The following is a 56,426-nucleotide window of genomic DNA, read 5'->3' as shown; positions in this document are numbered from 1 at the left end:
GTGTCGGATCCCGGCCACCGGCGGAACAGCGTCCACGCGGCGTCCGAGAGGTCGTCCGGGGCGTGCTCGCCGACCAGACCCCACCAGTAGTCGGCGCCCCGTCGCGCCTGGTGGCCACGGTCGAACTCCATGGCCTTGCGCGCCCACTCGATCGCCAGGTCGTACCGCTCGATCTCGGCGAGCGCCCTCGCCGTATCGGTGAACCACGCCGCGACCTTCGCCTCGCGGAGGTGCGTGCGGATGATCGCGTCGACGTCGCCGTCGAGCACCGCCAGACGCTGATCGAACCACCGGAGCAGGAACGCCTCGTGGCTGTACCCGTGGTCGCCTGCTTGGGCGGCCACCTGGTGACGAAGATCCTCGACGTGCTCGCGCAACCGGGTCAGGCCCGCCTCCCCGAGGGCCGGGGCGTAGGCGACGGGGTCGAGCTCGAAGTAGTCGACGTCCTCGTCGAAGTGGAACTTCCACATCCACTCCGCGAGCTTGAGCGGCGGTATGTGCGCTGCGGCGGCAGCGACGGGGTGGATGGCGATGAGGCCACGGATCGCGTCACCGATGACGCCCGAGGAGTCGTCGGCGCGGGCGATGATGCGGATCCCGCTGGCCAGCGCCTTGTGGACGACCCGGTAGGTCTCCTCCGGTGTCGGGGCGAGAATCTCCAAGCTGGCAGGCAAAGTCGCCGGGTCGTTCACGGCGAGCTCGAGGATCGCGACGCCGTCGCGCATCTGTGCCCCGTGGCGCATGGCGTTCGAGTATCGCCACAGCTCACGGCTGGTGGTCCGGATGAGCGGCAGGACGGCGTCGGCGAGGGTGATCAGTGGCATCGCGAAGAGCCTACGGGTGCACCGACGGCTTCACGGTGGAGGAGCCGGCCAGCGTGAGCCGCCGGCTCGAGCACGTGACCCGCACGCTCTCGTAGCCGTACCGGGACGGCGTCAGGGCGCCGTCTCGCGGACGACGCGGGCGTGGCCGACGTCCATCGACTCGCCGACCGCCATGCGGTCCAGGCACCAGCGCAAGTGCCAGCGCGGCTCCCGTTCAGCGTTCGCGAAGCCGGCGCCGAGCAGGAATTCTGCGGCCGGTCCGGCACCGGCGAACCCGACGTCGCCATCGGGCGTCTCGACGACGAACTCGCTCGTGTCCACGGAGCCATTCTCCCCGCACCACCGGGCGCGCGGTCGCACGGGGCCTCCCGAGGCGCCGACGACTGGGTATCCGTGCTTCCCTGGACCCGTGCGCGTGGAGCGAGTGGTGCCGATCCTGACGGTCCCGGACGTGCGGCAGGCGGTGCGCGAGCACCAGGAGGTGCTGGGGCTCGAGGTCGTCATGGACCACGGGTGGATCGTCACCCTGGCCGACGGCGGCGGCCACCAGCTGAGCCTGATGTCACGCGACGCCTCGGCGACGGTGAACCCCGACGTCTCGGTCGTCGTCGACGACGTGGACGCGGCGCTCGAGCGCGCCCGTGCGACGGGCGTCGAGATCGTGCATCCCCTGACCCGCGAACCGTGGGGCGTGACGCGGTTCTTCTACCGCGGGCGCGACGGCCGGGTCATCAACGTCGGGACCCACACGGAGACGGCCTGACCGGTTCGGCGGTGCGTCAGCTGCACCGCTGGCGCGGCCCACGGTCACATCGTCCAGTCGACGTGCGCCTCCATCGGGCCGCCGCACTCGGCCGTCCCGCCCACGCGCTCCCACCCGACGTCGACCTCCGTCCGCTCAAGCACGTCCCCGTCGTCGTCCAGCGCACGGAGCATCACCGAGCGCGGCGAGGAGAACAGCGTGAAGGTCCACGTGTCTCCGTCGTGCGTCGTCGGGATCGCAGGCACCTCCGCGTCCGGCGGGTATGGCGGCTGCCACTGGTCGTCGTCGCGCACCTGGAGGACGGCCACCTCGGACGTGTCTCCCTCGAGCGTCACCGTGAGGAGGCTTGAGTAGCCGATCGCCGGGCACGCCTGCTGCAGTCCGGGCGCCTCCGGCCGCACGACGGCGGCGACGACGGCGGCGACGATGGCGGCGACGATGGTGAGCGCGACGATGGCCAGCGCCGTAACCGTCGCCCAGAGCGGCATGCGCGCGAGACGCCGACGTTCCGGTGTCGGCGGCCCGTCACTGGCGGATGGCACGATCGCTCCTCCCGACATGGTCCGTCGTCGACATCATGTCGTGAGGCGGGCGGTTCTTGCGCGTGCCCGCGGGCGTCGTCGTCCAGAATGACCACCATGACGATGCCCGAGGCCGACCTGCTGCGCATCGGACGATGGTGCCGGGCGCAGGTTCCCGAACATCTGTGGGACCAGGTGCGCGTCGAGGCCGAGATCGCCGACCGGCATGTGACGATCATCGAGACCCGCCCACCGTGGGACGGCCAGGGCGACTGGACACGCTTCCCCGTCGCCCGGCTGCGCTACACCACCACGACTGGCCAGTGGAGCATCTACTGGCGCGACCGGAACCTGAAGTTCCACGAGTACAAGCGCAAGCGACCGACGAAGAACGTGCAGGGCCTGCTCGACCACATCGGCAGCCACGAGGACCCGATCTTCTGGGGATGAGGCTCCGAGGCCGACCTGCGGGAATCTCAGGTTCGGCTCGAGAGGCAACGGCTGAAGACCGACGCGTGGATACAACCCCCGCGCGCTCGACCGGACACTGCCAGGTTTCTATCCACGTGGGTCGTTGCTGAGCGTGCCGCCCATGGACGGTTCGCGCGCCCATACGCGCGCGGACGACTGCCATGTGAGACCACCGGCCGAGCCGTCCAAGACAGGTGCGGCGAACGTCATGACCTCGTCGAGCAAGTCGTGAAAGCGCTCCGGCGTGCTGCTTGCCAGACGCTGCTTCCGTCGCCAGGCGCTCCACCGGGGCTGTGCGACCTCGCCCATGCCGGCGAGCGACTCGTCGAGGCCCCGGATTCCCACGTTCCGGTGATTCGCCACGACACGGATCGAGGCGGCAAGCTCAGCTCCGTCGATGGTCTGGGTGCGAGTGATCGAGGTAATGTCGACGAAGTCCCGCCATCGCGTGTTGGCCGCCCCTCGATCGATCGCGGTGACGATCTTCTCCGCGAGGACCATGTGCGCCGGGTAGCCGTTCAGCTCGACCTCACCACCGAGGAGCAGAGGCAATGTCGTCGCCTGCGGTGCCGGCCAGATCGGATCACCGAAGTTGACGTCGACGTGGATCGGGACGCGCGCCTTCGACACCACTGCGAGCAGGTGGACGCGGACGCCGGTGTAGTCCGCCTCGTCGCGGATGGTCTCGCTGCGTACCGCGCCGAGGTCGAACTCCAGACCGTCGACGACGTCGACCGCCAGGATCGTCCGGACCCGGCGCTCGACGTCGTCGACGTCGTTCGGGAATCCCGACGCGGCCAGATCGATGTCCCGGGTAGGGCGACGCGCGGCGAAGGCCGCGAGCAGCACGCCACCCTTGAGCACAAAGTCATCGCGGAGGTCGGAAGCGGCAAGGCGTGTCAGAAAGCCCTCGAGCGCATACAGCGCCAGATACTCCGCCGGATCGCGGCCCTGAGCCTTGGCGAGGTTGCGCAGGTCGTTGTACGCCCGGCCCACCGGGGTGTCGCGTGTCGGGTTCGGACTCACAGCAGCACCTGGAGCGCATCGCGGATCACGGTGACGGTTCGCGGGAAGTGCCCTGCGGTGCGGAGCAGCTCAGCAGGTGAGCTCCCCGAGCGTCGTACCCAGCGACGCAGCGCCTCGTTGGCCTGGTCGATTCCTTCGAGATGCGCGATCCGGTACGCGTCCACGATGGTCCGCTCGGCCGAGTACACCCGCAGTTCCGGGTGCTCGGACATGACGGTTCGGCCCACGTCGAACGTCGCCTGCCCGAAGGCATGCCACACCACGTGCTCGAAGCCCGCAGGAAACCTGGTGCCGCGCGGCAGCGCGATGTCGGTCGCGAGCGGGATCTCGTCGCTCAGCCCGTGGTAGACCAGCGCGCTCGTCAGACACATCGTCGCGGCCTGCTTGACCGCCGTCGCACCCGCCAAGGACGCCACGGCGGGATCGAGCTCACCGGGCCGGATGTAGACCCCGCGCCCGATCCGCTCCAGCTCCCCGGACCGGGCCATGCGGTAGACCTCGTCCTTGCGCAGCCCCGCCGCGCGTGCCGACTTGAGCGTCAGGACCGACACCCGGACCACCTCCTTACTGTCTACAGCAAGGGTAGACCTGTATACGGTGAGGAACGAGCGGTCTGATCAGGCCACTGCGATCAGGGCCCGTCGAGAACAGCGTCAGGCCCCGTTCGGAGAGCCCCTCAGGCTTTTCCCCCGTACGCACCCTGACCTGCGATGACACCAGCACGGAGGGTGCGTACGGGGTGCGTACGGGGTACCCACCCCGTACGTTTCCGGTAACGCACCCGGGCCACCATCGACGGCATGGACTCCTCCCGCAGCCGCGAGCTCTACGCGTGGGTGTCGGTGCGGACGTCGGACCGCCCGACGTCGGACGGCATGCACCTCTCATCGGGAGGGTGGTCGTGCCACCGGTCGCGCGGAGCCGCTTGCGGCGGTCCCTCCGGTGGTGATGAGTCATCACGACCGGAGTGCCGGCGCGTCGCGGGGAAGCCCACGGTGGTGAGGACTCCTCACCACCGGACCGTCGACGGCACGGGATCTTCGTGGGGAAGTCAACGGTGGTGGTGACTCCCCACCACCGTGGAGGTGGCCGGCTCCGGCGCTCCGCGGCGGAGCCCACGGCCTGCGGACTCCGCAGCACCGTGGGCTTCGTCTGCCACCGGCTCGGGTCAAGCCCCGAACCTTCTGGGCACGGTCGGGATGGCGACGGCCAACCGCTCGCGCAGCTCGTCGAGGTCGACGCGGATGAGCCGGCCCACGCGATACCCGGTGACCGTGCCGTCGGCGATGCGCCGGCGGACGGTCTTCACCGAGACGCTGAGCTCGTCGGCGGCCGCCGCGAGATCGACGAGCCGCCCGCGCCCTCCTGGTCGTTCCTGGACCGTGACGGTTCCCATGACCCTGCTCCTTCCCGGCGGCACCCTCGTGCCGCCCTCACGACACAGGTGTTCACGCGTCCCCACGGCCGGACTCGAGCTCCGACAGCACGGTGGCGCTCATCCGCGCGGCGAGGTCGATGTCCCGCGCCATGGTGGCCTTCTGGTAGCGGAGCACGACGTTGACGTCCGAGTGTCCGCCGCGCCGCATGAGCTCGGCGAGCGTCGCGCCCTCCTGCGCGAACCGCGTCAGCCCGGTGTGCCGCAGGTCGTGGAACCTGTACCCCGCGGGCAGCTCCTCCACCCCGGTCCGCGCCTCGGCCCAGGCGTTGTTCCACGTCGTCGACGACAGGTGCCGGCCACCCCCGTCCGTGAGCGGGACGACGGGCGCGGTCGGCTTCTCCCCGACGTACGCGTCCAGGTGCTCGCGCAACCGCTCCACCATCAGCGGCGGCACCGCCATCGACCGGACGCCCTTCTCGGACTTGGGGTCGGCCAGCGCACCGGTCGTGCCGCTCTTCTGCCGTCGCACGTACAGCGTGGCGGCAGTCCGCCCGGGGTTCCAGACGACGTCGCGCCGCTGCAGTCCGAGCACCTCGCCGCGGCGCAGCTGACACCACGCGGCGAGCAGGACGGCGATGCGCCAGCGCGGCTGCACGGCCGCGTAGAGCGCGTCGACCTGCTGGGGCGTGGCGACGTCGTCCTCGGGCGCGTGCGCGTCGTCGTGCCGCACGGAGCGGCGCGACGGCGTGGGCACGTCGGGCATCGTCTCGAGGAGTCCGTCGCGCATGGCGGCGCGCAGGATCATCTTGAGCATGTCGACGACGTCGCCGGCGACACCGTTGTGCGTCGCGCCCGGCTTGAGCACCGATGGCCGTGCGACGATCTGCGCCGTCAGCTCCCGGACGACGGCGGTGTCGATGTCGCGCACCCGCACGTCGCCGAGCGGTTCCAGCAGGTAGTTGTGCACCCGCCCGCGGTAGGTGATCAGGGTGCCGGGCCGCCGGGGCCGCCCGCCCTTGCCCGGCTCGTGCTGGACCCGCTCCAGCCAGGCCAGCGCATACTCACAGAACGTGACGTCTCGAAGCGCGGCGGCCGCGGCCTCGGCCTCCCGCCGTCGGACCCCGTCCTCGGGCGACTCCCACTCGCCGCGCGCGATCGCCGCGTGCGTCTGGTTGAGGAACCCCCGCGCGTCGGTCTTCGTGAGGAAGGTCAGCGGCTGCCCGGCCTCCGTGCGCGCGGAGTACACGTTCCCGTCGGGGCCCCTGTACCGCGCCTGCCACCGCTTCGACGGCAGCTGACGGAGCATGCCCCATGCCTCGCGACGCTGTCGCGCCGCACCCTTCGTGGCCATCTCGATCCTCCTGGTTCGCGCCACCCCCGTGCCACATCTCGTGGCACGAAAGGGGTCCCTCTGTCTCTAGGTGTCCAGGCCTCACCACGACAGAAAAGAGGCCCGGACCTGCGGAAACTCGCAGATCCGGGCCTCTGACCAGGCGATCGATCGGTGACCGATTCGTCCCGATTTCTAGAAGTTGATCATGTGCCCCGCGAGGCCGTGGATCGACTCCTGGACAGCCTCGGACAGCGTCGGGTGGGTGTGCACGTTGCGCGCGACCTCGTTGACCGTGAGGTCCCACTTCTGCGCGAGCGTGAGCTCGGGCAGCATCTCGGAGACGTCGGGGCCGATGAGGTGACCGCCGAGGAGCTCGCCGTAGGTCTCGTCGGAGATGAGCTTGACGAAGCCGACCGGGTCGCCGAGGCCGTGCGCCTTGCCGTTCGCCATGAACGGGAAGGTCGCGACCTTGACCTGGTAGCCCTCGTCGCGGGCCTGCTGCTCGGTGAGGCCGAAGCTCGCGACCTGCGGCTGGCAGAACGTCGCGCGCGGCATCATGCGGTAGTCGCCGAGCGTGAGGGTCTCGGCGCCGCCGATGGTCTCGGCCGCGACGACGCCCTGGGCCTCCGCGACGTGCGCGAGCATGAGCTTCGCGGTGACGTCGCCGATGGCGTAGACGTGCTCGACGTTGGTGCGCATGACGTCGTCGATCGCGATGGCGCCGCGCTCGGTGAGCTGGACGCCGGTGTTCTCGAGGCCGAAGCCCTCGACGTTGGGCGCGAAGCCGACGGCCATGAAGACCTTGTCGACGACGAGCTCGCCCGGCTTGTCGTCCTTGACGCCCTTGTAGCTGACGGTGACGCCGTCGGCGCCGTTGTCCTTGACGGTCTGGACGGCGGTCGACGTGAGCAGGTTGACGCCGAGCTTCTTGTACTGCTTGGCGATCTCCTTCGACACGTCGGCGTCCTCGTTGGGCAGCGCGCGGTCGAGGAACTCGATGATCGTGACGTCCACGCCGTAGTTCTTGAGGACGTAGGCGAACTCCATGCCGATCGCGCCGGCGCCGACGATGGCGATGGAGCGGGGCAGGTCGCGCGTGAGGATCTGCTTCTCGTACGTGACGACGTTCTCGGACAGCTCGACGCCCGGGAGCAGCCGCACCTTCGAGCCGGTCGCGATGATGACGTTGTCGAACGTCACCTGGTCGGTGGAGCCGTCGGCGAGCTTTACGTCGAGCGTGTGCGCGTCGCGGAAGGTACCGCGGCCGTCGTACTCGGTGATCTTGTTCTTCTTCATGAGGAAGTGCACGCCCTTGACGCGCCCCTCCGCGACGGTGCGCGAGCGGTCGAACGCCGCGCCGAAGTCGAAGCTGACCTGACCGGAGATGCCGAAGGTCTTCGCGTCGTGCTGGAAGATGTGCGCGAGCTCGGCGTTGCGCAGGAGCGCCTTGGACGGGATGCAGCCCACGTTGAGGCACACCCCACCCCAGTACTTCTCCTCCACGACCGCGACCGACAGGCCCAGCTGGGCTGCACGGATCGCGGCCACGTAACCACCGGGACCTGCACCGAGGACGACGACGTCGTAGTGGGATGCCATGGCGTCCAGCCTACTGGCGCGGGATCGGGCCCGGGGTACGTGCGCGGGCGACGTCCGCCACACCTGCGGGCCCGGGAGGGTTGACCGGGCGCCGTCGGGCGGGTCACGATGTCCGGGATGCGACACCTGCGGCTCCTTCTTCGCCGGCCGCGCTGAGCCCGCCGGGCGGGCACGCTCAGCGCGGCGATGCCCGCGCGTCCCCACGGACCGGGCGAGTGCCCGACGACGAAGCCCACCTTCTCGAGGAGCCTCCCCGTGGACGCCGCACACCCACCCCACCCCGCCGTACCCCCGTCTCCCCCGTCGACGCGCGAGATCGAGGACCGCTGGCAGCGGTACTGGGCCGAGCACCATACGTTCCGCGCGCGCGACGACGGCGCGCGCCCGCGCCGCTACCTGCTGACGATGTTCCCGTACCCCTCCGGCGACCTGCACATGGGTCACGCCGAGGTGTTCGCGCTGGAGGACGTCGTCGCGCGGTACTGGCGCCTGCGCGGGTTCGACGTGCTCAACCCGATCGGCTGGGACTCGTTCGGGCTCCCCGCCGAGAACGCGGCGATCCGCCGGGGCGAGAACCCCGCCGTCTTCACCGAGACGAACATCGCGACGCAGGCCGCGACGGCGCACCGGTACGGGGTGTCGTTCGACTGGTCGCGCCGCCTGGAGACCCACCGCCCCGAGTACTTCCGCTGGACGCAGTGGCTGTTCCTGCGGCTGCTGGAGCGCGACCTCGCCTACCGCGCGACCGCCCCGGTGAACTGGTGCCCGGCCGACCAGACCGTGCTCGCGAACGAGCAAGTCGTGGGCGGGCGGTGCGAGCGGTGCGGGGCGACGGTCGTGCAGCGCGAGCTCACGCAGTGGTTCGTGCGCGTCACCGCGTACGCCGACCGCCTGCTCGACGACATGGACGCGCTCGAGGGAGCGTGGCCCCCGCGGGTCCTGACGATGCAGCGGAACTGGGTCGGGCGCAGCACGGGCGCACGCGTGCGCTTCGCGGTCGTGCCCGACGGCGGTCCGCGCCCGGCCGCGAGCGCGTCGCCCGGCGCGGGCGCGACCCCGGAGCACGTCGAGGTGTTCACGACGCGCCCCGACACCCTGCCCGGCGCGACGTTCGTCGCCGTCGCGCCGGACGGGCCGCTCGCGGCGTCGCTGTGCACGCCGGAGCACGCGGACGCGCTCGCCCGGCACCGGGAGGCCGCGCTGGCGTCCGGGGAGATCGAGCGCACGAACGCGCAGCGCCCGAGCGCCGGGACGTTCCTGGGCGCGTGGGTGCGCCACCCGGTGACGGGCGAGCGGCTGCCCGTCTGGGCGGCGGACCACGTGCTGCCCGGCTACGGGACGGGCGCGGTCATGGGCGTGCCCGCGCACGACGACCGCGACGCGCGCTTCGCCGCCGCCCACGGCCTGCCCGCCGGGTCCGGCGAGGTCTGGCCCGACGTCGACGACGCGGTCGCCCGGCTGGAGGCCGGCGGCGCGGGCGAGCGGACGACGTCGTACCGGCTGCGGGACTGGCTGGTCTCGCGCCAGCGCTACTGGGGCGCACCGGTGCCGGTCGTGCACTGCCCGGCGTGCGGCGTCGTGCCCGTCCCGGACGACGAGCTGCCCGTGCGGCTGCCGGACCTGGCCGGCGACGACCTGCTCCCCCGCGGGCGCTCACCGCTCGCGTCGCCCGCCGCCGACGCGTGGCGGCGCGTGCCGTGCCCGCGCTGCGGCGCGGACGCGGAGCGCGACCCGGACACGCTCGACACGTTCGTGGACTCGTCCTGGTACTTCCTGCGGTACTGCTCGCTGGGCGCCGAGGGCCCGCCCGACGACGTCCCGTTCCGACCCGAGGACGCGCGGCGGTGGATGCCTGCCGCGCAGTACGTGGGCGGCGTCGAGCACGCGATCCTGCACCTGCTGTACAGCAGGTTCGTCACGAAGTTCCTGCACGACGAGGGCTGGGTGGACGTCGTCGAGCCGTTCGCGACGCTGCTCAACCAGGGGCAGGTCCTCAACGGTGGTCGCGCGATGAGCAAGTCGCTCGGCAACGGCGTCGACCTGGGCGAGCAGCTCGACCGGCACGGCGCCGACGCGGTCCGCCTCGCGATGGTGTTCGCCGGGCCGCCGGAGGACGACGTGGACTGGGCGGACGTCGACCCCGGCGCCATGCGGCGGTTCTGCGCGCGCGTGCTGCGGCTGGCCGACGCGGTCGGACCGGTCGCGGGGCCGGCCCGAGGTTCCGTCGTCGGGCCGGGTGCACGGTCGTGCGCGGCGGCGCACGACGCCGCGCTCGTCGAGGTCGCGCCCGGGTCGCGCGCGCACGACCTGCGCCGCGCGACCCACGCGACCGTGCGCGAGGCGGAGGACCTGCTCGACCGGAGCCGGTTCAACGTGGTGGTCGCGCGCGTCATGGAGCTCGTCACCGCGGCGCGGCGGGCGTCCGACGCGGGCCCGGCGCCGGGCGAGCCCGACGCGCCGCACGGGGCCGCGGTGCGCGAGGCCGTCGAGGCGGTGGCGGTGCTGCTCGGCCTGTTCGCCCCGCACACCGCCGAGGAGGCCTGGCACCGGCTGGGCCGCGACCCCTCGGTCGCCGACGCGACCTGGCCCGTCGTCGACCCGGCGCTGCTCGTCGCGGACGAGGTCGAGGCGGTCGTCCAGGTCGACGGGAAGGTCCGCGACCGGGTGCGGGTGCCCGCGGACGTCGGCGAGCGCGCGCTGCACGACCTCGCGCTCGCGACGACCGGCGTTGCGCGGGCGACCGCCGGGCGCGAGGTCGTGCGCGTCGTCGTGCGCGCGCCGCACGTCGTGAACGTCGTGACGCGCGCCGCGCCGCGCTGAGCACGGGTGGTGTGGGCGAGCACGACGTCACGGGGCCGACACTCGCTACGATGCTGCCGCCGCGTCCACTCGACCAGCGGGCCCGTGCGCGGCGACGCGGGCCGGCGCACGGAGCACCTCCCCATGGCCTTCGGACTCGCTGCCCTCCTGGACGACATCGCGGCGTTCGCCAAGCTCGCCGCCGCGTCGATCGACGACGTCGGCGCCGCCGCCGGGCGCGCCAGCGCCAAGGCGACCGGCGTCGTCATCGACGACACCGCCGTCACGCCGCGCTACGTCGAGGGGCTGGCCGCCAAGCGCGAGCTGCCCGTCGTCAAGCGCATCGCGGTCGGGTCGCTGCGCAACAAGCTGCTCTTCATCCTCCCGGCGATCCTGCTGCTGAGCCAGTTCCTGCCCCAGCTGCTCACGCCGCTGCTCATGCTCGGCGGGACCTACCTCGCGTTCGAGGGTGCTGAGAAGGTCTGGGAGCTCGTCTCGGGCAGGCACCACGCCGAGGTCGAGACGAAGGCTGAGAAGAAGGCCGTCGACGAGGACTCGGTGGTCTCGAGCGCGGTGCGCACCGACTTCATCCTCAGCGCGGAGATCATGGTCATCGCGCTCAACGAGGTCGCCTCGGAGGCCTTCTGGTCCCGCCTGGTCATCCTCGTGATCGTCGCGCTGCTCATCACGGTGCTCGTGTACGGGGTCGTGGCGCTCATCGTGAAGATGGACGACATCGGCCTGCACCTCGCGCAGCGCGACACGCCGTGGGTCCAGTCGTTCGGTCGCGGGCTCGTCGGCGCGATGCCCAAGGTCATGTCCGTCATCTCGTTCGTCGGCATCATCGCGATGCTCTGGGTCGGCGGCCACATCCTGCTGCAGGGCGCGTACGACCTCGGCTGGCACGGCCCGTACGACGTCGTGCACCACCTCGAGCACGCCGTCACCGGCGTCGCGGGCGTGGGCGGGTTCCTGGGCTGGCTCGTCAACACGGCCTGCTCGGCCGTCGTCGGCATCCTCGTGGGTGGCGTCGTGGTCCTCGTCGCGCACGTCGTCCCCCGCCGCAAGCACGGCGAGCCGGCCGCCGGCGAGGCGACGACCGACGCGACCCACGGCACGACGGCCGGGACGGCGGCCGGGGCCGCCGCATCGGCGGCCGAGCCGCAGGGCTCCGCCCCGGCCGACGCAGACCCGACCGACGCAGACCCGGCCGATCCCGAGCCGACCGACCCCGAGCCGACGGACGGTCGGAACCCCGCCGACCGCTGATCCCGCCGGCAGGCCGGGCGGCCTGCTTGGATGGAGCATGGACTCCGGCACCTGGGCCAACATCGGACTCGTCCTGCTCTTCATCCTCGTCGGCGGTGTGTTCGCCGGCACCGAGATCGCGCTCGTCTCCCTGCGCGAGAGCCAGGTCGCGCGGCTCGAGAAGCAGTCCGCGCGCGGCGCGCGGGTCGCGGCCGTCGCGCGCGACCCCAACCGGTTCCTCGCCGCCGTGCAGATCGGCGTCACCGTCGCGGGGTTCTTCTCCGCGGCGTACGGCGCGTCGACGCTCGCTCCCGACCTCGCGCCGTCGCTCGAGGGCCTCGGGCTGTCGAGCGGGCTCGCGGACACGGTCGCGCTCGTCGGGCTGACGCTCGTCATCGCGTACCTCTCGCTCGTGCTCGGGGAGCTCGTGCCCAAGCGCATCGCGCTCCAGCGCTCGGCCGGGGTGGCGCTCGTCGTCGCACCGCCGCTCGACCGGTTCGCGACGCTCATGCGCCCCGTCATCTGGCTGCTCTCGCGCTCGACGGACGGCGTCGTGCGCCTGCTCGGGGGCGACCCGTCCGCACGCAGCGAGGAGATGAGCGAGGAGGAGCTGCGCGAGATCGTGCTCGCGCACGAGTCGCTGCCCGAGGACGAGCGCCGCATCCTCGACGACGTGTTCCAGGCGGGCGACCGGTCGCTCGCCGAGGCCATGACGCCGCGCGGCGAGGTCGCGTTCCTGCGCGCCGACACGACGCTCGCCGACGCCGCGGAGACCGTCGCGGCGGGCCCGTACTCGCGCTACCCCGTGACCGGCGACGACTTCGACGACGTCGTCGGGTTCCTCCACGTGCGTGACCTCCTCGGGCGCGACTGCCCCGACCACCCGGCGACCGACCCCGCGACGGGGCGCGCCCTGGCGGTGCGCGACGTCGTCCGCCCGATCCTCGCCCTGCCCGCGACGAACACCGTCCTCCCCGCGATGTCGCAGATGCGCCGCGAGGGTGTGCACATCGCCGTCGTCGTGGACGAGTACGGCGGGACCGACGGGATCGTCACGCTCGAGGACCTCGTCGAGGAGCTCGTGGGCGACATCCGCGACGAGTACGACCCCGACGAGCCCTCCCCGGCGCGCGAGCACGGCGCCGCGACGAGCGTCGACGCCGGGCAGACGATCGAGGAGTTCGCGCGGCGCACCGGCGTCGAGCTGCCCGACGGCCCGTACGAGACGGTCGCCGGGTACGTCGTCGCGCAGCTCGGCCGGCTGGCGACGGTGGGCGACCACGTCGACGTCGACGACCGCCGTCTCACCGTGACCGACGTCGCCCGCCGCCGCATCGTCCGCCTCGACGTCACCCCGCTCCCCTGAGCGCTGGGGACTCGTCGTCGCTGGCGCCCGGCGGCGACACCTGCCCAGCACTCGACGGGCTCGGGTGTGGGTGGCGGGGCGTAGCGTCCTCGGGATGAGCGCAGCGACGACGGAGACAGGGTCGGGGATCAAGGTCGGGGTGGTCGGGAGCTTCGGCTCCGCGGCCCAGGTGCTGGACATGGCGGTCGGCGCCGAGGAGTCCGGCTGGGACGGGTTCTTCTCGTGGGACGGGCTGAGCCTGCTGTCGATGCCGGTCGACACGTTCGACCCGTGGTCGGTCCTCGCCGCGGCGGCGGTCCGCACCGAGCGCATCGCGCTCGGGGCGATGGTCTTCGCGCTCCCGCGCCGCAGGCCGTGGGAGGTCGTGCGGCAGGCGCTCACCGTGGACCACCTGTCGGGCGGGCGCCTGGTCCTGCCCGTCGGCGTGGGCGTGCTCGACGACGGCGGCTTCTCCGCCGTCCCGGGCCAGCCCCAGTCCCTGCGCGAGCGCGCGGAGCTGCTCGACGACGCGCTCGCCTACCTCGACCGCGCCTGGTCCGGGGAGAAGTTCGCCTTCGACGGCACGCACGTGCACGCGGGCGAGATGCTCTTCCTCCCGCGTCCCGTGGAACGCCCGGTGGTCGGGCACCACGTGCCGGTCTGGCCGGTCGGGGTGTGGGACGCCGAGCGCCCGCCGGTGCGCTCGCTCGACCGCACCTTGCGCGCCGACGGGATCGTGCTCCAGCTCCGCGGCGAGCGCGGCTTCGACGTGCCCACGCCCGACGACGTCTCCGCCCTGGCCGCCTGGCTCACCACGCGCCGTGCGGAGCTCGGCCTCGACGCGGGCCGCCCGTTCGACGTCGTCGTCCAGGGCGAGCTCCCGGCGGACCGCTCCGCGGCGGCCGACCAGCTCGCCGGCCTCGCCGACGCGGGCGCCACCTGGTGGGTCGAGTCCCGCTGGAACCCCGAGACCGCGACCCCGGAGTCCCTCCTCGACGCCATCCACCAGGGCCCACCCCGCCCCTGAGGAGGCGAGGCGCCGACGGTGCGAGTCGCCGTCGTCCCCGATCGGTCCGCGCGAGTGACGTGTCGGCGACACGACCACGGGCGGGGTCTGGGGAGGTGACGACGGGTCGTGGTGGGCCTGGATCGAGGGAGACTCCGGAGTGAGCTTGCGAACGCAGGAGGATCTCGACCGAAGACCGGGAGCGGGGCGAGGAACGAGCCCCGCGGATGGTAGACCCGTCGTCACCTCCCCAGAGCCCGCCCCCGAGCCAGGAAGGTCAGACCGGCCGAGCAGCCTCGATCTCGACCTTGGGCAGCGTCTTCGCGGGCAGCGTCTTGGGCCGCCACGACGCCCGCGTCGCCTCGAACGCGGAGATCTCGTCCTCGTGCTGGAGGGTCAGGCCGATGTCGTCGAGGCCCTCCATGAGGCGCCAGCGCGTGTAGTCGTCGATCTGGAACGGCACGGTGACGTCCTGCGCGGACGCGGTGCGGTTGACCAGGTCCACGGTCACCTCGGTGCCCGGGTTGGTCTCGAGGATCTTCCAGAGGAGCTCGATGTCCTCCTGCGCGACGATGCCGGCGACGAGGCCCTGCTTGCCGGAGTTGCCGCGGAAGATGTCGGCGAAGCGCGACGCGAGGACGACGCGGAAGCCGTAGTCCTTGAGCGCCCACACGGCGTGCTCGCGCGACGAGCCGGTGCCGAAGTCGGGGCCGGCGACGAGGACGGAGCCCGCCCGGTAGGCGTCCTGGTTGAGGACGAACGTGGGGTCACCGCGCCAGGCGGCGAACAGCGCGTCCTCGAACCCCGTGCGCGTCACGCGCTTGAGGTAGACGGCGGGGATGATCTGGTCGGTGTCGACGTTGCTGCGGCGCAGCGGGACGCCGACGCCGGTGTGGGTCGTGAACTTCTCCATGGCAGGAACCTCTTCGAGTCTTCGGGCGACGAGTGGGCGGCGCGGTGCGGGTGGCTCAGACCTGCACGAGCACGCGCGGGTCGAGCGGCGCGAGCGGCGTGCCGTCGAAGGACGTGATGTCGGTGCCCTCGGGCAGGTCGAGGTCGCTCAGCGAGGAGAGCGTCCCGCGGAGCGCGGTGGCGGCGGCGACGAGCGGCGACACGAGGTGCGTGCGTCCGCCCTTGCCCTGGCGGCCCTCGAAGTTGCGGTTCGACGTCGACGCGGCGCGCTCGCCCGGCTGGAGCTGGTCCGGGTTCATGCCGAGGCACATCGAGCAGCCCGCGTTGCGCCACTCGGCGCCGAAGTCGAGGAAGATCTTGTCGAGGCCCTCGGCCTCGGCCTGGAGGCGCACGCGCGCGGAGGCCGGGACGACGAGGACGCGCACGCCGTCGGCCTTCTGCTTGCCCTGGACGACCTTGGCGACGGAGCGCAGGTCCTCGATGCGGCCGTTGGTGCACGACCCGATGAACACGGTGTCCACGGACACCTCGCGCAGCGGCTGCCCGGGCGTGAGGCCCATGTACTCGATCGCTCGCTCGGCGGCGACGCGCTCGTTCTCGTCCGCGATCTCCTCGGGGACGGGGACGGTCGCGGAGATCGGCAGGCCCTGGCCCGGGTTGGTGCCCCACGTGACGAAGGGCTCGAGGTCGGACGCGCGGAGCGTGACCTCGGTGTCGAAGACGGCGTCGTCGTCGGAGCGCAGCGTGCGCCAGTACTCCACGGCCGCGTCCCAGTCGGCGCCCTCGGGCGCGTGCGGGCGGCCCTTGAGGTACTCGAACGTCGTGTCGTCCGGGGCGATCATGCCGGCGCGCGCGCCCGCCTCGATCGACATGTTGCAGATCGTCATCCGCGCCTCCATGGAGAGGTTGCGGATGGCCTCGCCGCGGTACTCCAGGACGTAGCCCTGGCCACCGCCGGTGCCGATCTTCGCGATGATCGCGAGGATGATGTCCTTGCTCGTCGCGCCCGGGGGCAGCGCGCCGTCGACGTTGATCGCCATCGTCTTGAAGGGCGCGAGCGGGAGCGTCTGGGTCGCCATGACGTGCTCGACCTCGGAGGTGCCGATGCCGAACGCGAGCGCGCCGAACGCGCCGTGCGTCGAGGTGTGCGAGTCGCCGCAGACGACCGTCAGGCCCGGCATGGTGAGGCCGAGCTGCGGCCCGACCTGGTGCACGATGCCCTGGTCGGCGTCGCCGAGCGAGTGGATGCGGACGCCGAACTCGCGCGCGTTGTTGCGCAGCGTGTCGATCTGCGTGCGGCTGGTGAGGTCCGCGATCGGCAGGTCGATGTCGAGCGTGGGGGTGTTGTGGTCCTCGGTCGCGATCGTGAGGTCGGGACGGCGGACCTGGCGGCCCGCGAGGCGCAGCCCCTCGAACGCCTGGGGGCTGGTGACCTCGTGCACGAGGTGGAGGTCGATGTAGAGGAGGTCGGGCGACCCGTCGGTGCCTCGTCGCACCAGGTGCGCGTCCCAGACCTTCTCCGCCAGCGTGCCGGCCATGTAGCTCATCTCCTCGTCGTCTGTCACGGTGCTCCTGGGGGGTATGGAGAACCGCCTGGGTCGATCGTCCGCCGTCCGGCAGCCTGCCGGGGAGAACGTCCAGCGGGTGGAACATCCGCGCCGGACTTGCATCTCAGTGCGTGAGACGTCAATATCGACCTATGGACAATACTAGCGGAGTCGGAGTGCTGGACAAGGCGGCCTCCGTCCTGGGAGCCCTGGAGTCCGGACCGGCCACCCTCGCCCAGCTCGTCACGGCCACCGGCCTGGCCCGCCCGACGGCGCACCGCCTCGCGGTCGCGCTCGAGCACCACCGCATGGTCGCGCGTGACATGCAGGGCCGTTTCGTCCTCGGCCCGCGGCTCAACGAGCTCGCGACGGCGGCCGGCGAGGACCGTCTGCTCGCCGCCGCGAACCCCGTGCTCACCGCGCTGCGCGACCACACGGGCGAGAGCGCCCAGCTCTACCGCCGCCAGGGCGACCACCGCATCTGCGTCGCGGCCGCCGAACGTCCGGTGGGCCTGCGCGACTCGATCCCGGTCGGCGCGACGCTCACGATGAACGCGGGCTCCGCGGCGCAGATCCTGCTCGCGTGGGAGGAGCCCGACCGCCTGCACCGCGGCCTGCGCGAGGCCGTCTTCACCGCCACGATCCTCTCGGGCGTCCGACGCCGCGGCTGGGCCCAGTCCGTCTCCGAGCGCGAGCTCGGCGTCGCCTCGGTGTCCGCGCCCGTGCGCGGGCCGTCGGGTCGGGTCGTCGCGGCGGTCTCCATCTCCGGCCCGGTCGAGCGCCTGAGCCGCCAGCCCGGCCGCCTGCACTCCGGCTCCGTCGTCGCCGCCGCGAACCGCCTCACCGAGGTGCTGCGCCGCGCAGGCGAGTAGCCGCTGCGCCGAAGGGCTCGCACCGGGCGCGGTGTCGGGCGTCGTCGGCGCGCCGCGGGCCGCAAACGGGACGTGCCCTGTCAAAATGTCACCGGCTGCTGCCATGCTGTGCGTGCCCCGGCGCCGGACGGCGCGGCGGCGGCAGGGGGCGCACCTGACCGTCCGAACCCGAGACACGAGGAGTCCCGATGCATCCGAAGGTGAAGATGACCCTGATCTGGGTCCTCGTGATCTTCGCCGTCTACGCGGTCATCAGGAGCCCCGACCGCGCCGCCGACATCGTCGAGGGCATCTGGGACGTCATCCTCGGTGCCTTCAGCTCCATCGGCCAGTTCTTCAACTCGCTCCTGGACTGACCGTGGCCCGCGGCCGTCCCCGGAGCAGGATCCTCGACCGCTACGTGCTGAGCGGCGAGCGGGTCGTGGTGGCCACGCGCCACCACTGGGGGATGCTGCTCGAGCCGGTCGTGACCACCGTCGCGGGCGCGTTCCTCGTCGCGTGGCTCGTCGTGCAGGCGGGACCAGCCGTCGGCGACGGCGTGCTGTTCCTGTGGTGGCTGTGGCTGATCCTCGCCGGGCGCCTGGTGTGGAAGGTCTTCGAGTGGCGCAACGAGTGGTTCGTCGCCACCGACAAGCGCCTGCTCCTGCTGTACGGCCTCATCACGCACAAGGTCGCGATGATGCCGCTCACCAAGGTCACCGACATGAACTACGGGCGCTCGCCCGTCGGGCGCGTCTTCGGCTACGGGCAGTTCCTCCTGGAGTCCGCCGGGCAGGACCAGGCGCTGCGCCAGATCGACTGGGTCTCCCACCCTGACGCGACGTACCGCCTCCTGTGCGACACGCTCTTCACGCCCGGGAGCCGCCCCGGCACGGGACCGAACGGCCCCGGCGCGACACAGGGCGGCACCCAGGGAGCCGCCCCCGCGTCGATCCCGCCGCCGGGCCCGCGCCCTCCCCAGCCGGCCGAGCCGGCGCCCGTCGAGCCCGCCCCCGCGTGGGACGGCCGCAGCCCGGCCCAGACCCTGCCGCCCGTCCCCGCGCCCCCACCCGCCGACCAGCACGTGGTCGTGGTCCCCGGGCGCGCGGCCGGCGAGTCGAGCGGGCCGACGCAGCCCATCCCGGTCGCGGGGCCGTCGGAGGCGGCGCAGGGCGCCACGGGACGCAGGGACGGGTGGCTCGGCGGCGAGCACCCCACGGAGCCTCACGACGACGAGCCCGGCTGGGCGGTCTCCGGGGAGCACCGGGCGACCTACGTGCCGGTCATCCACCCGCGCCCCACGCCGACGCCGATCCCGAAGCCCTACGAGCCCGGCCCGGGTCGCGACGGCGCACCCTGACGACACCTCGACGAGCTCACGAGCGCGGGCTGACGGTTCCTTCGTGCCCAGCACGGCGATCACCCGTCCCCACCGAGGGCCGCGACCTTCGTCACACGGCGCGTGCTAGCACCACGACACGTCGCGTCGAGCGCTGCTCACGCTTCTCCGAGCATGACAAAGGCCCGGTCACCGTGATGGTGACCGGGCCTTTCTCTGTACCCCCAACGGGATTTGAACCCGTGTTACCGCCGTGAGAGGGCGACGTCCTAGGCCGCTAGACGATGGGGGCCTGTGGATCTTCGGGCCGTTTCCGGTCCGTTTCTCCGTCGAGAACTCTACCTCATGTTTCGCGCGGTCTTGACCGCTCGATCTGAGCCGGAGCTCTTCGCTGGGGTACCAGGACTCGAACCTAGACTAAGTGAACCAGAATCACTCGTGCTGCCAATTACACCATACCCCAAGGGGGTAACCAGCCACCGTCGAGGAGCCGTCGCGACGAGTCGAGACTCGTCCCCTGGCTCCCTCTTGTGGAGGTCCCACCGGCCGAGAACATTACCGGACATGACGACGCGGACCAAATGCGGCCCGAACCACGGGGGGCCGGCACGCACGGGCGTCCCGGGTCGACGTGCGGCGTCGCCGTCTGGCACCGTCGGTGCATGAGCACAGGAGACTCCCCCGACCCCGGCTCGCGCGCAGACCGCGCCGCGTCGTTCGAGCAGGGGGCCGCCCAGTACGCGTCCACGCGGCCCTCCTACCCGGACGAGGCCGTCGACTGGCTCCTGCCCGACGGGGCGCGGCGCGTCCTCGACCTCGCCGCGGGCACGGGGAAGCTCACCGAGCGGCTGGTCGCTCGCGGGCTGGACGTCGTCGCCGTCGAGCCCTCGGACGCGATGCGCGCCCGCCTGGCGGAGTCCGTCCCGGACGCGCGGGCCCTGCCCGGCTCGGCCGAGGCGATCCCTCTCCCCGACGCGAGCGTCGACGCCGTGCTCGTCGCGCAGGCGTGGCACTGGTTCTCCCCCGCCGCTCAGCCCGAGATCGCGCGCGTGCTGCGACCCGGCGGCCGTCTCGGGATCGTCTGGAACGTGCGGGACAACGCGGTCGACTGGGTCGGCCGGTTCACGGAGGTGATCCACCGCGGCGACACCCTCGAGCACAGCTACCGCGAGCCCGTGCTCGCCGGGCAGCTCTTCACCCCGCCCGAGCACCGCACGGTGCCGTGGGCCGACCGCGTCCCGACGTCGTCCCTCCGCCCGCTCGCCGCGTCGCGCAGCTACCTGCTGACGCTCCCCGACGCGCGTCGCGAGGAGCTGCTCGGCGAGATCGACGACCTCGTCACGACCCACCCGGACCTCGCAGGGCGCGCCCAGGTGGACCTCCCGTACCTCGCCGAGTGCTGGCGGGCCGACATGCTCGCCGCCCCGGGCAGCGCGTGAGCACGCGCCCGGGCCACGCCGACGACCGCGTCCCCGACGCCGTCACCGGCGACGACGTCCGGACGGCGGCGCGCTGGCTCGCGGACCACCTCGTCCGGCACCCCGCCTCGGCGTTCGACGCGCAGGCCGGCCCGGTGCGGTGGTCGTGCTGGACGACGGCGGAGCACGTCGTGGACGACCTGCTCGCCTACGCCCTCCAGCTCGCCGCGCTCCCGCGCCTCGCGTACGTGCCGCTCGTCGGGCCGCGCGGGGAGGACGAGATCGCGCACGTCGACCGAGCGGCCGGGACGGCGGGACTGGCCGAGGCGCTGCTCGGCGGCGGCGAGCTCCTCGCGACGCTCGCCGAGACCCGAGCGGCGGCAGCGCGCGCCTATCACCCCTACGGCACCTCCGACGCCGCGGGGTTCGCGGCGATGGGGGTCGTCGAGGTCCTCGTGCACGGCCACGACGTCGTGCTCGGGCTCGCGGGCGAGCACGTGCCGTTCCCCGCGGGCCTCGCGCCGCGGGTCCTCGCGCGCCTCTTCCCGGACGTCGACCCGGGACCGGACGAGGACCCGGACCTCCTGCTCCTGTGGGCGACCGGGCGCGGCGAGCTGCCCGGCCGGCAGCAGCGCACGCGCTGGCGCTGGGACGCGTCGGTGCGCTGACGCACCACGTCGCACCCCGCGCGGGACCAGGTCAGCCCGACGAGACGGCGGCCGCAGCGGCGATGCGGCGCGCGGCCGACGAGAGCGCGGTGCCGTCCTTCCACACCATGCGCAGGCGACGCTCGAGCTCGAGCCCCGGGACGGCGACCCGGACCAGCGCGCCGCGCGCGACGTCGTCGGCGACGGCGAGGCTCGACAGGACCGCGACGGCACCGCCGTGCTGCACGGCGGTCTTGAGCGCCGCCGTCGAGCCGAGGTAGGGCAGGTGGTCGGGCAGGCGCTCGCCGACCGCCGCGAGCCCGCGCTCGAGCGTCTCGCGCGTCCCGGAGCCGCGCTCGCGCACGACCAGGCCGCCCGTGAGCAGCTCGTCGACCCGCAGCGCGCTCCGCCGCGCCCACCGGTGCGCCGGCCCGACGACCACGACGAGCCGGTCGTGCGCGACGGTGCGGCTGCGCAGCCCCCGACGCAGGGTCGCGCTCTCGACGAAGCCCAGCTCCACGGCGCCGTCGAGGACGAGGTCGGTCACCTCGCGCGAGTTGCGCACGACGAGCTCGACGTCCGGCGCGCCCCCGCCGGGGCCGGACCCCTCGAGCGCCAGGCGCGCGAGCCAGCGGGGCGCCAGGTACTCGGCGACCGTGAGGCTCGCCGCGACGCGCACCCGGGCGGCCGGGGCGTCGCGCAGCGCGGCGACCGACGTCTCGAAGCGGTCCGACGCCTCGATCACCTCGCGCGCCCACGCGGCGGTCGCGCGGCCCGTCTCCGTGAGCCGGGAGCCGCGCGTCGTGCGCTCGAGGAGCTCGAGCCCGAGGCGGCGCTCCAGCGCGCGCAGGCCCGCCGACGCCGTCGGCTGGGCGACCCCGAGCGCCCGCGCCGCGGCGCTGATCGAGCCGTGCGAGTCGGTCGCGACGAGCAGCTCGAGCGCGGAGAGCGAGGTCCGGTCGCGGGAGGTCTGGGCCATAGGACCACTCTATGGGTTGCGAGGCAGGTCGCTCTTCCGCGGCGTCGCCGCACGCAGCAGGCTCGTGAGCATGGCCCCTCCCGCACCCCGCACGACCCGCACCGCACCACCCGTCGCGACGGCGAGCACGTCCCGCCGCACCGCGGGCTCTCGTGCGCTGCCCGGGCTCGTGCTGGTCGCCGGGGCGACGGTCCTCGTGCTGCTCGGGTCGCGGCTCGTCCCGACGGTGTCGCCGCTCGTCGTCGCGCTCGTGCTCGGCGCGCTCGTCGCGCCGGTCCTGGGCCGGGCGGGCAGGACCCGGCGCGGGGCGGTCGCGGTCGCGGCGACCCGGCCCGGGGTCGCGTGGACGTCCCGCGTCGTCCTGCGCACGGGCGTCGTGCTGCTCGGGTTCCAGCTCTCGGTGCCCGAGGTCCTCGCATTGGGCTGGCGCGGGCTCGTCGTCGTCACGACGACCCTCCTCGTCACCTTCACGGGCACGCTCGCGCTCGGTCGCGTACTCCGCGTGCCGCGCGTCACCACGCTGCTCGTCGCGACCGGATTCTCGGTGTGCGGGGCCGCGGCGATCTCGGCGATGCAGGGCGTCGTCGCCGGCCCCGGGCGCACCCCCGGTCAGGTCCGCGAGGACGACGACGGCGTCGCGGCCTCGCTCGCGCTCGTCACCGTCTACGGCACGCTCGCGATCGTCGCGCTGCCCTGGCTGGCGTCGCTGGTCGGCCTCGCCGACGGCCAGGCCGGGCTCTGGATCGGCGCGAGCGTGCAGGAGGTCGCCCAGGTCGTCACGGCTGCCGGGACGATCTCGGACCCCGCCCTCGCGACCGCCACGGTCGCCAAGCTCGCGCGCGTCGCCCTCCTCGCCCCGCTCGTCACGGTCGCGGGCGTCGTCGTGGCCCGCGGGGCCCGGCGCGCGGCCCTCGCCCGGGTCGGCTCCGCCGGCGCGGGCGACCCCGGGGCCGCGGGCACGACGACGGACGCGGCCCCGCCGCGGGTCGCGCCGGTGCCGTGGTTCGTCGTCGGGTTCGTGGCCGCGGTGGCGCTGCGCAGCCTGGGCGTCGTGCCGGAGCCCCTGCTCGCCATGCTCGCGACCGCGACGACGCTCGCGTTCGTCGCTGCGATGTTCGCGCTCGGGCTGGGCGTGGACGTCCCGTACCTGCTGCGCACCGGGCGGCGCGCGCTCGTCCTGGGCGGGCTGTCGGCGCTCCTCGCCACGACGACGGCCCTCGTCGGCGTGCTGCTCCTCACCTGACAGGTCCCCGCCGGCGGAGAACCCTGGTCACGCGAGAAAGAACCGTGGTGGCGCGAGGTAGAGCCCTGGTAACGCGAGGTAGAGCCCTGGTCATTGACCAGGGCTCTACCTCGGCAGACCAGGGCTCTACCTCGGCGTGGGGGCCTCGGCGCGGGCGTGGACGGCGATTCCGAGGGTCGCGGGCAGGTCGGCCAGGGCGTGGACCACGTGCACGCCCGACGCGCGGGCCGACGTCGGGTCCTCCGGGTGCGGGCCGCCGCGGCGCGTGCCGGGCCGGTCGAGCCAGACGCCGACGAGGCCGGCCGCGAGCGCGGCGCGCGCGTCGACGTCGAGCTCGTCACCCACGTACGCCGTGCGGGCCGGGTCGGTCCCGAGCCGGCGGCACGCCTCGGCGAACACGCGCGGGTCGGGCTTGCCGAACCCGAGCGTGTCCACGCCGACGAGCAGCGGGACGTCGGGCAGGCCCGCGGCGGCGAGCTTGCGGGTCTGCAGCTCGACGCGCGCGTTCGACAGCGACCCGACCCGTACCCCGGCGGCGACGAGCGCGTCCACGACCGGGCGCGAGTCGTCGAACGCCGCCCAGGACGCCTCGAACGTGCCCCAGAAGAGGTCCTTCCAGTCCACGTACGCGGCGTCGTCGAGCAGCTCGCCGCCGAACGTCGCCTGGAGCTCGTTCGCGCGCGCCATGCGCTGCGCGTCGAAGTCCACCTCGCCGCGCGTGTACGCGCGGTAGTGCCCGTTCGGGTCCGAACGCCACAGCGCGAGGACCTCGTCGTACCGCTCCTCGGGCAGGTGCGGGAGCCAGACGCGCGACGCGGCGGCGATCGACGCGGCGAACGCGGCGCGCGTGTCGACGAGCGTGTCGTCGACGTCGAACAGGACGCCCTCAAGCGGCGCGGAGGCCGCCGAGTGGCCGAGGACCGTCACAGCGCGTCCCGCAGGCGCACGAGCCGCTCCAGCGTGGAGCCCTTGCCGAGCAGCTCCATGGACTCGAACAGCGGGGGGGAGACGCGGCGGCCCGTGAGCGCGACGCGCAGCGGCGTGAACGCGAACCGCGGCTTGACGCCCATGCCCTCGACGATCGCGTCGCGCAGGCGCTCCTCGATCGCGGCGGTGACGAACTCGCCGTCCTGCAGCACGTCGAGCGCGGTGATCGCGGCGGCGAGGATGTCCTTCGCGTCGTCGCGCAGGGCGCCGCGCGCGTCGTCCTCGACCGTGAGCGCATCGTCGGCCGTGAAGAGGAAGCCGAGCATGCCGACCGACTCGCCGAGCAGCACCATGCGCTCCTGGACGAGCGGCGCGGCCGCCGTGAGGATCTCCTGGTTGCGCGGGGACAGGTCCGCGAACGAGTCCGCGGGGACCAGGCCGCCCGCGTGCAGGTACGGGACGAGGCGGTCGCGGAAGTCCTCGGGGGCGAGCAGGCGCACGTGCGTCGCGTTGATCGCCTCGGCCTTCTTGAGGTCGAAGCGCGCCGGGTTGGGCAGCACGTCGTGCACGTCGAACGCCTCGACCAGCTCGGTGACGGTGAAGATGTCGTGGTCCGGAGAGATGGACCAGCCGAGCAGCGCGAGGTAGTTGAGCAGGCCCTCGGGCGTGAAGCCGCGCTCGCGGTGCAGGAACAGGTTGGACTCGGGGTCGCGCTTGGAGAGCTTCTTGTTGCCCTCGCCCATGACGTACGGGAGGTGGCCGAACTCCGGCATCACCTCGGCCACACCGATCTCGAGCAGCGCCCGGTACAGCGCGATCTGCCGCGGCGTGGACGACAGCAGGTCCTCGCCGCGCAGCACGTGCGTGATGCCCATGAGCGCGTCGTCGACCGGGTTGACGAGCGTGTAGAGCGGCTGGCCGTTGCCGCGCACGAGCGCGTAGTCCGGGACCGAGCCGACCTTGAACGTGATCTCGCCGCGGACCAGGTCGATGAAGGTGATGTCCTCGTCGGGCATGCGCAGGCGCAGCACCGGCTCGCGTCCCTCGGCGCGGAACGCGGCCTTCTGCTCGTCCGTGAGGGTGCGGTCGAAGTTGTCGTACCCCTTCGTCTTGACGCCCGCGGCGGCGTTGCGCGCGTCGGACTCCTCCGGGGTCGAGAACGACTCGTACACGTACCCGCCCTCGACGAGCCGCGCGATGACGTCCTGGTAGATGTCCGCGCGCTGCGACTGCCGGTACGGCTCGTGCGGGCCACCGACCTCGACGCCCTCGTCCCAGTCGAGCCCGAGCCAGCGCAGCGCGTCGAGGAGCTGCTGGTAGCTCTCCTCGCTGTCGCGCGCGGCGTCGGTGTCCTCGATGCGGAACACGAACGTGCCGCCGGTGTGCCGCGCGTACGCCCAGTTGAACAGCGCGGTGCGGATGAGCCCGACGTGCGGCGTCCCGGTCGGGGACGGGCAGAAGCGGACGCGGACGGGCGAGGAGCCAGGTGCGGGGATCACGGTGCCCAGCGTAGTTGCCCGACGCCGTCCGCCGCCCGGGCGTCCGACGTCACCCGCGCCGTCGTCTCAGTCAGTCCGGGACGCCGCACGGCACGACGGCGCCCCGGCCCGCCCCGCGCGCGACGGTACGACCCGGGGCGCGTCCCACCGTCAGTGGCGCCGGACGACCGGGTTGCTCAGGACGCCGAGCCCTTCGACCTCGCACTCGACGCGGTCGCCCACGTCGACCAGGCCGACGCCGGCGGGCGTGCCGGTGAGGATGACGTCACCGGGGAGGAGGGTCATCGCCTCGGAGATGTACGACACCAGGAAGGGGATGTCGAAGATCATGTCGCTCGTGCGGCCGTCCTGCTTGACCTCGCCGTTGACGCGGCTGCGCACGCCGACGTCCTCGGGGTTCAGGTCGGTGTCGATCCAGGGGCCGAGCGGGCACGACGAGTCGAAGCCCTTGGCGCGGGCCCACTGCCCGTCGGTGCGCTGCGCGTCGCGCGCGGTGACGTCGTTCGCGACCGTGTAGCCGAGCACGTAGCCGGGCGCGGCCTCGGGCGACACGTCCTTGGCGAGCCGACCGATGACGATCGCGAGCTCCGCCTCGTAGGAGACCTCCTGCGAGAAGTCGGGCAGGACGATCGGGTCGTCCGGGCCGACGACCGACGTGTTCGGCTTGAGGAAGAGCAGCGGGCTCGTCGGGACGTCGTTGCCCATCTCCTTCGCGTGGTCCGCGTAGTTGCGGCCCACGGCCACGACCTTGGAGCGCGGGATCACCGGCGCCAGCAGCCGGACGCCGTCGCCCAGCTCGATGCGCTCGCCCGTCGGCGTGACGGGCATGTAGAGGGGGTCGCCCGTGAGGACCGCGAGGTACGTGCGGTCCCCCTCCTGCTGGACGAGGGCGTAGCGGGGGTCGTCTCCGGTGGTGAATCTCGCGATGCGCACGGGCTCAGGCTATCCGGCCTGCGCCCGCCCGACCGCGCGGGACCGGGTCGCGACCGCGATCACACGCGGGCGAGGACCTCGCCGTTGAGGACCGCGAACCAGCCCGCGGGCTCCTCGGCCCAGCGCAGCCAGTCCTGCGCGAGCTGCTCGAGCGCGACGTCGTCCGCGAGCGCCGACTCCTTCGCCTGCACCGCGAAGTTCGACGCGACGCAGCGCTCGGCCCAGAGCCCGCCCCACCACGTGCGGTCGGCGGGGGTCGCGTAGCACCAGGTGCTCGCGCTGGGCACGATGCCGTCGAGGTCGAACCCGGCGTCCTGGACCCAGGAGAACAGGCGACGGCCGGCGTCGGCCTCGAACCCGTACGCGTGCGTGACCTCGTGGTAGAGCGTGTTCCACTCGGTCAGTCCCGGGGACTCGGGGTACCAGGTCATGGCGGCGTAGTCGGCGTCGCGCACGGCGACGAGCCCGCCGGGCTTCGCGACGCGCTTCATCTCGCGCAGCGCGCCGACCGGGTCGGACAGGTGCTGCAGGAGCTGGTGCGCGTAGACGACGTCGAACGTGCCGTCCGCGAACGGCAGCTCGTACGCGTTCGCGTGCTGGAAGGTGATGTTCGCGGTGCCGCGCTGGGCGGCGAGCTCGCGCGCGCTCTCGAGGACGGCCTCGGACGCGTCGACCCCGACGACGCGTCCCCCGGCCACGCGGTCGGCGAGGTCGACGGTGACCGTCGCCGGGCCGCAGCCGACGTCGAGGACGCTCATGCCCGCGCGCAGGTGCGGCAGGAGGAACCCGGCCGAGTTCTCGGCGGTGCGCCACCGGTGCGAGCGCAGCACGGACTCGTGGTGCCCGTGCGTGTACGACTCGGACTCCTGCGCGGGGTCGCTGCCGGCCCCGGTGGGGGCGTCGGCGTGGTGCTCGGCGGCCGCGTCGGCGCCGTGGGGGGTGTGCGTCATACCCGCACCGTAGGCCGGACATGGATCGTTCTCGACCCCGTTCTCACACTCTGGGCGCGCGGTCCGCGCGGGGATCGCACCGCCGTCCGCTCCGGCGTGGCGGCCGGGTGGGAGCGCGCCCGCGCACGGACAATCCCCCCATGACGGCCGCGACCGGCATGACCCCCGCCCCTGGCGACCCCGCTCGCTCCTCCCCCGGGTTCGCGCGGCGGCACGCCGCCCTCCTGCTCGGGGGCCCGGGCCGGGTGACGGGGGTCGACGTCGCGCGCGGCATCGCGGTCCTCGGGATGTTCGCGGCCCACGTCGGGTACACCTCCGACGACTTCGGCGAGGCCTCCGGCTGGCTCTCCCTGTCGCACGGGCGGTCGTCGATCCTCTTCGCGCTCGTCGCTGGGGTGTCGCTCGCGATCGTCTCGGGCGGGCGGACGCCGCTCGACGGGCTGCCTGCGCTGCAGACCCGCACGCGCATCCTCGTGCGCGCCGTGCTGCTCCTCGGGCTCGTGGGCCTGCTCGACCTGCTCGGGACGCGCGTGCTGCTCATCCTCGGCTTCTACGCCGCGTACTTCGTGCTCGCCCTGCCGTTCCTGCGCTGGCGCCGCCGCGACCTGCTCGTGCTCGCCGGGGCGGTCGCGGTGGTCGGACCGCTGCTCGCGTACTGGCTCCCCGAGGTGCTCGCACGCGCCGGGCTGCACCTGTCCGACGACGGCTCGGGTGCGTTCACGGACTTCCTCGTCTCCGGGCACTACCCCGCCGTCGTGTGGATGGCGTACGTGCTCGTCGGGATCGCGATCGGGCGCTCGGACCTGTCGTCGACCGCCACGCGGGTCGGGCTCGTGGGCGGCGGTCTGCTCGCGGCAGGGATCGGGTACGGCCTCTCCGCGTCCATGACCGGTCCGCTCGGCGGGGCGCAGGCGGTCGAGGACGCCGCCGCGGCGTGGTCGAGCACGTTCCGGCCCGAACCGCTGGACTGGTCCGACCCCTGGCCGACGAGCGCGTACCTGTGGCTCGCCGGCCCGCACACGGATACCCTCCCGGAGGTCGTGGGGTCCGGCGGGTTCGCCGTCGCAGTGCTGGGCCTGTGCCTGTTCGCGGGCCGGGTCGGGCGCTGGGTGCTGGCGCCCGTCGCCGCGGTCGGCGCGATGGCGCTCACGGTGTACTCCGCGCAGATCGTCGTGCTGTGGGCGTGGGGGGACGCGGCCTACGAGCAGACGACGAACGGCCCCCTCCTTGCACTCGCCCTCGCCACGCTCGCGGCCGCGACGCTGTGGCGCTGGGCGCTCGGTCGCGGACCGCTCGAACGGCTCTTCGCGGCGGTCGCGACGCGCGCGTCCGCGGTCACGGCCGCCCGCGGCTCGTCGTAAGGTCGCCGCATGACGACTGCTGACGACGGAACCGCACCCCGCCCCGCCCTGCGCCGCCTCGGCCGGTCCGGACTGGCCGTCTCCGCCGTCGGGCTGGGCTGCAACAACTTCGGCCGTCCGACGACGGCGACCGAGACGCTCGAGGGGACCCGCGCCGTCGTGGACGCCGCGCTCGACGCGGGGGTGACGTTCTTCGACACGGCCGACACGTACGGGGGCCGACCCGGGCTGAGCGAGGAGCTGCTCGGCCAGGCGCTCGGGTCGCGCCGCGACGACGTCGTGGTCGCGACGAAGTTCGGCATGTCCATGCGTGGCACGGCGGGCGACGACTTCGACGCCCGCGGGTCGCGACGCTACGTCGTGCGCGCCGTGGAGGACTCGCTGCGCCGCCTGGGCACCGACCGGATCGACCTCTACCAGTTCCACACGCCCGACCCGCGGACGCCGATCGAGGAGACGCTCGCCGCGCTCGACGACCTCGTGCGCGCGGGCAAGGTGCTCTACGTCGGGCACTCCAACCGGGCGGGGTGGCAGATCGCCGAGGCGGAGTTCACCGCCCGCAGCGCGGGGACCGTGCGCTTCGTGTCCGCGCAGAACCAGTACAACCTCGTCGACCGCGCGGCCGAGCTCGAGGTGCTGCCCGCCGCGGCCGCGTACGGGCTCGGGGTGCTCCCCTACTTCCCGCTCGCGAACGGCCTCCTCACGGGCAAGTACGCGCACGGCGCGCGGCCCGACGACGGCCGCCTCGTCCGGACGAAGCCGCACCTCCTGGAGTCGGCACCCTGGGAGGCGCTCGCGCGCCTCGGCGCGTTCTGCCAGGTGCGCGGCATCACCGAGGTCCAGGTCGCGTTCGGGTGGCTCCTGTCGCGCCCGCAGGTGTCGAGCGTCATCGCCGGTGCGACGAAGCCCGAGCAGGTGCGGCAGAACGCCGCGGCCGGGGCCTGGACCCCGACGGCCGAAGACCTGGTGGAGCTCGACGAGATCTTCCCGCCGCTCGGGAAGGTCGCGCCCTACTGACCCGCGCGTCGGGCCGGGCCGGGCCCCGTCTGGTCCGTCGTCGACGAGCGGCCTACCGTGGAGGCATGGCCTCGTGGGAGGACGTCGAGCGGATCGTGGCGGTGCTACCGGACACGGACCTCAAGGGTCCGCGCCAGTGGACCGTGCACGGCAAGCTGTTCGTCTGGGAGCGGCCGCTGCGCGCGAGGGACCTCGACGAGCTCGGTGACACGGCGCCCGCTGAGCCACCCATCGCGTTCCGCGTGGCCGACGAGGGCGAGAAGGCCGCGCTGCTCGGCGACGACCCCGCGGTCTTCCTCACGACGAGCCACTTCGACGGGTACCCGATCGTGCTCGCGCGGCTCGACCTGCTGGCAGTGCCGGAGCTCGAGGAGCTGCTCCAGGACGCCTGGCTGTCGCGTGCCCCGAAGCGCCTCGCTCGGGAGTACCTCGACCGCACGGAGTGACGCACGCAGCGACACCCGGCGCGTCCGGGGTCACCAGGAGAACACGGCCACCGCGTAGTTACCCCAGGTCGGCTCGACCCCGACGACGACGTCCTCCGGGTCGTACACGTTGTAGACGAGGTCCCACTCGGCGCTCGTCCCCCGGGCGATCGTGTCCGGGTCGTCGAGCAGCACGTCGGGTGCGTAGTCGTAGACCTTGCGAGCGACGAGACCGCCCGACACGGGCTGCAGCTCGAGCCCGTCGGGGTCGACCTCCTGCCCCGTGCCGTTGGTGACGCGCACGCGGAGGCGCACCGAGTCCGGGTAGTCGTCCTCCCGCTCCAGGACGTCCTCGGTCGGCGTGTACGGCTGCGGGGCGGACACCGCGACGACCAGGCCGTCCGCGTAGCGCACGGACTCCCCGTACCAGACCCGGTCCGAGGCGGCGCCGATCTCCGGCCCCTCGTCGTAGCCGCCGCCGAACGGATACCCGCGCAGCGAGCTGCCGGGACCGTACCCGGGCCCGCCGGCCGTCATGACGTCGACCGTGACCCACGCGGTGAGCACCACGGTGCCCGCCAGGAGCGCGACCAGCGCGCGCGTGGCACCCGCCACGCCGCGCGTGCCGCGCCGCCACACGACCGCGCCCACCGCGACCACCGCGGCGCCCGCGACCGCGTAGAGACCCCCGACGTGCGCCCAGCCGCGCCGCGCCGTCACCGCCTCGGTGGCGAGCACGGCGACGACGAGGAGGACGCCGAGGGTCGCGGCCACGAGCGCGGCCGTCGTCCACGACCAGCGCCTCCGGTGGCCGGAGCCCGCAGCGGGCTCCACCGACCCGCCGGCCGTCCCGGCGTGCGGTTCGCCACCCGGGTCGGCCGGGCCTGATGCAGCAGCACCGGTCGACGCGCTCGTCGGGGCGGGTCCGGCCTCGGGCGCGGTCCCCCAGGCCGGCGCGCGGCGCTCGTCAGGGTCGCTGCTCACGGTGAGCCCTTCTTCGGGGTGTACGGGTCGTCGTGTCGCGGAGCGGGCAGGGTCGTCAGCCGAGCGCTGCGAGCACCCCGCCGGAGAAGGCGGAGTCGTGGAGCTCGATGCTGACCGGCGCACCGTCGAGGGGCACGTCGAAGACGACGCGCGGCGAGATCGAGTTGCCCGGGTTCACAGGCTCGATCCACGACTGGACGTCGTCGCCGAGGTAGAGCCCCGCGACGTCGTCCGCCGAGTACTCCTGGCCGGCCGCGTTCACCGTGTACTGGTTGCTCCCGAAGAACGTCTGCGCGGAGTCGCCCACGTTCGTGACGGTCAGGGACACGATGCAGAACTGCCCCTGCGGCGTCTCGGAGAAGTAGTCGTCACCCACGCGCATGACCCCGCACTCCATCCCGCCGACGACGAACTCGAAGTCCCCGTCACGCACCGGCGTGCCGACCGCCGGCAGCGCCGGAGTCACCGGCTCCTCGACCGGGAGCGGCTCCGTCGCCACTGGTTCGTCGCCCGGCGCCTCCACGTCGTCGGACGTCATGTCGTCGGGCTCCGGAGCCGTCGCGGTCTCGGCGGTGTCGACCCAGGTGACCTCGGCGGGCTCCATCGCGGCGTAGGCGACGGTCGACACGATCGACCCCAGTCCCGCGACGAGACCGAGGCACAGCCCTGTGATCGCCGTGCCGGTCCCTCGGGGCACCCGACCCGCCCGGACGAGCCCGGCGATGCCCAGTCCGATGGCGACGAGGGCGAGGATCCCGGCCACGACGTTGACCACGGGCACGAGGCACAGGAGCAGCGCGACGATCCCGACGACGAGCGCTGCGACCGCGGCTCCGTTACCGGCCGGCGGCCTCGGCGGGGGCCCGCTGCTCGGCGCGAACCCGGCACCGTAGGGAGCGGACGGGTGCGCGGCCTGGGCCGGCCACGTCGGGGCCGGCCCGCCGTGTCCCGGCGCTCCTGGGCCCGCGCCGGGTGCGCTCGGGGGCGGCGGGGCGAAGGAGCTCGGGTGCTGCGCTCCCTGGTCTCCCCACGTCGGGTAGGTCACGTCGTTCTCCGCTCTCGTGCCAAGCCGGTCCGGCACCGTGCCGGACCGGGACCGCAGGGTGGCTCAGTACGCGCTCGCCTGCGTGATCTCGAACGTGGCCGTCTTCATGGCCTCGAGGTTCTCGGCGTCGATGAGGTCGAAGATCTCGACGGTCTCCGAGGCGCCCGGCTCCAGGGTCTCGGAGTAGGCCCAGTCGGTCTCGATCACGGTGCCGTCGGCGGCGACCGCGTCCACGTCGATGTCGAACGTGAGCGGCTCGTCGGAGGTGTTCGTGAACGTCACCGGCAGCGCGGACTCGACCCAGCCGTACTCGTCGGCCGTGCCCTCGAACGTCCCGAACTCGACGCCGAGGTCGTTGGCGAGGACCTCGTCCGTCGCCTCGCCGAACGCGCGGTCGGAGTCCTCCTGGATCTCGGAGAGCGTCTGCTCGTACTGCGTCGAGGCCTCGTTCGCCGCGACGACGAAGACCACCCACATGAGGATCGTCGCCAGGACGGACAGCACGCCGAGGACGATCGCCGTGATCGAGAAGCCCTTGCCCGACCTGCCCTGCTTCACCTGGGACAGCCCGACGAACCCGAGCACGACGCCCGTGATGCCGAGCAGCGCGGCGAAGACGTTGACGAACGGGATCCAGCTGCCGAGAAAGCCCAGGATCGCGAGGACGAACCCGACGATCGCGATCGTGCTCGTGGACGGCGCGGGCGCGGTGTACGCGGAGTAGCCGTTGCCGTACGGGCTGCCGTACGCCTGCTGCGCCGGGTCCGGGTAGGGCTGCGGGTACGGCTGCTGCGCGGGGTCGCCGTAGGGCTGGCCGTACCCCGGCTGCTGGCCGTACGCCTGCTGCTGGTCCGTGCCGTACGCGGGCGCCTGCGCGGCCCCGTACGGCGCCTGGTCCGGTGCCGCACCGTAGCCCGGAGCTCCGTACCCGCCGTCGGCCGAGCCGTACGGCTGCGTCTGCGGCTCGCCCTGCGGCGCCCAGGCGTCGTGCGACGGCGCCTGCGGCGCGGGGTCCGCGCCGTGCGGCCGGTAGGGGTCGAACTGGTACGGGTCCTGCGGTGCCGTGGGCGGCTGCGACATGGTGCTCCTCCGCGGCCTCGCCGCGCGTATCGGTCGTTCGGGTGGCGGTCGACGGTGGTCGGCCGCACGGACGCGCCGGGTCTTCACAGCACGTTCACGAGCATTCTTCCCGGTCCTGCCCACATCGGGAAAATGCCCGCCCGGGTGAAACGCGTCCCGGCTGCCGGCTCGTCGGTGCCGCCCGGCGCTCTCGTACCCTGGGACCGTGCCCCCGACCGCCACCGCGACCGCCTCGACGACCACCGTCGTCCGACCCGTCGTGCTCGCGGCCGAGGAGTGGACGGCGTGCGAGCGCGCCCACGCGGAGCGCGCCGACGCGTTCACGGCGGGGTGGCGCGAGCGCAAGCCGCTCGGCGAGAAGCACGCGATCGAGGACTTCCTCTTCACGTACTACCCCACGCGCCCGGCGCAGCTCCGCCGCTGGCACCCGGGCCCCGGCGTCGTGCTCGCCCGGCCGGCGGTCCACGTGCCCAGCGCCGAGACGGCACCACGGCCCGACGAGGAGGCCGCCGACCCGTACACGGCGCGCGCCGGGTGGCGGTGGTACCGCGAGACGCCCGCGGGCCTGACGCTCGACGCCGACGCGTTCCTCGCCGACCGCGGCGACACCGTGCGCTACCTGCACGGCCTGCTCTCCGCCACGGCCTCGCGGCCCGGCCGGTTCGGGTGCTTCGGGCTGCACGAGTGGGCGATGGTCTACCGCGACCGGGCCACCGGCCGCGACCACCGCCACCCGCTCCCCCTGCGCCTGGGACACGACGGCACCGACCGCGTCGTCGAGTCCCACCCGGTGCAGTGCTCGCACTTCGACGCGTTCCGCTTCTTCACGCCGGAGGCCACGCCGCTCAACCGCCTGCAGCCGACGCGCGAGACCCAGCCCGCACTGGAGCAGCCCGGATGCCTTCACGCGACCATGGACCTCTACAAGTGGGCCCTCAAGCTCACCCCCGCCGTCCCGGGCGACCTCGTGCTCGACTGCTTCGAGCTCGCGCGCGACGTCCGCGTCGTCGACATGCAGGCGTCGCCCTACGACGTGTCGTCGTACGGGCTCGACCCCGTCGCGATCGAGACGCCCGAGGGCAAGGCCGAGTACGTGCGCCACCAGCGCGAGTTCGCCGAGCGCGGCGCGGTGCTGCGCGAGCGTCTGCTCGCCGCGTGCGAGGCGCTCCTCGACCGCGCCCAGGCCGAGCCCGAGCCCGCACCGGCGCCCGAGGTCAGTGCGACAGCATCCCGCTGACGAGGCAGCGCCAGGTCACGGGCCCGACGACACCGTCGACGGCGACCTCGGGGAAGCCCGCGTGCAGCGCGTCCTGGAAGCCGCGCACCCAGGTCTCGGTGCGGGGGCCGAACTGCCCGTCGATGTCGAGCACCGGCTCGGGCCCGCCGGACAGGTCGCGCGCGACGGCCTCGCGCTGCACCGCGCGCACGGCCTCGCCGACGCTCCCCCGGCGCACGACCACGACGAGCGCGGCCCACGTCGCGGGGCCCGCGACGCCGTCGACGTCGATCCCGACCCCGTCCTGGAAGGCGCGGACCGCGCCCTCCGTCCGCGGCCCGAGCAGCCCGTCGACGGCGATCTCGTGCCCGCGGTGGCGCAGCAGGTGCTGGAGCGTCTGGACCGGGTGACCGTTCGCGCCGCGGCGCACGCGCGGCCAGGTCGGCAGTGTCGTCAGGACGGTCGTCATCGTCGTTCCCTCCGTCGTCGCGGCACCGGCAGGGTGCTCCCGCCGTCGAGTGCCGCGCCCCCGTCCGGAGGGAGGGCGGCGGCCCGTTCCTGATGCGTCGCGGCGTCGTGCGAGGATCGCGCGCATGACCCGCCCCCCGCTCGCCGCCGTCCCGACCGGCCCGGTCGTCGTGCCCGACGCCGTCCGCGTGCTCGCGGGCGGTGACGCCGTCGCTCCCGTGTGGCGCAACGCGCTCGGCGGCCTGACCTTCCGGCTCGACGGTGCCGACGGCACCCGGTTCGCCAAGTGGGTCCCCGCCGGGACGCCCGAGATCGACCTTCCGGGCGAAGCAGAGCGCCTCGCGTGGGTCGGCGACCGTGCCCCGGTCCCGCACGTCCTCGCCCAGGGATCCGACGACGACGGCGCCTGGCTCGTCACGCGCGCCGTCCCGGGCCGATCGGCGGTCGAGCCGCGCTGGGTCGCCGACCCGGCGACCGCCGCGGTCGCGATCGGGCGGGGGCTGCGCGCGCTGCACGACGCGCTGCCCGTCGCCTCGTGCCCGTTCACCTGGGCCGTCGAGGACCGCGTAGCGAACGCCGACGCGCGCCTGGCCCGCGGCGACGGCCCGGACGGGTGGTTCCCGGAGCACCGCGACCTGGGCGTCGCGGCGGCACGCGCCCGGCTCGGAGCGCCCCCCGCCGTCGACCGGCTCGTCGTGTGCCACGGCGACGCGTGCGTGCCCAACACGCTCCTGCACGACGACGGCGCGTTCGCCGCGCACGTCGACCTCGGCTCGCTCGGGGTCGCGGACCGCTGGGCCGACCTCGCCGTCGCGGCCTGGAGCACGGAGTGGAACTACGGCCCCGGGTACGTCGACGACGTGTACGCGGGCTACGGGATCGACCCCGACCCCGAGCGCATCGCCTACTACCGGCTGCTCTGGGACCTCTCCTGACGCCCGAGCCGCTGAGTGCACGAGACGGTCGCCGTCGTCTCGATGCGACAGCGACCGTCTCGCGCGCTCAGCGGGTCAGTGGTGGTGCGCGGCGACGCCGTCGGGCGCGCGGTCCAGGAACGTCGTCACCGACGACACGAGCCCGTCCGGCCGGACGTGCAGGACGTCGGTGCCGGTCGCGAGCTCCGACCCGTCGGGGGCGACCGCGCGCCACCGCAGGCGCAGCCGGTCGTCGTGCAGGTCCGGCTCCGAGCGTGCCTCGAACCGGTACCCCGCGACGTGCGTGAGCAGCTCCGTCGCGAACGCGAGCACCGCGTCGCACCCCTCGGCACGCGTCACGGGAGCGACGTGCTCGACGTCGCGGGAGAACGTCTCGCACGCGAGCCGGTCGCGCCCGGCCGCGTCCGCCGTGTTCCAGAACTCCAGGTAGCGCTCGACCGCCGTCGCGGTCCGCGTCGTCGTCTCGGTCATGGTCCCTCCTCTGCCGGCGCCTGGTCCGCGGCGCCGTGGCGGTCCGGCGGGTGGCCGGAGCACCACCATCGGCCGGACCACGACACGGTGTCGATGACCTCGGAGGTAGTTGGCCGGCCCCCCGAGGGACGGCAGGGTGGGTCCATGCCTCCCGTGGACGTACCCGCCGGATCGATGCTGCGCGAGTGGCGCGTGCGACGTCGGCGCTCGCAGCTCGACCTCGCGCTGGGCGCCGACGTCTCGCCGCGCCACATCAGCTTCGTGGAGACCGGCCGGGCGCAGCCCAGCCGGGACATGATCGACCGTCTGTGCGACGAGCTCGACGTCCCGCTGCGCTCGCGCAACGACGTCTACCTCGCGGCGGGCTACGCGCCGCGGCACCGGGAGACGCCGCTGTCGACCGCGACGCTCGCGGCCGCCCGCCGGGCCGTCGGCCTCGTGCTCGCCGGACACGAGCCGTTCCCCGCGATGGCCGTCGACGGGCGCTGGAACCTGCTGGCCGCCAACGCCGCCGCGAGCACGTTCCTCGACGGCGTGCCCGACCGGCTGCGCGAGCCGCCCGTCAACGTGCTGCGCCTGACCCTGCACCCCGACGGCCTCGCCGCGCGGATCGCGAACCTCGCGGAGTGGGGTGCGCACGTCCGACGACGTGTGCGCCGCCAGCTCGACCGCACGGGCGACCCGGCGCTCGTCGACCTGCTCGCCGAGGTGGAGGGCTACCTGCCGCCCGAGGAGCACCGGCGCGACGACCGCTCCCCCGCGAGCGACGCCGTCGTGCCGCTGCGCCTGTCGACCCCGCACGGCGAGCTCGCGTTCCTCTACACGATGACGGTGTTCGGCTCCCCGCGGGACGTCACGCTCGACGAGATCGCGATCGAGTCGTTCTTCCCGGCCGACGACGCCACGGCCGCCGCCCTGGGCGTCGTGCGCTGAGCGCCCGGGCCGGTGTCGGGGCTAGCGTCGGGGCTGGTGCGCCGCGACGCCCTGCTCGGCCTGCTCGACGGTCTCCGCGATCCGGCGTGCGCGGGTCTCGGGCCGCTTCGCCTCGACGATCCAGCCGAGGATCGAGCGCCGGACGCCCGGCGTGAACGCGTCGAAGCGCTCGCGGGCACCGGGTCGCTCGGCGAGCGCGGCGGCGAGGTCGTCGGGCACCACGAGAGCTTCGGCGTCGTCGTGCCGCGTCCAGGACCCGTCGGCTTTCGCCGCCTCCACGACGGCGCGTCCGGCGTCGGTCATGCGCCCGTCCGCCTCGACGCGCGCGACGCGCTCCTTGCTCAGCCGGGTCCACCGGCTGCCGCGGCGGCGGCGCGTGAACCAGAGCGCGTGCCGGTCGGCGTCGACCGTCGCGGCCTGGCCGTCGATCCAGCCGTAGGACAGCGCCTCCTCGATCCACGGCTCGTACCCGTAGGTCGCGCGGCCGCTCTCGCGGCGCCAGGTGAGCAGCCACACCCCCGGCTCGGGGTCGTCGTGGTGCGCGGCGAGCCACGCGCGCCACTCCTGCGGCGTCTCCGCGTGCGTCGCCGGCCTGCCCTGGTACTCCTCGGTCACTGCGCCTCCGTCGTCGCTGGGGGCACCAGCGTGCCCGAGACCTCGACGGGGCGCCAGAAGTTTCAACCGGACCAGCCTGACCCGAAAGGCGACCCGGGAGGCTTTTCCCGCTGTGTCGCAGGCTGCCTCCCGGGTCGGTCCGTCAGCCGCAGGCCGGGACGACGACGTCCCGCGCGACCTCCTGGGTCGCGCCGCCCGCGCCGGTCGCCGTGACGGTCACGGGCACGTCCGCGCCCGTCTCCACGCCACGCACCGCGAACGACTGGTACGCGTTCGCGCCGGCGGCCACCGCGGCGAAGGCCTTCTCCCCCGCGCCGGTCACGAGCGCGACGTCGAGCACGCCGTCGGACACGTTGCGGGCGCGGACCGCGACGTACGGCGCCCCGGCGAGGCAGCGGGCGGACGCCTCGACGTCGACGAGCGGCGCCGTCGGCTCGCCGACGACCTCACCGTCCACGGTGAGCGTGCCGTCGGCGTTCACGACGACGTCCGCCGCCATGGCGGCCGCGAGGTCGAGGCGCTGCCACTCGGCCTCGCCCGCGACGTCGAGCGCGTAGCCCGAGTCGAGCGCGGTCGCCGCGAGGACGAGCCGGCGCTGGTCGCCCGTGAGGTCGGGGAACGCCGTGCGCAGCAGGTCCTCGGCGCCGGCGGGCACCTGGACCTCCCGGCCCGCCTCCCCGACGCGCGGGAACCCGTACGTGAGGCGCTGGTCGTAGACCGCGAGGGCCTGGTCCGTGGTGAGGTAGGGCACCTGGTCCTGCGCGCACACGGCGATCTCGTCGCCGCACTCCCGCTCCAGCACGGTGACGAGCTCGGTCCGCGCCTGCTCGAGGAGCACGCGGAACGCGGGGTCGGACCACCGGAGCTGCGCGATGTTCTGCCCGGTCATGCGGCCGCCCATGACGTCGAGCGGGTAGTGGAAGCCGGTCACGAGGCGGTTGTCGCCGTACTCGGACGCGCGCGCGAGGATCTGCGGCGCGAGCTCCGGCAGGAGCGTCGCGAGCACGGTGCCCTGCGCGTAGCCGTGGTTGGTGTGCCCGCTGGGGAACGAGCCGTTGTTGCGCAGCCCCTCGTAGCTGCCGGAGGTCTCGAACGCGTTGACGTGACCGCCGGCGGACGTGAAGCCGAGGCGGACGAACGGGCGCTTGTAGTCGTACGCGGCCTTGGCGGGCTCGTGGTTGCCGACCGACTTCTCGACGCGCCCGGACAGCAGGGCCTTCGTCTTGGGGAGCCGGCCGTCGGCGAGCGCGGCGCGGTAGATCGGCCCGAGCTCGCTGCCGAGCGCGTCCGCCATGGTCTCGTAGGCGGAGCCGCGCCCGTCGGTCAGGGCGCGCTGCACCTGCAGGTCCCCGGCGACGTAGGCGTTGTTGCGCGCGAGCGAGCCGAGGTCGTTGGCGCTCGTGGGCTGGCCGGGCTCGTTGGGCGAGAGGATCTCCGGGTGGTTCGCGCGCAGGTCGGCGAACCCACGCAGCATCCAGGTGAACCAGTCCTGCCCGGTCGGGGCCGACGGCGTCGCGTCGGACGCGTAGGTCCGGTCGAGGACGTCCTGCGGGAACGGCATCGACGGGTCGTCGGTGGTGGAGAGCGCGAGGGAGAAGTAGACGTCCGAGCTCGTCTCGTTGCACTGGTGGATCTCGACCGCGATCGTGTTCTCGCCCGGGACGAGCACGTCGGCGGGGATGACGAGCGTCTCGCGCAGCGGTGCGGTCGCGCCGGCCTTGTCCTGGTACTGCAGGTTCCGCGTGATCATCGAGTCGCCCCACCCGGCGACGCGCTCGCCGTTGACGTACACGGTGGCGGAGTCGTCGTAGACGAGCGTCCCGCGCAGGCCGGTGATCTCGCCGAGCGTCGCCTCGTCGAGGGTCACGGTCGTGCGGAAGAAGTAGGCGGGCACGACGACCTTGGGCGTCTGCGTGATCCAGTAGTCGAGCAGGGTCGTGATGGTGTGGCCGCCGCCGATGCCGCTCGCGGTCCCGTTGACCGCGCCGAAGCCCGGCCGGCCGGTCTTCCACGCGGCGTCGTCGAACGCCGGGTCGGCCCACACGGTCCGGTCCGCGTTCCCCGCAGCGGGGTCGGTGTTGTCGTCCAGGTAGCGCCAGGTCGTGCCGGCGCCGACCACCTCGGTCGGCGTGAACGCCTCCGCGGCGCGCGCCGCGGGCGCCTGGAGTGCCGCGGCGAGCACGAGCGCGAGCGTCGTGAGCGCTGCCAGCAGGGCGAGCGGCGCGGTGGTCCGGCGGTCGCGGGCTCGCGAGGCCGGGTACGTCGTCGTACCGGTCATGGGTCGTCCCTCTCGTCGATGTCGGTCGTGCGTCGGTGCGGTCGGTGAGACCGGTCGTGCGGTCCTGCGGGTACTGCGGTCCTGCGGGTACTGCGGTCCTGCGGGTACTGCGGTCGTGCGGGTACTGCGGTCGAGCGCGAGGGCGGGCACGCACCGAGCGCTCGGTGCGTGCCCGCCGTCGGTCAGGCGCAGCGCGGGACGACGACGGTCTGGGTGACCGTCTGCGTCCCCTCCTCCCCCGTGGCCGTGACGGTGACGTCGACGTCCCCGGTCGCGCCGCGAGCGGCGAACGACTGGTAGGCGTTCGCGCCGGGGGCGACGGCCGTGAAGGACCGCGAGCCCACGCCCGTGGTGAGGTCGACGTCGACGGCCCCGGCGGAGGCGTTCGCCGCCCGCACCGCCACGTACGGGGTCCCTGCGAGGCAGCGCGGGGAGACCGTCACGTCGACGAGGTGCACGTCCGTGGCAGGGTCGGTCGCGATCGCGAAGACGTGCAGGTCGTCGACGTCGGGGAACGTCACCGCGACCACGCGCCGGCCCTCGGGCGCGGTGTACGGGGCGGTGGCGAACACGAACGCGCTGTCCTTGTCGCCGTTGCGCCGGTTCATCTGCGCGACGACCGAGTTGCCCTCGACCGGCGAGCCGTCCGCGCTCGGCAGCACCCAGTCGCCGAAGCCGATCGTCGTGGTCGCGGTGCTGCCGTCGTCGAACGTCACGACCGCGGTCCCGCGATGGGTCCCGTCGGTCGCGGCGCCCACGAACGCGAGCCGGCTCGTCGGCGCGTCGAGCCGCACGGTCTCGCCGGTGAGCGTGACCGAGTCCGGGCGCCCCACGGGTGAGGACGGCCACGTGAACGCCAGGCCGTCGACGTCGTGCGCCGACCCGGGCGTGAGACCCGCGTCGGCGAGCGCCTCGCGCGAGAACGAGTTGCCGGCCGCGTCGAAGTTCCCGACGCCGCGGTTCGACTCGGGCGCGGTGCCGACCGTGTCGTAGGCCGCGACGAGCGACCCGGGCGCGGCGACGAGGACGGTGAGGGGCACCTCGACGTCGTCGTCCCCGGCCGAGAGCACGAGGCGCGCGTCGTGGTAGCCGGACGCGACGCCGGCACCCACCTGGACGGGGACCGTCCCGGTGAGGTGGCCCGAGCCGTCGTCGACGAGCGCGGGCTCACCGACCCCGATGCCGTCAGGAGCGTCGACCGCGACGCGCACGTCGGCGGCGTCGGCGCCGAAGAGCTGCACGGCCACCGACGCGTCGGCGGTCCCGCCGGGTGCGACCGTCACGAGGCCCGGGTCCGCGGCGGCGACCACGGCGGACTCGCCGTCGCGCCACGACGGCGGGGCGTCCTCGACCGCGGTCCCCCACGTCGTGTCGCGCTCGACCGACATCGCGAGCTCGACGACGCCGCCGTCGTGCGCGACGTGGCGCGGCAGGGAGGTCCCGCCCCACGCCGCGCCGTCGACCGTGACGCCGCTGATGTAGCGGGCGCCGGTCGAGGCGCCGGGGGCGCGCAGGTCGAGGGTGTCGCCCTCGCCGAGGTCGACCACGACGCGGTCGAAGCGCGGCGCGTTGAGCGCGAGCACGTCCGTGCCCGGCGTGGTCGGGTACAGGCCCATCGCGGCCCACACGTACCAGCCGGCCTGGGCGCCGAGGTCGTCGTTGCCGGGCTTGCCGTTCGGCTCGGGCCGGAACAGCGTGGACGTGAGCTCGTCCACGAGCTCGCTCGTGCGCCACGGCTGGCCCACGTAGTCGTACAGCCACGGGACGCCGAAGTTCGGCTCGTTGCCGATCCACAGGTACGGCTCGTTCGGGCCGGCGTTGTGCTGCACCGTGAAGGCATCGAGCCGCTCCGCGACGGCCTCACGCCCGCCGAGCGCGTCGGTGAGCCCCGCGACGTTCTGCGGCACGAGCCACGTGTACTGCTCGGCGTTGCCCTCGTCGAAGCCCTCCTGCCCGAACCCGCCGCCGCCCTGCGACCGCACGAACGTGCCGTCGTCGTTCCGGGCGCCCGCCGTGCGGGTCACGGGGTCGTGGACGTTCTGCCACCACTGGCCGCGGGCGGCGTACTCGGTGGCGACGTCGTCCTGGCCGAGCGCGGCCGCGAGCTGCCCGATCGCGAAGTCGGCGATCGACCACTCGAGCGTGATCGACGCGCCGACGACGCGGTGGTCGCCCCGGAACTCCTCGGTCTGCGGCGCGTAGCCGCGCTCGAGGTACGTCTCGATCCCGCGCCGCTGCACGTAGCCGTTCGCGGTCGGGGCGGCGCTCGTCGCACCCTTGACCATGTGCGCGAGCGCCGACTCCGCGTCGAAGTCGCGCGCCCCGAACGCGTACATGCTCGCGATGAGCGGCACCGAGGAATCACCGGTCATCTGGCCCGTGTGCTGGTTCGCGACGGGCCAGCGCGGCAGCCAGCCGGACTGGTCGGCGACCTCGACGAGCGACTGCGCCATGTCCGACGCCTGGTCGGGCGCCAGCAGCGCCTGGAGCGCGCCGAGCGACCGGTACGTGTCCCAGTCGGAGAAGTTCGCGTACCGCTCGTGCCCCTCGGGGGCCTGGTGGATCTCCCCGTCGAACCCGGCGTACCGGCCGTCCACGTCGGTGAACGTGTTCGGGTGCAGCAGCGAGTGGTAGAGCGACGTGTAGAACATGGTGAGGTCGTCGGCGTCCTGCCCCGCGACGCGGACCTTGCCGAGCAGGTCGGACCAGGCGGCGCGGTTGGCGTCCCGGACGGCGTCGAAGTCGAAGCCCGGGATCTCGGCCGCGAGGTTGGCGCGCGCGCCCTCGACGCTCACGTAGGACATGCCGACCTTCGCGTGCACCGTCGCGCCGGGCGCGAAGGTGAGCCACGCGCCCGCGCCGTTGCCGTCGGCCGACGGGTCGCCGGGCGAGACGGTCGAGCCCTGCCACGTGCCGAACGCCTGCGCGTCCTGGTCGAGCTCGATCGCGAAGTACGTCGTGTGCGTGTTGTTCTTGCCGCAGAACCCGCCGCTCGTCACCGAGCCGGTGACCGTGCGCGCGTCCTCGACCTCGACCGTCGCGTTGCGCACGCTCGCGAGCGAGCCCGCGGCGTTGACGATCACCTGCGACGCGGCACCGCCCTCGGGGTAGTCGAACGTCAGCCCGCCCGAGCGGGTCGCGGCCGACAGCTCCGCCTCGATCCCCGACGACTGGAGCGTGACCGCGTACCGGCCGACCTCCGCGCTCTCCGCGTCGTGGCTGAACGCCTCCTTGCGGTCCCACGGGTACTGCCCGACGTCTCCCGTCACGGGGAGGATCGGGACGTCGCCGAAGATCCAGCACCCGGCGGCCGCGTGCGTCATGGAGAAGCCGCGGATCGCCTGGTGCGAGTAGCGGTAGCCGGCGTACGCCTTGTCGCCGTTGCCCACGGAGACCTGGGTGTCGGGCGAGAGCTGCATCATGCCGAACGGCATCGACGGCCCGGGGAAGTTGTTGATCTCCCCGACGACGCCCGTCGCCTGGCCGGTCCCGACGAACGGGTCGACGAAGGAGACGGGGTCCTCGACGAGGTCGGGTGCGGCCGCGAGCGCCGGGCCCGCGAGCCCGACGGCGGGGGCGATCGAGAGGCCGGCGGCCAGGACCGCCGTGGCGGAGAGCGCCGCGACGGAGCGCCGCACCGTGGTGCGCGCAGGACGTGTTCGAGACATGGGGTCCTCACAGGACGAAGGGGCGGGACGTGCGTGGAGGACGGTGGCGCGGGACCGTACGGCCCCGCGGCCACCGTCGATCAGGAGCAGGCGGCGGCGTCGTACGCGGCCGTGACCTGCTGGGGCTCGCCGTCGGGCGTCGTCACGGTCACCGTGACCTCGCCCGCCTCGACGGCGGCGGCGCGGGTGGCGAACGACTGGTACGCGTTCGCCCCGGGAGCGACGTCGCCGAAGAGCTGGGAGCCGTACGGGGTCGCGAGCTCGATCGCGGCGGGCTGCTCGCCCGTGTTGAGCGCACGCACCGCGACGAACGCCTTGCCGCCGAGGCAGCGGGCCTGCGCCGTGACCTCGACCTGCGGCGCGGGGACGTCCCCCGTCGCATCGGTCGCGATCGCGAACACGTGGAACCGCTCGTCGCTCGGCAGCGTGACCGACGTCAGGACCTTGCCCTCGGGGATCGCGACGGGCGCGGTGGCGTAGAGGCCGCAGCCGATCTTCTGCACGTTCTCGCGGTCGCCGCGCGCCCCGGCCTTCGCGACCGTGATGTTGCCGGGCTCGGGCGAGCCCGTGCACCAGTCGCTGAGCCGCACGTCGACGGTCTGCGACGTGCCGTCCGCGAACCCGAGCACGAGGCCTCCCCCGTGCGTGCCGTGCGTGCTCGTCCCGACCACCGAGAGATGGCGGGCCGAGCGCAGGTGCTCGGGCACCTCGAGGACCTCGCCGCTCGCGGCGACGTTGTCGGGCGCACCCGCCGGCGGGGCCCCGAGCGTGTAGGTGAGGTCCGTGCCCGGCACGGTGAGCTCCAGGCCCTGGACAGCCCCGAGGTCGGCGAGCAGGTCGCGCAGGAGGTAGGCGCCCGAGCCGTCGAGGTTCGCGTTGGCCGCGCCGGCGTCGCCGATGCCGACGTTGTCGAACGCGTCCGCGATCCACGACTCGCCGGACACCACGACCTGCACCTCGCGGACCGCCTCGGTGCCCGCGGCGTCGCGCACGACGAGCCGCACGGTGTGGAGCCCCGGCTCGGCGTCCGCGGGCGCGGCGAGCGTGACCGTGCCCTCGACCGTGGCCGGCAGGCCGTCGGACTCGGCGGTCCAGTCGGCGAGGTCGGTCGTCGCGGTGACCGCACCGTCGGACGTCACCTCGAGCGTCCCGCTGGACGTCCCCGCGCCCTGGGCGACGACCTGGACCGCGACCTCGGTCTGCCCACCCGGGGCGAGGACCGGCTGCCGCGGCGACGCGCCGACGAACAGGCGCTCCACCGTGCCGTCCGCGGGCACGACGGCGCCCGGCGAGGCCGCGGGGTCGGTCGCCCACGCGGACGGCTCGGTGCCGACGGTCACGTCGAGCGTGCCGGCCGCGGTGAGCTCGTCGCCCGTGACCCAGGCGCGATCGAGCGGCTCGCCGCCGAGCGACACGGACTGCGTGTAATGCGTGTCGGGCGCGACGCCGTCCGCCGTGAGGCGCAGCGCGTCGCGACCGAAGACCTCCGGGTCGAGCGTGATCGTCACGTCGTCGAAGAGCGGCGTCGTCAGGCCCCACAGATCGGCGCCCGGCACGATCGGGTACACGCCGATCGACGACAGCACGTGCCACGCGGACATCGTGCCGAGGTCGTCGTTGCCCGTGACGCCGTCGGGGCCGTCGGTGAAGAGGGTCGACGCGGCGCGCACGACGTCCGTCGTCTTCCAGGGCTGCCCGGTCCACAGGTAGACGTACGGCGCGTGGAGGTTGGGCTCGTTGTTCGGGTTGTAGGTCTCCCAGCCGTAGTAGTCGTACGTGCCGTTGACCCACACCTCGCTCGCGACGTGCGCGGGGTCGGCGACGAGCTCGTCGTACGCGAAGAACGCGTCGAGGCGGTCGACCGCGGCGTCGGTGCCGCCCATGAGGTCGAACAGGCCCGGCACGTCCTGAGGCACGAGCCACTGGTACTGCACCGCCGTGCCCTCGTGGAACCCGTCGGAGTGCGCGGGGTCCGCGTCGCCCACGAAGAAGCCGTCCGCGTTACGTGCCCGGAAGTTGCCCGTGCGCGGGTCGAACACGTTGCGGTAGCTCTGGCCGCGGGCGGCGTACCGGTCGGCGTCCTCGTCGTGGCCGAGGCCGCGCGCCATCGTCGAGAGCATCGCGTCGGCGAGGGCGTACTCCATGGTCGCCGAGGCGCCGTGCTGGAGATCGTAGTCGCCGGGCTTGCCCGAGCGCGCCGGCTCGTGCGGGACGAACCCGTCGCGCAGGTACTCGACGTTCGCCGCGCGCCCGTTGAAGGGCGAGTCGGCGGGCGGGACGCCGTCGGCGTTCTCCCTCAGGACCGCGTACGCCTCCTCCTCGTGGCCCGCGAGCAGGCCCTGCCGCCAGGCGCTGACGAGGAACGGCGTCGCCGGGTCGCCGGTCATGATGTTCGTCTCGACCGTGCCGTAGCCCCAGCGCGGGAGCCACCCGCCCTGCTGGCCCTGGCGCACGAGCGAGAGCGCCATGTCGGCCGACTCGTCGGGCGCGAGCAGGTACAGGAGCTGCTGCTGGGTGCGGTACGTGTCCCAGAGCGAGTAGTTCTGGTAGTAGGTGAAGTCCGGTTCCGCGGCGTGGACCTCCTGGTCCCACCCGCGGTAGCGCCCGTCGACGTCGGAGCCGACGTTCGGCGCGAGGAAGCTGCGGTAGAGCGAGGAGTAGAAGGTGCGCAGGTCGTCCGGGTCGCCCTGCGCGACCCGCACGAGGCCGAGCCGCTCCTCCCAGGCCGAGCGCGCGGCGTCGTGCACGGCGTCGAACGTGCCGGCCTCCGCGGCGAGGTTCGCCGCGGCGCCGTCGGCGCCCACGTAGCTCATCGCGGTGACGGCCTCGACGTCGAGGTCGCCGCCGGTCGTGTCGAACGTGACGTACGCGCCGCGACGGCCCTCGCCGCCGGACGCGGCGTCCGAGCCCGCGGTGACGACCTGGCCGTCCCACGTGCCGTGCGCGACGAACGGCCGGTCGAAGGTCGTGCGGGTCCAGATCGTCTGCGGCTCGGTGTCCTGGCAGAAGCCGCGGACGGTGATGCGCGTCTCGACCGTGCGGTCGTCCACGACGCGCACGTCGGACTCCGTCACCCGGTTGAGCGCCTGGCCGGCGTTGAGCAGGACGTTGGCCTGCGCCGTCGCGGGGAACGTGTACCGCTGGACGCCCGTGCGCTCGGTCGCGGTGAGCTCGGCCTCGATCGTGCCCGCCGGCGCCTGGAGACCCACGCGGTAGTACCCCGGCGAGGCCTCCTCGTCGTCGTGCGAGAAGCCGAGCGCGTACTGGCCGTAGTCGGTCGAGGTGATCGCGCCCGTCGTCGGCAGGGTCGGGAGCGGACCGCCGAGGCCGCAGCCGACGCCGGACAGGTGGACGAGCGAGAAGCCGCGGACCGACGTGCGGTCGTAGTCGTACCCGACGTTGTGGCCGTTGTCTGGCGAGAGCTGCACCATGCCGAACGGCACGGCGGCGCCCGGGTACGTGTTGCCGTCGTCCTTGGTCCCGATGAACGGGTTGACGTAGTCGACCAACGGACCGTCGACGGCGGCAGCGGCGGCATCGGACCCCGTCGCTGCCTCCGTCCCGGCGGCGGTCGCGGGCGACGCCCCGATCCCGGGCGCGGCGTACGCGGCCAGCGGGAGCGCGAGGCTCGCGGCGGTGGCGAGGGCGACGACGGCGCCCGCGCGACGTCGGTGTCCGCCGGGACGCGGCGGACGAGAGCGGGACGGTCCGGTACGGGCCGGGAATGGATCGCGATCAGCGTTGACAGCGCTGTCTATCCGCATGTGGTGCTCCCCTTGGTCCCACGGCGACGTGGGGTCGGTGGTCGTCGATGACTCGGAGTCCAGGCCCGGCCACGACGCCGTTCCCGCGGCATACCCTCGCACACGTTGACAGCGCTATCAACCCCTTGTGCCCCGATCTCCCGATCTCCCGAGCCCGGGATTGTCCCCCGGTCCGGCCCGGAACCGGGGAACGACCCCGGGTTCGGCGGCGCCAGATCCGCACCGGCCCCGCGGCCGGCGCGACCGGCTGCCGACGACCCCGGCGCTCCACACCTGACAGACTCGTCCCGTGACCACCACGACCGGCCGCACCCCGGCTCTCCTCGCGCACGTGCCCGCACCGACGGGCAAGGCTCCCGACCCGGACGCGCTCTACGAGGGGTTCACCACCTGGGCGACGGAGCAGGGTCTCGAGCTCTACCCGCACCAGAGCGAGGCGCTCATCGAGCTGGTCACCGGCTCGCACGTCATCCTCTCGACGCCCACCGGCTCGGGGAAGTCCCTCGTCGCGATGGGCGCGCAGTTCGCCGCGCTCGCCGCGCACCGCTCGGGTCGCGGCGGCCGCACGTACTACACCGCGCCGCTCAAGGCGCTCGTGAGCGAGAAGTTCTTCGCGCTCGTCGCGGCGTTCGGGTCCAAGAACGTCGGCATGACGACGGGCGACTCCGCCGTGAACCCCGACGCCCCGATCATCTGCTGCACGGCGGAGATCCTCGCGAACATCGCGCTGCGCCGCGGCGGCGGCGACGGCGCCGCTGCCGGACCTGTCGACGAGGACGCGATCTCCCAGGTCGTCATGGACGAGTTCCACTTCTACGCCGACCCGCAGCGCGGCTGGGCGTGGCAGGTGCCCCTGCTCGAGCTGCCGCACACCCAGTTCCTGCTCATGTCGGCGACGCTCGGCGACACCACGCGGTTCGTCGAGGAGCTCGAGGAGCGCACCGGGCGCCCCGTCGCCGAGGTCACCACGGCCGAGCGGCCGGTCCCGCTGCACTTCAGCTACGTCGTCGAGCCGCTCACCGAGGTCATCGAGGAGCTCGTCAGCACGCGCCGCGCGCCCGTGTACGTCGTGCACTTCACGCAGAAGGACGCTGTCGAGCGCGCGCAGTCGCTGTTGTCGATGAACGTCGCGACGAAGTCCGAGAAGGAGGCGATCGCCGCCGAGCTGGGCGACTTCCGCTTCGGGACCGGGTTCGGCAAGACGCTGAGCAAGTTCCTGCGGCACGGCGTCGGCGTGCACCACGCGGGCATGCTGCCCAAGTACCGGCGCGTCGTCGAGCGCCTCACGCAGGCGGGGCTGCTCAAGGTGGTGTGCGGCACGGACACGCTCGGCGTCGGTATCAACGTGCCGATCCGCACCGTGCTGCTCACGAGCCTCGTGAAGTTCGACGGCGAGCGTATGCGCCACCTCACCGCGCGCGAGTTCCACCAGATCGCCGGACGCGCGGGCCGCGCCGGGTACGACACCGTGGGCGAGGTGCTCGTCATGGCGCCCGACCACGTCATCGAGAACCGCAAGATGCTCGCCAAGGCGGGCGACGACCCGAAGAAGCTCAAGAAGATCGTCCGCAAGAAGGCGCCGCAGGGCTCGGTCAACTGGACCGACGCGACGTTCGAGCGCCTGCGCGACGCCGAGCCCGAGCCCCTGACCAGCCACTTCACCGTCACGCACGCGATGGTCCTCAACGTCCTCGCGCGCACGGCCCAGCACGGCCGTGGGCACGTCGACCCCGCCGACCCGCGCCGCGACCCCGTCGAGGCGATGCGGCACCTGCTGCTCGCGAACCACGACACGGACACCCAGCGCCGCGAGCACGTGCGCCAGACGCTGCGCATCTACCGCTCGCTGCGCGTGGCGGGGATCGTCGAGCGGGTCCGCGTCGAGGACCCGTCGCGCCCGGAGGGGTACCGTCCGAGCGTGCGCCTCGTCGGCGACCTGCCGCGCGAGTTCGCGCTCAACCAGCCGCTGTCGCCGTTCGCGCTCGCGGCCCTGGACCTGCTCGACGTCGAGGGCGCGACCCACGCGCTCGACGTCGTCTCCGTCATCGAGGCCACGCTCGACGACCCGCGCCAGGTGCTCTACGCGCAGCAGAACGCCGCCAAGGGTGAGGCCGTGGCCGCGATGAAGGCCGAGGGGTACGAGTACGAGGAGCGCATGGCGCTGCTCGAGGAGATCACGTGGCCCAAGCCGCTCGAGGAGCTGCTGGCGCCCGCGTTCGCGATGTACAAGCGGTCCAACCCGTGGGTCGCCGACGCCGAGCTCTCCCCCAAGTCCGTGGTCCGCGACATGGTCGAGCGCGCGATGACGTTCGCGGAGTTCGTGTCCGTCTACGGTCTCGAGCGCACGGAGGGCGTCGTGCTGCGCTACCTCGCGGACGCCTACCGCGCGCTGCGGCAGGTGGTCCCGGAGGAGCACCGCACCGAGGAGGTGCAGGAGATCGTCGAGTGGCTCGGCGAGCTGGTGCGCGGCGTCGACTCGTCGCTGCTCGACGAGTGGGAGCGCCTGGCGCACCCGGTCGACGACGACGCGGACACCGAGGTCGGCGACGGCCCGCTCTCCGGGGCCGGCGCCGAGGCACCGACCCGGCCGGTCACGGGCAACCCGCGCTCGTTCCGGCGGCTCGTGCGCAACGCGCTGTTCCGCCGCGTCGAGCTCGCGTCCCGCGAGGACTACCGCGCGCTCGGCGCGCTCGACGGCGGCGCCGGCTGGGACGCGGACGCGTGGGGCGACGCGCTCGACCCGCTCTTCGAGGACCAGGGCGACGACGCGGTCGGGATCGGCCCCGGCGCCCGGTCGGCGGCACTCTTCCGGGTCGTCGAGGCGGGCGCGGAGCTGCCCGCGGGCCACGAGGGCCCGACGGCGGAGCACGCCCCCGGCGGGGTCGTCCCCGCGGGCACGTGGCTCGTGCGGCAGGTGCTCGACGACCCCGCCGGGGACCACGACTGGGCGATCACGGCGAGCGTCGACCTCGCGGCGAGCGACGAGGCGGGCGAGCCGGTCGTGACCGTGCTGGCCGTCGGGCCGCTGTAGACCGGCGCCCCGACGAGCGCCGCGGCCGGGCGCCACGGGGTCGCGCACCACCACCGGCCGGGCGCCACGGGGCCGGGTACCACCAGCCGGTCGCGGGGGTCGGGGCGCCGCCGCCCTGGCCGCTCAGTCGACCGGCAGCAGCCCGCGCTCGGCGAAGACCTGCTTGGCCACGGCCGTCGCGTTGAGCGCCCGCGGGAACCCGCAGTAGACGGCGGACTGCAGCAGCGCCTCGACGATCTCGGCCGGCGTGAGACCGACGTCGAGCGCGGTGCGGACGTGGATCTCGAGCTGGGGCTCGCACCCGCCGAGGGCGCTGAGCATCCCGAGCGTGACGAGCTGCCGGTCGCGCGGCTCCAGCTGCGGTCGCGCGTAGATCTCGCCGTAGGCCCAGGCCGAGATCTGGTGCTCCAGCTCGGGCGAGACGTCCGCGAGCGCGTCGGCGAGGACGGCGCCCGCGGTCGCGTTGACCGAGCCGAACACCCCCCGCCCGTGCTCGTAGCGCTCCGCGCGTGTGGTCGGTCGGTCGTCCGTGAAGTTCCCCTGCGTCACGCCGAGCAGCGTAGGGGACGGGGTACGACCTGCGCCGACGGTCTCACGGCGGGCGTCGCGGGCGGAGCGGTCACCGCGCCTCGCGCCGCCGGTCGAACCGCTCGGGCAGGTGGGTGAAGCCCGCCGAGACGTAGGTGGCGACGCCTCCGACGTTGGACGCCGGCGTCGCGACGAGCGCGCTCGAGGCGCCCAGCGCGCGGAGCGCCGCCAGCCCGGCGAGAGTGACCGCGCGGCCGAGACCGCGGCCCCGGTGCTCGGCGTGCACGCCCATGGGCTCGATCAGCCCGGGTCGGCCCGGGCCGGCCGACCACACGGCGATCACCGCCGCCGCGGACCCGGTGGCGATGTCGGCCGGGTCGCCGACGACGGGTGGGCCGTCCTGCACGACGAGGCAGCGCGCGTCGGCGTACGGGAGCCCGGTCGCCAGGGCGTGCCAGCGCTCCGGCGCGGCCCGCGTCCCGCCGAACGACGAGCGCAGCGCCTCGGCCCACGCGGCCGCCTCCGACGGCCCGACTTCACGCACCCGGACGCCCGGGTCCTCGACCGGGGCGGCCAGGTCGCGGCGCAGGAGCGCCCACCGCTCGTCGACGCGCCACCCCGCCGCGGCCAGGTGCTCGTCCACGAGGGCACCCACCGGCGCCTCGACCGACGCACCGCCCTCCCCGAGCACTCCGCGCTCGGGTCGCCCGGCGTCCTCGGCGAGGCGCCGCGCGAGCTCGTCGTCGCGCTGCAGGTCCGGTGCGATCCCCAGGCGGAGCAGGTCGGGGCCGTCGAGCAGCCCGACGGCGACGACCCGTCCGTCGCGGCGCCACGTCCGGACCGCGGCGGCGGTCGCCGTCGCGCCGAACCGCCAGAACCAGCCCACGTCGCCGGGATGCAGCTGCAGCGGCGCCGCGTCGTCCTGCCACGTCCGCAGCGCGTCCAGGGCCTCGCCCAGCTCGTCGACCTCCGGGGTCTCCAGCTCGATCACCATGCCCCGATCAGACCTCACCGCGTACTGGCGGCGCACGCTCATTGCGACGTCGGCCGGTCGTGCAGGAGCCCGCGCGGTCCGGGTCGCGCCGCGCCGGCAGGCCCCTACGGTGGAACCCATGAGCGACGCACCGCGCAACGGCCAGCACCCCGGCGAGCCCCACCACCCGGAGAGCACCGGGTCACGTCTCAACCGGCTGCGTGCCGGGGTCCTGGGCGCCAACGACGGCATCGTCTCGACGGCGGGCGTCGTCGTGGGCGTCGCAGCGACGAGCACGTCGATCCCCGTCATCGCGACGGCAGGCGGGGCGGCGCTCCTCGCGGGCGCGCTGTCCATGGCTGCGGGCGAGTACGTCTCGGTGAGCACGCAGCGCGACACCGAGCGGGCGCTGCTCGCGACCGAGCGGCGCGAGCTCGCCGAGATGCCGGACGCCGAGCTCGAGGAGCTCACGGGGATCTACGAGGCGAAGGGGCTGACGCCGGACCTCGCGCGCCAGGTCGCCGTCCAGCTCACCGAGCGCGACCCGCTCGCCGCGCACGCCGACGCCGAGCTCCACATCGACCCCGACGAGCTCACGAGCCCGTGGGAGGCCGCGGTCGCCTCCATCGTGTCGTTCACGGTGGGCGGCCTGCTGCCGTTCGCGGCGATCCTCCTCGCGCCGGAGACCGTGCGCATCCCGCTGACGTTCGTCGCCGTCGTGCTCGCGCTCGTGCTCACGGGCTGGGGCTCGGCCCGCCTCGGGAACGCACCGACCCGGCGCGCGACGGTCCGGACCGTCGTCGGCGGCGCGGTCGCGATGGGCGTGACCTACGCGATCGGGTCGCTGCTCGACGTCAACGTGTAGCGCGGCTCTGCGGCAGAATCGGCCCGTGGCCAAGAAGTCGAAGTCGTCCGCGCACGCCGGCACGCCCGCGGTCGCGCTCCTCGAGCGCGAGGGCGTCGCCCACACGCTGCACCCGTACGAGCACGACCCGTCGAGCGACCTGTCCTACGGCCTGGAGGCCGCGGCGGCGATCGGGGTGCCCGCGGAGCAGGTGTTCAAGACCCTGCTCGCCGTCGTCGACGGCGCCGCGCTCGTCGTGGGCGTCGTGCCCGTCGACCGCCAGCTCGACCTCAAGGCCCTCGCCAAGGCGGCGGGCGGCAAGAAGGCGGCCATGGCCGAGCCCGCCGCGGCGGAGCGCGCGACGGGCTACGTCGTCGGCGGCATCTCGCCGCTCGGCCAGAAGCAGCGTCACCGCACGTTCCTCGACGACTCCGCGCTCGCGTTCGACGCCGTCTACGTCTCGGGCGGCCGCCGCGGCCTCGACGTCGGCCTCGCACCGTCGGACCTCCTGCGCCTCACGGCGGGCGCGACGGCCCCGATCGCGCGGTAGCACCGAATCTCTGCAGGGCACAGAGGTTGTCGGACCCGACAGCTACGCTCCCGACCAGCAGCGTGCCGGTGGTCGGCCGTGACACAAGCAGCAGGGGTGCTCCGTGGAAGCTCGGTCCAACATGTCGGTGGGCTCGCGCGCCGTCGGGTATCAACGGGTCAGTCGAACACAGCAGGGAGATCGGTTCGAACTCGTTCGCCAGGAGAACGCCATCCGTGCCTTCGCAGAGGACGGCTCGTGGCACTATCTCCGATCGTTCGTGGACCTCGGCGTCTCACGACTCGTCCAGCCATCCCGGCGGCCTGCCTTCTCGGCACTCATGGCCGCCGCTGGACGACGCGAGTTCGACATGGTGGTGATCGAGAGCATCGACCGACTCGGTTCTGGGCGAGGCGTGTGGGACGCCGTGGAGGGACTGGCAGGCGCTGGGGTCCCGACAGCGGTCTCGGCGCTGCGGGTCGATGATCTGTACCGGTTGGGGCGCCCGGCCGTCGAACTCCTCGCTGCGCACGCAGTTGCCGAGGTCGACGACCTACGCCGTCGGACACAAGGCGGGATTCAAGCAAAGGCCCAGGCAACCGGTGCCCCTCACATCGGTGGAAGACCGCCGTTCGGGTACCGCGTCGCCCGGGAGAAGCACTATGCGTCGCACCTGGAGATCGACCTCTCGGAAGCACGCACGATCACCGAGGTGGTCGACCTCCTCCTGCGCGACGGCATGTCGTTCGCCGCGGCTGCGGCGCGGCTCAACGCCGAGGGGCGACCGACCCGTTCGGGTCGTCCCTGGACCGAGGGCAACCTACGGAGCAGGGTCCTCTCCTCCGCAGTCATCGATGCCGCCATCCACTTCCGCGGGCGGCATGCCCTCCGGTCCCCGGACGGCAACCCGCTCTGGGGCGCGAGCGTCACGATCTCGCTTCCGAGGATCGTCAGCGAGGACGATGCGGACGCACTCGTCGTGCGTTTTCGCCGAACTTCACCAGCGCGCGAGCGGTCGGTGTACCCACTCTCCGGGAGGATGACGTCTCCCTGCGGCGAGACCTACACGGGCGCCGACTCCAGCACGCTCTCCTGGGGCTACCGCGGGTACCGCTGTCGGGGTCGCTACCGGGTCGATCGCTCCCCGTGCACGTGCGCGACCCTCGATGCGGACCTCGTGGACAACCACGTCTGGCGTTCGGTCTGCAAGATGCTGGACGGCCGTCGCTCCGACGAGCCTCTCCCGCACGTGTCACGTCGTGCGGGTCTCGAGTGGACGATCGCGTCACTCCGCGACATCACACGGCCGGAACTCCGCCGGGTCGCGCTGAACCAGCTGGACGTCACCGTGACGGTCGTGGAGGACCGTGAAGCCCGCCGCGGCGGAGCGCCGTGCGCCGCCGCGGCGTGGCACAGAGCACGCGGGATCGGCGTGCTGCCTCAGGATCTGTCGGACGAGGAATGGGACTCCGTCGCTCCCCTCCTGCCCAGGGGCCGAGGGGACCGCGTACGGAGAAGCGTCGACGCGATCTTCGCCAAGGCTCGCTCCGGCGCCGCCTGGCCAACACTTCGCGACGTCTACGGATCGACCAGCACCCCGTCCCACTACTTCACCGTCTGGACGCACGACGGAACATGGGAGAACGTCTGCAACGTGCTCGCCGGCGCCCTGTGTGCTGACGTTGCGACCCCTCGGCAGCTACCGATATTCACTATCGCTGTAGGCGCCAGCGAACAGGGCGAAACCGAGCATGTCCCGCAACCCAACGCGCGAGCGACTACCTAGACTGACCGCATGCCCCTCCCCGACCCCTCGTCCGTGCTGCCCGCGCAGATCGCGCAGAACCTCGCCCGGGTGCGGACCCGGGTCGACGACGCCGCCCGCACGGCCGGGCGCGCGACGTCGGACGTGCGGCTGCTCGTGGCGACCAAGACGCAGCCCGCGGACGCCGTGCGCGCGGTCGTCGAGGCGGGCGCGGACCTGGTCGGCGAGAACCGCGTGCAGGAGCTGGTCGCCAAGGCGCCAGACCTCGCCGACCTCGTGGCGGCGGGGCGTGTCGAGGTCCACATGATCGGGCACCTCCAGCGCAACAAGGTCAACCAGGTCCTCGCGACGGCGACGGGCGTCGAGAGCGTGGACTCGCTCGCGCTCGCCGAGGCGCTCGCGGCACGCTGCGCGCGCGACGGCCGCGTGCTCGACGTGCTCGTCCAGGTGAACGTCTCGGGCGAGGAGTCCAAGTCGGGCGTCCGGCCCGACGACGCCGTCGCCCTCGCGACCGCCGTCGCCGCGCTCGAGGGTCTGCGTCTGCGGGGCTTCATGACGATCGGCGCGAACTCGCCGGACGAGACGGTGGTGCGCGCGGGCTTCGCGCGCCTGCGCGCGGTGCGCGACGCCGTCGTGGGCTCGGGCGCCCCGGGCACCGCCGACGCGCGCGAGCTCTCCATGGGCATGAGCGGCGACCTCGAGCTCGCCGTCGCGGAAGGCGCGACGATCGTCCGCGTCGGCACCGCCGTCTTCGGCCCGCGTCCCACGCCGAGGTAGAACCCGCCGTCGCGACGTAGAACCCGGGGAGCCCTACCTCGCGACCGGCGGCTCTACCTCACGGGTGACGGCGTCACGGGACGCGCGCGGTCCACTCCGGCGTCGAGAACTTCGTCCGCGCGAGCTCCTGGGCGCGCTCGCGCTCCTCGGGCGTGACCTTG

At 73.6% G+C, this 56,426-nt stretch carries 50 protein-coding genes and 2 tRNA genes (2 of these 52 running past the window's edge); 23 read left to right on the top strand and 29 right to left on the bottom strand.

Annotated features, from left to right (window positions below; translation table 11 throughout):
* Both ACZ402_RS05530 and ACZ402_RS05525 read right to left on the bottom strand, forming a co-directional pair.
* On the bottom strand, positions 1 to 824 hold the 5' portion of the coding sequence (locus ACZ402_RS05530) for a hypothetical protein (protein WP_375824593.1). It extends 433 nt beyond the left edge of the window; only the first 824 of its 1,257 coding nucleotides appear in the window; its start codon is at positions 822 to 824; its stop codon lies off the left edge, out of view.
* A 111-nt stretch (positions 825 to 935) separates the two neighbouring features.
* The gene (locus ACZ402_RS05525) at positions 936 to 1,145 is read right to left on the bottom strand and encodes a hypothetical protein (protein ID WP_375824594.1); all 210 of its coding nucleotides are present in this window, start codon (positions 1,143 to 1,145) and stop codon (positions 936 to 938) included.
* 106 nt (positions 1,146 to 1,251) lie between these two features.
* Between ACZ402_RS05525 and ACZ402_RS05520 the strand changes: the two genes are divergently transcribed.
* Complete coding sequence (locus tag ACZ402_RS05520; protein WP_375824595.1) at positions 1,252 to 1,587, top strand: VOC family protein; 336 nt, start codon at positions 1,252 to 1,254, stop codon at positions 1,585 to 1,587.
* A 44-nt stretch (positions 1,588 to 1,631) separates the two neighbouring features.
* Here the strand turns inward: ACZ402_RS05520 and ACZ402_RS05515 are convergent, their stop codons facing one another.
* Positions 1,632 to 2,129 carry a hypothetical protein gene (locus tag ACZ402_RS05515; protein WP_375824596.1) on the bottom strand — a complete coding sequence of 166 codons (498 nt, stop codon included), beginning with the start codon at positions 2,127 to 2,129 and terminating at the stop codon, positions 1,632 to 1,634.
* Between the two features lie 96 nt (positions 2,130 to 2,225).
* Here ACZ402_RS05515 and ACZ402_RS05510 point away from each other — a divergent pair, with 96 nt between their 5' ends.
* Positions 2,226 to 2,558, top strand: a complete 333-nt coding sequence (locus tag ACZ402_RS05510; RefSeq protein ID WP_375824597.1) for a DUF3024 domain-containing protein — start codon at positions 2,226 to 2,228, stop codon at positions 2,556 to 2,558.
* Positions 2,559 to 2,666: 108 nt separating this feature from the next.
* Here ACZ402_RS05510 and ACZ402_RS05505 read toward each other — a convergent pair whose 3' ends face one another.
* The 5 genes from ACZ402_RS05505 to lpdA all read right to left on the bottom strand — a co-directional run bounded on the left by ACZ402_RS05505 (position 2,667) and on the right by lpdA (position 7,915).
* A complete protein-coding gene (locus tag ACZ402_RS05505; protein WP_375824598.1) occupies positions 2,667 to 3,605 on the bottom strand; it encodes a nucleotidyl transferase AbiEii/AbiGii toxin family protein in 939 nt (312 codons plus the stop codon).
* Entirely contained in the window at positions 3,602 to 4,156 is a 555-nt protein-coding gene (locus ACZ402_RS05500) for a type IV toxin-antitoxin system AbiEi family antitoxin domain-containing protein (RefSeq protein ID WP_375824599.1), read from the bottom strand. Before ACZ402_RS05500 ends, ACZ402_RS05505 begins: the two co-directional genes overlap by 4 nt.
* 617 nt (positions 4,157 to 4,773) lie before the next feature.
* Entirely contained in the window at positions 4,774 to 5,001 is a 228-nt protein-coding gene (locus ACZ402_RS05495; protein ID WP_375824601.1) for a helix-turn-helix domain-containing protein, read from the bottom strand.
* Between the two features lie 52 nt (positions 5,002 to 5,053).
* A complete protein-coding gene (locus tag ACZ402_RS05490) occupies positions 5,054 to 6,289 on the bottom strand; it encodes a tyrosine-type recombinase/integrase (protein WP_375824602.1) in 1,236 nt (411 codons plus the stop codon).
* 219 nt (positions 6,290 to 6,508) lie between these two features.
* Complete coding sequence (lpdA, locus tag ACZ402_RS05485) at positions 6,509 to 7,915, bottom strand: dihydrolipoyl dehydrogenase (protein ID WP_375824603.1); 1,407 nt, start codon at positions 7,913 to 7,915, stop codon at positions 6,509 to 6,511.
* Positions 7,916 to 8,101: 186 nt separating this feature from the next.
* Here lpdA and ACZ402_RS05480 point away from each other — a divergent pair, with 186 nt between their 5' ends.
* The 4 genes from ACZ402_RS05480 (at position 8,102) to ACZ402_RS05465 (ending at position 14,334) form a co-directional block, all read left to right on the top strand.
* A complete protein-coding gene (locus ACZ402_RS05480) occupies positions 8,102 to 10,735 on the top strand; it encodes a leucine--tRNA ligase (protein WP_375824604.1) in 2,634 nt (877 codons plus the stop codon).
* A 123-nt stretch (positions 10,736 to 10,858) separates the two neighbouring features.
* Positions 10,859 to 11,983, top strand: a complete 1,125-nt coding sequence (locus ACZ402_RS05475; RefSeq protein ID WP_375824605.1) for a DUF808 domain-containing protein — start codon at positions 10,859 to 10,861, stop codon at positions 11,981 to 11,983.
* A gap of 37 nt (positions 11,984 to 12,020) precedes the next feature.
* On the top strand, positions 12,021 to 13,328 hold the full coding sequence (locus ACZ402_RS05470; RefSeq protein WP_375824606.1) for a hemolysin family protein: 1,308 nt from the start codon (positions 12,021 to 12,023) through the stop codon (positions 13,326 to 13,328).
* Positions 13,329 to 13,422: 94 nt separating this feature from the next.
* The gene (locus ACZ402_RS05465) at positions 13,423 to 14,334 is read left to right on the top strand and encodes an LLM class flavin-dependent oxidoreductase (protein WP_375824607.1); all 912 of its coding nucleotides are present in this window, start codon (positions 13,423 to 13,425) and stop codon (positions 14,332 to 14,334) included.
* 256 nt (positions 14,335 to 14,590) lie between these two features.
* Here the strand turns inward: ACZ402_RS05465 and leuD are convergent, their stop codons facing one another.
* Together leuD and leuC are read right to left on the bottom strand one after the other, a co-directional pair.
* On the bottom strand, positions 14,591 to 15,226 hold the full coding sequence (leuD, locus tag ACZ402_RS05460; protein ID WP_087469387.1) for a 3-isopropylmalate dehydratase small subunit: 636 nt from the start codon (positions 15,224 to 15,226) through the stop codon (positions 14,591 to 14,593).
* 55 nt (positions 15,227 to 15,281) lie between these two features.
* Positions 15,282 to 16,763: a 3-isopropylmalate dehydratase large subunit gene (gene leuC / locus ACZ402_RS05455; protein ID WP_375824689.1), complete on the bottom strand. Its 1,482-nt coding sequence runs from the start codon at positions 16,761 to 16,763 to the stop codon at positions 15,282 to 15,284.
* A gap of 161 nt (positions 16,764 to 16,924) precedes the next feature.
* On the opposite strand from leuC, the gene ACZ402_RS05450 reads away from it, so the two are divergent.
* The 3 genes from ACZ402_RS05450 to ACZ402_RS05440 all read left to right on the top strand — a co-directional run bounded on the left by ACZ402_RS05450 (position 16,925) and on the right by ACZ402_RS05440 (position 18,983).
* Positions 16,925 to 17,644 carry an IclR family transcriptional regulator gene (locus ACZ402_RS05450; RefSeq protein ID WP_024840729.1) on the top strand — a complete coding sequence of 240 codons (720 nt, stop codon included), beginning with the start codon at positions 16,925 to 16,927 and terminating at the stop codon, positions 17,642 to 17,644.
* A gap of 188 nt (positions 17,645 to 17,832) precedes the next feature.
* On the top strand, positions 17,833 to 18,000 hold the full coding sequence (locus ACZ402_RS05445; RefSeq protein WP_167550992.1) for a hypothetical protein: 168 nt from the start codon (positions 17,833 to 17,835) through the stop codon (positions 17,998 to 18,000).
* Between the two features lie 2 nt (positions 18,001 to 18,002).
* Positions 18,003 to 18,983: a PH domain-containing protein gene (locus ACZ402_RS05440; protein WP_375824608.1), complete on the top strand. Its 981-nt coding sequence runs from the start codon at positions 18,003 to 18,005 to the stop codon at positions 18,981 to 18,983.
* A 198-nt stretch (positions 18,984 to 19,181) separates the two neighbouring features.
* Here the strand turns inward: ACZ402_RS05440 and ACZ402_RS05435 are convergent.
* Both ACZ402_RS05435 and ACZ402_RS05430 read right to left on the bottom strand, forming a co-directional pair.
* A tRNA-Glu gene (locus ACZ402_RS05435) sits at positions 19,182 to 19,254 on the bottom strand.
* Between the two features lie 99 nt (positions 19,255 to 19,353).
* A tRNA-Gln gene (locus tag ACZ402_RS05430) sits at positions 19,354 to 19,425 on the bottom strand.
* A gap of 199 nt (positions 19,426 to 19,624) precedes the next feature.
* Here ACZ402_RS05430 and ACZ402_RS05425 point away from each other — a divergent pair.
* The gene (locus ACZ402_RS05425) at positions 19,625 to 20,401 is read left to right on the top strand and encodes a class I SAM-dependent methyltransferase (RefSeq protein ID WP_375824609.1); all 777 of its coding nucleotides are present in this window, start codon (positions 19,625 to 19,627) and stop codon (positions 20,399 to 20,401) included.
* Complete coding sequence (locus ACZ402_RS05420) at positions 20,398 to 21,048, top strand: hypothetical protein (RefSeq protein ID WP_375824610.1); 651 nt, start codon at positions 20,398 to 20,400, stop codon at positions 21,046 to 21,048. Before ACZ402_RS05425 ends, ACZ402_RS05420 begins: the two co-directional genes overlap by 4 nt.
* 31 nt (positions 21,049 to 21,079) lie before the next feature.
* Here the strand turns inward: ACZ402_RS05420 and ACZ402_RS05415 are convergent, their stop codons facing one another.
* The gene (locus ACZ402_RS05415; RefSeq protein WP_375824611.1) at positions 21,080 to 22,006 is read right to left on the bottom strand and encodes a LysR family transcriptional regulator; all 927 of its coding nucleotides are present in this window, start codon (positions 22,004 to 22,006) and stop codon (positions 21,080 to 21,082) included.
* Positions 22,007 to 22,076: 70 nt separating this feature from the next.
* Here ACZ402_RS05415 and ACZ402_RS05410 point away from each other — a divergent pair, with 70 nt between their 5' ends.
* Positions 22,077 to 23,249 (top strand): YeiH family protein, encoded by a 1,173-nt coding sequence (locus tag ACZ402_RS05410; protein WP_375824612.1) that lies wholly within the window; start codon positions 22,077 to 22,079, stop codon positions 23,247 to 23,249.
* 126 nt (positions 23,250 to 23,375) lie between these two features.
* On the opposite strand, the gene ACZ402_RS05405 is transcribed toward ACZ402_RS05410, so the two are convergent.
* The 4 genes from ACZ402_RS05405 to ACZ402_RS05390 form a co-directional block, all read right to left on the bottom strand.
* Positions 23,376 to 24,176, bottom strand: a complete 801-nt coding sequence (locus ACZ402_RS05405; RefSeq protein WP_375824613.1) for an HAD family hydrolase — start codon at positions 24,174 to 24,176, stop codon at positions 23,376 to 23,378.
* The gene (gene gltX / locus ACZ402_RS05400) at positions 24,173 to 25,675 is read right to left on the bottom strand and encodes a glutamate--tRNA ligase (protein ID WP_375824614.1); all 1,503 of its coding nucleotides are present in this window, start codon (positions 25,673 to 25,675) and stop codon (positions 24,173 to 24,175) included. The genes ACZ402_RS05405 and gltX overlap by 4 nt, the downstream gene beginning before the upstream one ends.
* A gap of 150 nt (positions 25,676 to 25,825) precedes the next feature.
* Positions 25,826 to 26,608, bottom strand: coding sequence for a fumarylacetoacetate hydrolase family protein (locus ACZ402_RS05395; RefSeq protein ID WP_375824615.1), 783 nt, complete (start codon positions 26,606 to 26,608; stop codon positions 25,826 to 25,828).
* 59 nt (positions 26,609 to 26,667) lie between these two features.
* The gene (locus ACZ402_RS05390) at positions 26,668 to 27,558 is read right to left on the bottom strand and encodes a methyltransferase domain-containing protein (RefSeq protein ID WP_375824616.1); all 891 of its coding nucleotides are present in this window, start codon (positions 27,556 to 27,558) and stop codon (positions 26,668 to 26,670) included.
* A 140-nt stretch (positions 27,559 to 27,698) separates the two neighbouring features.
* Between ACZ402_RS05390 and ACZ402_RS05385 the strand changes: the two genes are divergently transcribed.
* The 3 genes from ACZ402_RS05385 to ACZ402_RS05375 all read left to right on the top strand — a co-directional run bounded on the left by ACZ402_RS05385 (position 27,699) and on the right by ACZ402_RS05375 (position 30,382).
* Entirely contained in the window at positions 27,699 to 28,919 is a 1,221-nt protein-coding gene (locus tag ACZ402_RS05385) for a heparan-alpha-glucosaminide N-acetyltransferase domain-containing protein (RefSeq protein ID WP_375824617.1), read from the top strand.
* Positions 28,920 to 28,928: 9 nt separating this feature from the next.
* Positions 28,929 to 29,936 carry an aldo/keto reductase gene (locus tag ACZ402_RS05380; RefSeq protein WP_375824618.1) on the top strand — a complete coding sequence of 336 codons (1,008 nt, stop codon included), beginning with the start codon at positions 28,929 to 28,931 and terminating at the stop codon, positions 29,934 to 29,936.
* 65 nt (positions 29,937 to 30,001) lie between these two features.
* The gene (locus ACZ402_RS05375; protein ID WP_375824619.1) at positions 30,002 to 30,382 is read left to right on the top strand and encodes an MmcQ/YjbR family DNA-binding protein; all 381 of its coding nucleotides are present in this window, start codon (positions 30,002 to 30,004) and stop codon (positions 30,380 to 30,382) included.
* Between the two features lie 30 nt (positions 30,383 to 30,412).
* Here ACZ402_RS05375 and ACZ402_RS05370 read toward each other — a convergent pair whose 3' ends face one another.
* The 3 genes from ACZ402_RS05370 to ACZ402_RS05360 form a co-directional block, all read right to left on the bottom strand.
* A complete protein-coding gene (locus ACZ402_RS05370) occupies positions 30,413 to 31,345 on the bottom strand; it encodes a hypothetical protein (protein ID WP_375824620.1) in 933 nt (310 codons plus the stop codon).
* A 55-nt stretch (positions 31,346 to 31,400) separates the two neighbouring features.
* Positions 31,401 to 32,390, bottom strand: a complete 990-nt coding sequence (locus tag ACZ402_RS05365; protein ID WP_375824621.1) for a DUF4190 domain-containing protein — start codon at positions 32,388 to 32,390, stop codon at positions 31,401 to 31,403.
* A gap of 63 nt (positions 32,391 to 32,453) precedes the next feature.
* Positions 32,454 to 33,470, bottom strand: a complete 1,017-nt coding sequence (locus ACZ402_RS05360; RefSeq protein ID WP_375824622.1) for a DUF4190 domain-containing protein — start codon at positions 33,468 to 33,470, stop codon at positions 32,454 to 32,456.
* A 205-nt stretch (positions 33,471 to 33,675) separates the two neighbouring features.
* Between ACZ402_RS05360 and ACZ402_RS05355 the strand changes: the two genes are divergently transcribed.
* The gene (locus ACZ402_RS05355; RefSeq protein WP_375824623.1) at positions 33,676 to 34,707 is read left to right on the top strand and encodes a 3-methyladenine DNA glycosylase; all 1,032 of its coding nucleotides are present in this window, start codon (positions 33,676 to 33,678) and stop codon (positions 34,705 to 34,707) included.
* Here ACZ402_RS05355 and ACZ402_RS05350 read toward each other — a convergent pair.
* On the bottom strand, positions 34,685 to 35,155 hold the full coding sequence (locus tag ACZ402_RS05350) for a peptidoglycan-binding domain-containing protein (protein ID WP_375824624.1): 471 nt from the start codon (positions 35,153 to 35,155) through the stop codon (positions 34,685 to 34,687). The genes ACZ402_RS05355 and ACZ402_RS05350 overlap by 23 nt on opposite strands.
* Before the next feature lie 124 nt (positions 35,156 to 35,279).
* Between ACZ402_RS05350 and ACZ402_RS05345 the strand changes: the two genes are divergently transcribed.
* The gene (locus ACZ402_RS05345) at positions 35,280 to 36,089 is read left to right on the top strand and encodes an aminoglycoside 3'-phosphotransferase (protein WP_375824625.1); all 810 of its coding nucleotides are present in this window, start codon (positions 35,280 to 35,282) and stop codon (positions 36,087 to 36,089) included.
* 75 nt (positions 36,090 to 36,164) lie between these two features.
* On the opposite strand, the gene ACZ402_RS05340 is transcribed toward ACZ402_RS05345, so the two are convergent.
* Positions 36,165 to 36,560: a nuclear transport factor 2 family protein gene (locus ACZ402_RS05340; RefSeq protein ID WP_375824626.1), complete on the bottom strand. Its 396-nt coding sequence runs from the start codon at positions 36,558 to 36,560 to the stop codon at positions 36,165 to 36,167.
* 144 nt (positions 36,561 to 36,704) lie between these two features.
* Here ACZ402_RS05340 and ACZ402_RS05335 point away from each other — a divergent pair, with 144 nt between their 5' ends.
* The gene (locus ACZ402_RS05335; protein WP_375824627.1) at positions 36,705 to 37,493 is read left to right on the top strand and encodes a helix-turn-helix domain-containing protein; all 789 of its coding nucleotides are present in this window, start codon (positions 36,705 to 36,707) and stop codon (positions 37,491 to 37,493) included.
* Between the two features lie 21 nt (positions 37,494 to 37,514).
* Here the strand turns inward: ACZ402_RS05335 and ACZ402_RS05330 are convergent, their stop codons facing one another.
* From ACZ402_RS05330 to ACZ402_RS05315, 4 genes are all read right to left on the bottom strand, one after another.
* Positions 37,515 to 38,108: a YdeI/OmpD-associated family protein gene (locus tag ACZ402_RS05330; protein WP_375824628.1), complete on the bottom strand. Its 594-nt coding sequence runs from the start codon at positions 38,106 to 38,108 to the stop codon at positions 37,515 to 37,517.
* A gap of 142 nt (positions 38,109 to 38,250) precedes the next feature.
* Positions 38,251 to 40,386, bottom strand: a complete 2,136-nt coding sequence (locus tag ACZ402_RS05325) for an acid phosphatase (protein WP_375824629.1) — start codon at positions 40,384 to 40,386, stop codon at positions 38,251 to 38,253.
* A gap of 182 nt (positions 40,387 to 40,568) precedes the next feature.
* Positions 40,569 to 44,054 carry a GH92 family glycosyl hydrolase gene (locus tag ACZ402_RS05320; RefSeq protein WP_375824630.1) on the bottom strand — a complete coding sequence of 1,162 codons (3,486 nt, stop codon included), beginning with the start codon at positions 44,052 to 44,054 and terminating at the stop codon, positions 40,569 to 40,571.
* An 80-nt stretch (positions 44,055 to 44,134) separates the two neighbouring features.
* The gene (locus tag ACZ402_RS05315) at positions 44,135 to 47,563 is read right to left on the bottom strand and encodes a GH92 family glycosyl hydrolase (RefSeq protein ID WP_375824631.1); all 3,429 of its coding nucleotides are present in this window, start codon (positions 47,561 to 47,563) and stop codon (positions 44,135 to 44,137) included.
* Positions 47,564 to 48,107: 544 nt separating this feature from the next.
* Between ACZ402_RS05315 and ACZ402_RS05310 the strand changes: the two genes are divergently transcribed.
* The gene (locus tag ACZ402_RS05310; RefSeq protein ID WP_375824632.1) at positions 48,108 to 50,849 is read left to right on the top strand and encodes a DEAD/DEAH box helicase; all 2,742 of its coding nucleotides are present in this window, start codon (positions 48,108 to 48,110) and stop codon (positions 50,847 to 50,849) included.
* Positions 50,850 to 50,972: 123 nt separating this feature from the next.
* Here ACZ402_RS05310 and ACZ402_RS05305 read toward each other — a convergent pair whose 3' ends face one another.
* Both ACZ402_RS05305 and ACZ402_RS05300 read right to left on the bottom strand, forming a co-directional pair.
* Positions 50,973 to 51,398, bottom strand: coding sequence for a carboxymuconolactone decarboxylase family protein (locus ACZ402_RS05305; RefSeq protein ID WP_375824633.1), 426 nt, complete (start codon positions 51,396 to 51,398; stop codon positions 50,973 to 50,975).
* Between the two features lie 70 nt (positions 51,399 to 51,468).
* Complete coding sequence (locus ACZ402_RS05300; RefSeq protein ID WP_375824634.1) at positions 51,469 to 52,371, bottom strand: GNAT family N-acetyltransferase; 903 nt, start codon at positions 52,369 to 52,371, stop codon at positions 51,469 to 51,471.
* A gap of 118 nt (positions 52,372 to 52,489) precedes the next feature.
* Between ACZ402_RS05300 and ACZ402_RS05295 the strand changes: the two genes are divergently transcribed.
* The 4 genes from ACZ402_RS05295 to ACZ402_RS05280 all read left to right on the top strand — a co-directional run bounded on the left by ACZ402_RS05295 (position 52,490) and on the right by ACZ402_RS05280 (position 56,265).
* Positions 52,490 to 53,215: a VIT1/CCC1 transporter family protein gene (locus ACZ402_RS05295; RefSeq protein WP_375824635.1), complete on the top strand. Its 726-nt coding sequence runs from the start codon at positions 52,490 to 52,492 to the stop codon at positions 53,213 to 53,215.
* 25 nt (positions 53,216 to 53,240) lie between these two features.
* A complete protein-coding gene (ybaK, locus tag ACZ402_RS05290; protein ID WP_375824636.1) occupies positions 53,241 to 53,744 on the top strand; it encodes a Cys-tRNA(Pro) deacylase in 504 nt (167 codons plus the stop codon).
* A 103-nt stretch (positions 53,745 to 53,847) separates the two neighbouring features.
* Positions 53,848 to 55,509, top strand: coding sequence for a recombinase family protein (locus ACZ402_RS05285; protein ID WP_375824637.1), 1,662 nt, complete (start codon positions 53,848 to 53,850; stop codon positions 55,507 to 55,509).
* Between the two features lie 9 nt (positions 55,510 to 55,518).
* Positions 55,519 to 56,265 carry a YggS family pyridoxal phosphate-dependent enzyme gene (locus ACZ402_RS05280; RefSeq protein ID WP_375824638.1) on the top strand — a complete coding sequence of 249 codons (747 nt, stop codon included), beginning with the start codon at positions 55,519 to 55,521 and terminating at the stop codon, positions 56,263 to 56,265.
* Positions 56,266 to 56,338: 73 nt separating this feature from the next.
* Here the strand turns inward: ACZ402_RS05280 and ACZ402_RS05275 are convergent, their stop codons facing one another.
* Positions 56,339 to 56,426: the final stretch of a lipoate--protein ligase family protein gene (locus ACZ402_RS05275; protein WP_375824639.1), read on the bottom strand. The gene runs 962 nt beyond the window's last position; the window shows 88 of its 1,050 coding nt (coding positions 963-1,050); the start codon falls outside the window, past its right edge; the stop codon is at positions 56,339 to 56,341.

This window comes from Cellulosimicrobium sp. NPDC030954, from assembly GCF_055571305.1.
The sequence above is the reverse complement of the archived record's forward strand: the minus strand, read 5'-3'. Positions and strand labels throughout refer to the sequence as shown.

Bases quoted from the DNA above. Each gene is read 5' to 3' on its own strand.
- ACZ402_RS05510 (WP_375824597.1), top strand. From the start codon at position 2,226: ATGACGATGCCCGAGGCCGACCTGCTGCGCATCGGACGATGGTGCCGG.
- ACZ402_RS05495 (WP_375824601.1), bottom strand. From the start codon at position 5,001: ATGGGAACCGTCACGGTCCAGGAACGACCAGGAGGGCGCGGGCGGCTC.
- ACZ402_RS05490 (WP_375824602.1), bottom strand. From the start codon at position 6,289: ATGCTCCGTCAGCTGCCGTCGAAGCGGTGGCAGGCGCGGTACAGGGGC.
- lpdA (WP_375824603.1), bottom strand. From the start codon at position 7,915: ATGGCATCCCACTACGACGTCGTCGTCCTCGGTGCAGGTCCCGGTGGT.
- ACZ402_RS05480 (WP_375824604.1), top strand. From the start codon at position 8,102: ATGCCCGCGCGTCCCCACGGACCGGGCGAGTGCCCGACGACGAAGCCC.
- ACZ402_RS05475 (WP_375824605.1), top strand. From the start codon at position 10,859: ATGGCCTTCGGACTCGCTGCCCTCCTGGACGACATCGCGGCGTTCGCC.
- ACZ402_RS05470 (WP_375824606.1), top strand. From the start codon at position 12,021: ATGGACTCCGGCACCTGGGCCAACATCGGACTCGTCCTGCTCTTCATC.
- ACZ402_RS05465 (WP_375824607.1), top strand. From the start codon at position 13,423: ATGAGCGCAGCGACGACGGAGACAGGGTCGGGGATCAAGGTCGGGGTG.
- leuD (WP_087469387.1), bottom strand. From the start codon at position 15,226: ATGGAGAAGTTCACGACCCACACCGGCGTCGGCGTCCCGCTGCGCCGC.
- leuC (WP_375824689.1), bottom strand. From the start codon at position 16,763: ATGGCCGGCACGCTGGCGGAGAAGGTCTGGGACGCGCACCTGGTGCGA.
- ACZ402_RS05450 (WP_024840729.1), top strand. From the start codon at position 16,925: ATGGACAATACTAGCGGAGTCGGAGTGCTGGACAAGGCGGCCTCCGTC.
- ACZ402_RS05445 (WP_167550992.1), top strand. From the start codon at position 17,833: ATGCATCCGAAGGTGAAGATGACCCTGATCTGGGTCCTCGTGATCTTC.
- ACZ402_RS05425 (WP_375824609.1), top strand. From the start codon at position 19,625: ATGAGCACAGGAGACTCCCCCGACCCCGGCTCGCGCGCAGACCGCGCC.
- ACZ402_RS05415 (WP_375824611.1), bottom strand. From the start codon at position 22,006: ATGGCCCAGACCTCCCGCGACCGGACCTCGCTCTCCGCGCTCGAGCTG.
- ACZ402_RS05410 (WP_375824612.1), top strand. From the start codon at position 22,077: ATGGCCCCTCCCGCACCCCGCACGACCCGCACCGCACCACCCGTCGCG.
- ACZ402_RS05390 (WP_375824616.1), bottom strand. From the start codon at position 27,558: ATGACGCACACCCCCCACGGCGCCGACGCGGCCGCCGAGCACCACGCC.
- ACZ402_RS05385 (WP_375824617.1), top strand. From the start codon at position 27,699: ATGACGGCCGCGACCGGCATGACCCCCGCCCCTGGCGACCCCGCTCGC.
- ACZ402_RS05380 (WP_375824618.1), top strand. From the start codon at position 28,929: ATGACGACTGCTGACGACGGAACCGCACCCCGCCCCGCCCTGCGCCGC.
- ACZ402_RS05375 (WP_375824619.1), top strand. From the start codon at position 30,002: ATGGCCTCGTGGGAGGACGTCGAGCGGATCGTGGCGGTGCTACCGGAC.
- ACZ402_RS05360 (WP_375824622.1), bottom strand. From the start codon at position 33,470: ATGTCGCAGCCGCCCACGGCACCGCAGGACCCGTACCAGTTCGACCCC.
- ACZ402_RS05350 (WP_375824624.1), bottom strand. From the start codon at position 35,155: ATGACGACCGTCCTGACGACACTGCCGACCTGGCCGCGCGTGCGCCGC.
- ACZ402_RS05345 (WP_375824625.1), top strand. From the start codon at position 35,280: ATGACCCGCCCCCCGCTCGCCGCCGTCCCGACCGGCCCGGTCGTCGTG.
- ACZ402_RS05340 (WP_375824626.1), bottom strand. From the start codon at position 36,560: ATGACCGAGACGACGACGCGGACCGCGACGGCGGTCGAGCGCTACCTG.
- ACZ402_RS05335 (WP_375824627.1), top strand. From the start codon at position 36,705: ATGCCTCCCGTGGACGTACCCGCCGGATCGATGCTGCGCGAGTGGCGC.
- ACZ402_RS05325 (WP_375824629.1), bottom strand. From the start codon at position 40,386: ATGACCGGTACGACGACGTACCCGGCCTCGCGAGCCCGCGACCGCCGG.
- ACZ402_RS05320 (WP_375824630.1), bottom strand. From the start codon at position 44,054: ATGTCTCGAACACGTCCTGCGCGCACCACGGTGCGGCGCTCCGTCGCG.
- ACZ402_RS05300 (WP_375824634.1), bottom strand. From the start codon at position 52,371: ATGGTGATCGAGCTGGAGACCCCGGAGGTCGACGAGCTGGGCGAGGCC.
- ACZ402_RS05295 (WP_375824635.1), top strand. From the start codon at position 52,490: ATGAGCGACGCACCGCGCAACGGCCAGCACCCCGGCGAGCCCCACCAC.
- ACZ402_RS05280 (WP_375824638.1), top strand. From the start codon at position 55,519: ATGCCCCTCCCCGACCCCTCGTCCGTGCTGCCCGCGCAGATCGCGCAG.